At 70.8% G+C, this 57,671-nt stretch carries 49 protein-coding genes and 1 riboswitch (2 of these 50 cut by a window edge); of the genes, 26 read left to right on the top strand and 23 right to left on the bottom strand.

Annotation, left to right across the window (positions count from 1 at the left end; translation table 11 throughout):
* The 6 genes from LNW72_RS27830 to LNW72_RS27805 all read right to left on the bottom strand — a co-directional run.
* A protein-coding gene (locus tag LNW72_RS27830; RefSeq protein ID WP_250977859.1) for a M1 family metallopeptidase crosses the window boundary here: on the bottom strand, positions 1 to 972 show its 5' portion. It extends 444 nt beyond the left edge of the window; 972 of the gene's 1,416 nt are visible here — the first part of the coding sequence; its start codon is at positions 970 to 972; the stop codon falls past the left edge of the window.
* Between the two features lie 92 nt (positions 973 to 1,064).
* The gene (locus LNW72_RS27825; RefSeq protein ID WP_250977858.1) at positions 1,065 to 2,117 is read right to left on the bottom strand and encodes a dipeptide ABC transporter ATP-binding protein; all 1,053 of its coding nucleotides are present in this window, start codon (positions 2,115 to 2,117) and stop codon (positions 1,065 to 1,067) included.
* Positions 2,118 to 2,128: 11 nt separating this feature from the next.
* Positions 2,129 to 3,172: an ABC transporter ATP-binding protein gene (locus LNW72_RS27820; protein ID WP_250980340.1), complete on the bottom strand. Its 1,044-nt coding sequence runs from the start codon at positions 3,170 to 3,172 to the stop codon at positions 2,129 to 2,131.
* Positions 3,173 to 3,273: 101 nt separating this feature from the next.
* The gene (locus LNW72_RS27815) at positions 3,274 to 4,284 is read right to left on the bottom strand and encodes an ABC transporter permease (RefSeq protein ID WP_250977857.1); all 1,011 of its coding nucleotides are present in this window, start codon (positions 4,282 to 4,284) and stop codon (positions 3,274 to 3,276) included.
* A 76-nt stretch (positions 4,285 to 4,360) separates the two neighbouring features.
* Positions 4,361 to 6,115 (bottom strand): ABC transporter substrate-binding protein, encoded by a 1,755-nt coding sequence (locus LNW72_RS27810; RefSeq protein WP_250977856.1) that lies wholly within the window; start codon positions 6,113 to 6,115, stop codon positions 4,361 to 4,363.
* 64 nt (positions 6,116 to 6,179) lie between these two features.
* Positions 6,180 to 7,178, bottom strand: a complete 999-nt coding sequence (locus LNW72_RS27805) for an ABC transporter permease (RefSeq protein WP_250977855.1) — start codon at positions 7,176 to 7,178, stop codon at positions 6,180 to 6,182.
* A 79-nt stretch (positions 7,179 to 7,257) separates the two neighbouring features.
* On the opposite strand from LNW72_RS27805, the gene LNW72_RS27800 reads away from it, so the two are divergent.
* Together LNW72_RS27800 and LNW72_RS27795 are read left to right on the top strand one after the other, a co-directional pair.
* On the top strand, positions 7,258 to 7,485 hold the full coding sequence (locus LNW72_RS27800) for a hypothetical protein (protein WP_250977854.1): 228 nt from the start codon (positions 7,258 to 7,260) through the stop codon (positions 7,483 to 7,485).
* Positions 7,482 to 9,011: a DUF885 family protein gene (locus LNW72_RS27795; RefSeq protein ID WP_250977853.1), complete on the top strand. Its 1,530-nt coding sequence runs from the start codon at positions 7,482 to 7,484 to the stop codon at positions 9,009 to 9,011. The genes LNW72_RS27800 and LNW72_RS27795 overlap by 4 nt, the downstream gene beginning before the upstream one ends.
* Before the next feature lie 42 nt (positions 9,012 to 9,053).
* Here the strand turns inward: LNW72_RS27795 and LNW72_RS27790 are convergent, their stop codons facing one another.
* The 3 genes from LNW72_RS27790 to LNW72_RS27780 form a co-directional block, all read right to left on the bottom strand.
* Positions 9,054 to 9,815 (bottom strand): enhanced serine sensitivity protein SseB C-terminal domain-containing protein, encoded by a 762-nt coding sequence (locus LNW72_RS27790; protein ID WP_250980339.1) that lies wholly within the window; start codon positions 9,813 to 9,815, stop codon positions 9,054 to 9,056.
* Positions 9,816 to 9,973: 158 nt separating this feature from the next.
* Entirely contained in the window at positions 9,974 to 10,750 is a 777-nt protein-coding gene (locus LNW72_RS27785; RefSeq protein ID WP_250977852.1) for an enhanced serine sensitivity protein SseB, read from the bottom strand.
* A 90-nt stretch (positions 10,751 to 10,840) separates the two neighbouring features.
* Positions 10,841 to 11,506, bottom strand: coding sequence for an ATP-binding protein (locus tag LNW72_RS27780; protein WP_250977851.1), 666 nt, complete (start codon positions 11,504 to 11,506; stop codon positions 10,841 to 10,843).
* 170 nt (positions 11,507 to 11,676) lie between these two features.
* Positions 11,677 to 11,772, top strand: a riboswitch (glycine riboswitch).
* Positions 11,773 to 11,959: 187 nt separating this feature from the next.
* Between LNW72_RS27780 and gcvT the strand changes: the two genes are divergently transcribed.
* The 8 genes from gcvT to LNW72_RS27740 all read left to right on the top strand — a co-directional run bounded on the left by gcvT (position 11,960) and on the right by LNW72_RS27740 (position 18,162).
* On the top strand, positions 11,960 to 13,090 hold the full coding sequence (gcvT, locus tag LNW72_RS27775; protein WP_250977850.1) for a glycine cleavage system aminomethyltransferase GcvT: 1,131 nt from the start codon (positions 11,960 to 11,962) through the stop codon (positions 13,088 to 13,090).
* A gap of 53 nt (positions 13,091 to 13,143) precedes the next feature.
* Positions 13,144 to 13,521 carry a glycine cleavage system protein GcvH gene (gene gcvH, locus LNW72_RS27770; protein WP_138354913.1) on the top strand — a complete coding sequence of 126 codons (378 nt, stop codon included), beginning with the start codon at positions 13,144 to 13,146 and terminating at the stop codon, positions 13,519 to 13,521.
* A gap of 66 nt (positions 13,522 to 13,587) precedes the next feature.
* The gene (glyA, locus tag LNW72_RS27765; RefSeq protein WP_138354912.1) at positions 13,588 to 14,856 is read left to right on the top strand and encodes a serine hydroxymethyltransferase; all 1,269 of its coding nucleotides are present in this window, start codon (positions 13,588 to 13,590) and stop codon (positions 14,854 to 14,856) included.
* A gap of 137 nt (positions 14,857 to 14,993) precedes the next feature.
* A complete protein-coding gene (locus tag LNW72_RS27760) occupies positions 14,994 to 16,361 on the top strand; it encodes an L-serine ammonia-lyase (protein WP_250977849.1) in 1,368 nt (455 codons plus the stop codon).
* A gap of 387 nt (positions 16,362 to 16,748) precedes the next feature.
* Entirely contained in the window at positions 16,749 to 17,021 is a 273-nt protein-coding gene (locus tag LNW72_RS27755) for a hypothetical protein (protein ID WP_250977848.1), read from the top strand.
* The gene (locus tag LNW72_RS27750) at positions 17,018 to 17,410 is read left to right on the top strand and encodes a PIN domain-containing protein (protein ID WP_250977847.1); all 393 of its coding nucleotides are present in this window, start codon (positions 17,018 to 17,020) and stop codon (positions 17,408 to 17,410) included. Before LNW72_RS27755 ends, LNW72_RS27750 begins: the two co-directional genes overlap by 4 nt.
* Before the next feature lie 81 nt (positions 17,411 to 17,491).
* Positions 17,492 to 17,731, top strand: coding sequence for a CopG family transcriptional regulator (locus tag LNW72_RS27745; protein ID WP_250977846.1), 240 nt, complete (start codon positions 17,492 to 17,494; stop codon positions 17,729 to 17,731).
* Positions 17,728 to 18,162 carry a PIN domain-containing protein gene (locus LNW72_RS27740; RefSeq protein WP_250977845.1) on the top strand — a complete coding sequence of 145 codons (435 nt, stop codon included), beginning with the start codon at positions 17,728 to 17,730 and terminating at the stop codon, positions 18,160 to 18,162. Before LNW72_RS27745 ends, LNW72_RS27740 begins: the two co-directional genes overlap by 4 nt.
* Positions 18,163 to 18,194: 32 nt before the next feature.
* Here the strand turns inward: LNW72_RS27740 and LNW72_RS27735 are convergent, their stop codons facing one another.
* The 5 genes from LNW72_RS27735 to LNW72_RS27715 form a co-directional block, all read right to left on the bottom strand.
* Complete coding sequence (locus LNW72_RS27735; protein ID WP_250977844.1) at positions 18,195 to 19,400, bottom strand: multidrug effflux MFS transporter; 1,206 nt, start codon at positions 19,398 to 19,400, stop codon at positions 18,195 to 18,197.
* Between the two features lie 93 nt (positions 19,401 to 19,493).
* Complete coding sequence (locus LNW72_RS27730) at positions 19,494 to 20,588, bottom strand: hypothetical protein (RefSeq protein ID WP_250977843.1); 1,095 nt, start codon at positions 20,586 to 20,588, stop codon at positions 19,494 to 19,496.
* Positions 20,589 to 20,648: 60 nt separating this feature from the next.
* The gene (locus tag LNW72_RS27725; RefSeq protein WP_250977842.1) at positions 20,649 to 21,995 is read right to left on the bottom strand and encodes an aldehyde dehydrogenase family protein; all 1,347 of its coding nucleotides are present in this window, start codon (positions 21,993 to 21,995) and stop codon (positions 20,649 to 20,651) included.
* 1 nt (position 21,996) lies between these two features.
* Entirely contained in the window at positions 21,997 to 23,262 is a 1,266-nt protein-coding gene (locus LNW72_RS27720; RefSeq protein WP_250977841.1) for a DUF362 domain-containing protein, read from the bottom strand.
* Positions 23,250 to 23,915, bottom strand: a complete 666-nt coding sequence (locus LNW72_RS27715) for a cyclase family protein (protein WP_285370741.1) — start codon at positions 23,913 to 23,915, stop codon at positions 23,250 to 23,252. Before LNW72_RS27715 ends, LNW72_RS27720 begins: the two co-directional genes overlap by 13 nt.
* Positions 23,916 to 24,185: 270 nt before the next feature.
* On the opposite strand from LNW72_RS27715, the gene aroF reads away from it, so the two are divergent.
* From aroF to LNW72_RS27680, 7 genes are read left to right on the top strand one after another with little or no spacing between them, the layout of a single operon-like run.
* The gene (gene aroF, locus LNW72_RS27710; protein WP_250977839.1) at positions 24,186 to 25,241 is read left to right on the top strand and encodes a 3-deoxy-7-phosphoheptulonate synthase; all 1,056 of its coding nucleotides are present in this window, start codon (positions 24,186 to 24,188) and stop codon (positions 25,239 to 25,241) included.
* A 24-nt stretch (positions 25,242 to 25,265) separates the two neighbouring features.
* A complete protein-coding gene (locus tag LNW72_RS27705) occupies positions 25,266 to 26,363 on the top strand; it encodes a long-chain fatty acid--CoA ligase (protein WP_250977838.1) in 1,098 nt (365 codons plus the stop codon).
* A gap of 2 nt (positions 26,364 to 26,365) precedes the next feature.
* Positions 26,366 to 27,865, top strand: a complete 1,500-nt coding sequence (locus tag LNW72_RS27700) for an isochorismate synthase (protein WP_250977837.1) — start codon at positions 26,366 to 26,368, stop codon at positions 27,863 to 27,865.
* Between the two features lie 5 nt (positions 27,866 to 27,870).
* On the top strand, positions 27,871 to 28,761 hold the full coding sequence (gene larE / locus LNW72_RS27695; RefSeq protein WP_250977836.1) for an ATP-dependent sacrificial sulfur transferase LarE: 891 nt from the start codon (positions 27,871 to 27,873) through the stop codon (positions 28,759 to 28,761).
* 4 nt (positions 28,762 to 28,765) lie between these two features.
* Positions 28,766 to 29,620 carry a nickel pincer cofactor biosynthesis protein LarB gene (gene larB / locus LNW72_RS27690; protein WP_250977835.1) on the top strand — a complete coding sequence of 285 codons (855 nt, stop codon included), beginning with the start codon at positions 28,766 to 28,768 and terminating at the stop codon, positions 29,618 to 29,620.
* Positions 29,617 to 30,843 (top strand): nickel pincer cofactor biosynthesis protein LarC, encoded by a 1,227-nt coding sequence (larC, locus tag LNW72_RS27685; protein WP_250977834.1) that lies wholly within the window; start codon positions 29,617 to 29,619, stop codon positions 30,841 to 30,843. The genes larB and larC overlap by 4 nt, the downstream gene beginning before the upstream one ends.
* 14 nt (positions 30,844 to 30,857) lie before the next feature.
* Positions 30,858 to 32,117: an ATP-grasp domain-containing protein gene (locus LNW72_RS27680; protein WP_250977833.1), complete on the top strand. Its 1,260-nt coding sequence runs from the start codon at positions 30,858 to 30,860 to the stop codon at positions 32,115 to 32,117.
* Between the two features lie 74 nt (positions 32,118 to 32,191).
* Here the strand turns inward: LNW72_RS27680 and LNW72_RS27675 are convergent, their stop codons facing one another.
* Positions 32,192 to 32,404 carry an EF-hand domain-containing protein gene (locus LNW72_RS27675; RefSeq protein ID WP_250977832.1) on the bottom strand — a complete coding sequence of 71 codons (213 nt, stop codon included), beginning with the start codon at positions 32,402 to 32,404 and terminating at the stop codon, positions 32,192 to 32,194.
* Positions 32,405 to 32,510: 106 nt separating this feature from the next.
* Between LNW72_RS27675 and LNW72_RS27670 the strand changes: the two genes are divergently transcribed.
* Together LNW72_RS27670 and LNW72_RS27665 are read left to right on the top strand one after the other, a co-directional pair.
* Entirely contained in the window at positions 32,511 to 33,155 is a 645-nt protein-coding gene (locus LNW72_RS27670; RefSeq protein WP_250977831.1) for a TetR/AcrR family transcriptional regulator, read from the top strand.
* Between the two features lie 3 nt (positions 33,156 to 33,158).
* On the top strand, positions 33,159 to 33,638 hold the full coding sequence (locus LNW72_RS27665; RefSeq protein WP_250977830.1) for a thioesterase family protein: 480 nt from the start codon (positions 33,159 to 33,161) through the stop codon (positions 33,636 to 33,638).
* Positions 33,639 to 33,941: 303 nt separating this feature from the next.
* On the opposite strand, the gene LNW72_RS27660 is transcribed toward LNW72_RS27665, so the two are convergent.
* From LNW72_RS27660 to LNW72_RS27645, 4 genes are all read right to left on the bottom strand, one after another.
* Complete coding sequence (locus tag LNW72_RS27660; RefSeq protein WP_250977829.1) at positions 33,942 to 34,436, bottom strand: ATP-binding protein; 495 nt, start codon at positions 34,434 to 34,436, stop codon at positions 33,942 to 33,944.
* A gap of 317 nt (positions 34,437 to 34,753) precedes the next feature.
* A complete protein-coding gene (locus LNW72_RS27655; RefSeq protein WP_250977828.1) occupies positions 34,754 to 35,521 on the bottom strand; it encodes an enoyl-CoA hydratase/isomerase family protein in 768 nt (255 codons plus the stop codon).
* A 79-nt stretch (positions 35,522 to 35,600) separates the two neighbouring features.
* Positions 35,601 to 36,881 carry an Ig-like domain-containing protein gene (locus tag LNW72_RS27650; protein WP_374117337.1) on the bottom strand — a complete coding sequence of 427 codons (1,281 nt, stop codon included), beginning with the start codon at positions 36,879 to 36,881 and terminating at the stop codon, positions 35,601 to 35,603.
* A 318-nt stretch (positions 36,882 to 37,199) separates the two neighbouring features.
* Entirely contained in the window at positions 37,200 to 38,468 is a 1,269-nt protein-coding gene (locus LNW72_RS27645) for an Ig-like domain-containing protein (protein WP_250977827.1), read from the bottom strand.
* A 231-nt stretch (positions 38,469 to 38,699) separates the two neighbouring features.
* Between LNW72_RS27645 and glgX the strand changes: the two genes are divergently transcribed.
* From glgX to LNW72_RS27610, 7 genes are all read left to right on the top strand, one after another.
* Positions 38,700 to 41,087 (top strand): glycogen debranching protein GlgX, encoded by a 2,388-nt coding sequence (glgX, locus tag LNW72_RS27640; protein WP_285369799.1) that lies wholly within the window; start codon positions 38,700 to 38,702, stop codon positions 41,085 to 41,087.
* Positions 41,088 to 41,194: 107 nt separating this feature from the next.
* Positions 41,195 to 42,445 carry an MFS transporter gene (locus LNW72_RS27635; RefSeq protein ID WP_250980337.1) on the top strand — a complete coding sequence of 417 codons (1,251 nt, stop codon included), beginning with the start codon at positions 41,195 to 41,197 and terminating at the stop codon, positions 42,443 to 42,445.
* A gap of 33 nt (positions 42,446 to 42,478) precedes the next feature.
* A complete protein-coding gene (locus LNW72_RS27630) occupies positions 42,479 to 44,272 on the top strand; it encodes an ABC transporter ATP-binding protein (protein ID WP_250977825.1) in 1,794 nt (597 codons plus the stop codon).
* Complete coding sequence (locus tag LNW72_RS27625; protein ID WP_250977824.1) at positions 44,269 to 46,149, top strand: ABC transporter ATP-binding protein; 1,881 nt, start codon at positions 44,269 to 44,271, stop codon at positions 46,147 to 46,149. The genes LNW72_RS27630 and LNW72_RS27625 overlap by 4 nt, the downstream gene beginning before the upstream one ends.
* Positions 46,150 to 46,477: 328 nt before the next feature.
* Entirely contained in the window at positions 46,478 to 48,757 is a 2,280-nt protein-coding gene (locus LNW72_RS27620) for a M4 family metallopeptidase (RefSeq protein ID WP_250977823.1), read from the top strand.
* Positions 48,758 to 49,066: 309 nt separating this feature from the next.
* A complete protein-coding gene (locus tag LNW72_RS27615) occupies positions 49,067 to 49,270 on the top strand; it encodes a cold-shock protein (protein ID WP_250977822.1) in 204 nt (67 codons plus the stop codon).
* Complete coding sequence (locus LNW72_RS27610; protein ID WP_374117426.1) at positions 49,270 to 51,021, top strand: DEAD/DEAH box helicase; 1,752 nt, start codon at positions 49,270 to 49,272, stop codon at positions 51,019 to 51,021. Before LNW72_RS27615 ends, LNW72_RS27610 begins: the two co-directional genes overlap by 1 nt.
* Before the next feature lie 91 nt (positions 51,022 to 51,112).
* On the opposite strand, the gene glgP is transcribed toward LNW72_RS27610, so the two are convergent.
* The 4 genes from glgP to LNW72_RS27590 form a co-directional block, all read right to left on the bottom strand.
* Complete coding sequence (gene glgP, locus LNW72_RS27605) at positions 51,113 to 53,731, bottom strand: alpha-glucan family phosphorylase (RefSeq protein ID WP_250977820.1); 2,619 nt, start codon at positions 53,729 to 53,731, stop codon at positions 51,113 to 51,115.
* Between the two features lie 201 nt (positions 53,732 to 53,932).
* A complete protein-coding gene (locus LNW72_RS27600) occupies positions 53,933 to 55,225 on the bottom strand; it encodes a flavin-dependent oxidoreductase (protein ID WP_250977819.1) in 1,293 nt (430 codons plus the stop codon).
* The gene (locus LNW72_RS27595) at positions 55,222 to 56,316 is read right to left on the bottom strand and encodes a monodechloroaminopyrrolnitrin synthase PrnB family protein (protein WP_250977818.1); all 1,095 of its coding nucleotides are present in this window, start codon (positions 56,314 to 56,316) and stop codon (positions 55,222 to 55,224) included. Before LNW72_RS27595 ends, LNW72_RS27600 begins: the two co-directional genes overlap by 4 nt.
* A gap of 23 nt (positions 56,317 to 56,339) precedes the next feature.
* On the bottom strand, positions 56,340 to 57,671 hold the 3' portion of the coding sequence (locus LNW72_RS27590) for an MFS transporter (RefSeq protein ID WP_250977817.1). The gene runs 114 nt beyond the window's last position; the window shows 1,332 of its 1,446 coding nt (coding positions 115–1,446); the start codon falls outside the window, past its right edge; it ends in the stop codon at positions 56,340 to 56,342.

The raw sequence follows: 57,671 nt of genomic DNA, 5'->3' as shown, positions 1-57,671 counted from the left end.
ATGGACGATCGTGGACTCGCTGCGGACGGCGGAGTAGGCGGGCTTGGACTGCACCTCCAGCGAGAACCCGGCCTCCGGCATGTCGTCGACGATCGCGCCGGTCTCCTCGAAGGGGTAGCGGCCGAAGACCTGCGACCAGTAGTCGGTGGCTTCCGCGGTGACCGCGTAGACGTCCACCGGGCCGTTGGCGAGGACCGGGTCGGTGGCGACGTAGATCGGTATGCCGCCCGGCGTGGTCCCGGTCTTGACGTCGAACTTCCCGATGGTGGCCGTCGCGAGGTAGGTGGCCATCGGCCGGGACTCGCGCCAGGTGGAGACGGTGCGCGAGCCCTTGTCGTACTGGGAGGTCAGCACGCCGTTGGAGACGCCCTTGAGGCCCTTGGGGGCGCTGATCCGGATGTCGAAGGTGGCCTTGTCGGCCGGGTGGTCGCTGCCGGGGAACCAGGTCGAGGCGGCGTTCGGCTCGCAGGCGACGAAGACGCCGTCGGTGGTCTTCATCCAGCCGTAGTTGGACCCGAAGACGATGGGGCCGGTCAGCGGCTCCGGCACTCCGCCGTAGACGACGGTGGTGGTGAACTCCTGCCCCTTGCGCAGCGCGTGCCGCGGGGTGATGACGATCTCGTCGCCGCTGCGGGTGAACCGCGCCGGCTTGCCGTCCACGCTGACCGAGGTGACGGTGAGCTGCTGCAGGTCGAGGTCGAAGGAGGAGAGGTTCTGGTTGGCGCGGGCGGTGACGGCCGCCCGGCCGTCGAGCCGGTCACTGGCCGGGTCGTAGGAGACGTCCAGCCCGTAGTGCCCGACGTCGTAGCCGCCGTTGCCGAGTTGGGGGAAGTACGGGTCCCCGATGCCGGGGGCGCCGGGCTTGGGGCCGTGCGAGGCGGCCGACGCGGGCGCGCCGGAGATCAGACAGGCCGACACGCTGAGGACAGCGAGTGCGGTGCCGAGGAGTCGGGCCGGACGGGAGGGTGCCATGGGGGTCTGCCCTTCGGACGCGAACAGTGACGCGCCGACTCTGCACCCTCCCCCCTCGTCATGACCATGACTTTTCGCTAAGTGGTCATGCACTAAAGGTCAGTTGGCTGATTACCGACCGCCGGGGCGTTCTCCGGGTGGTGGCACGCCACCTCGTGTCCCGTGGCCAGGGCGATCAGCGGCGGCTCCTGCGTGGAGCACACCTCGGTCGCCTTCCAGCACCGGGTGTGGAAGCGGCAGCCGGACGGCGGGTTGATCGGCGACGGCACATCGCCGGTCAGCAGGATCCGCTGCCGGGAGGTACGCCGCTTCGGGTCCGGCACCGGCACCGCGGACAGCAGCGCGTTGGTGTAGGGGTGCATCGGCTGCGCGTAGAGCGCCTCGCGGTCCGCGACCTCGACCACCTTGCCGAGGTACATCACCGCGATCCGGTCCGAGACGTGCCGGATGACGGACAGGTCGTGCGCGATGATCACGTACGTCAGCCCGAGCTCGTTCTGCAGGTCGTCCAGCAGGTTGACCACCTGCGCCTGGATGGAGACGTCCAGCGCCGAGACCGGCTCGTCCGCGACGACCAGCTTCGGCTTGAGGGCGAGCGCCCGCGCGATCCCGATGCGCTGCCGCTGCCCGCCGGAGAACTCGTGCGGATAGCGGTTGTAGTGCTCGGGGTTGAGGCCGACCAGCTCCAGGAGGTTCTGCACCTCCTTCTTCACGCCCGACTCCGTCGCCACCTTCTGGAGCTTGAACGGCGCTCCGACGATGGTGCCGATGGTGTGCCGCGGATTGAGCGAGGAGTAGGGGTCCTGGAAGATCATCTGCACATCGCGGCGCAGCGGTCGCATCTCCCCCACGCTCAGATGGGTGATGTCACGGCCCTGGAACTCGATCTTCCCGCCGGTGGGTTCGAGCAGCCGGGTGATCAGCCGGCCCATGGTGGACTTGCCGCAGCCCGACTCCCCCACCACGCCGAGCGTCTGGCCCGCCGCCACCTGGAGGTCGATCCCGTCGACCGCCTGCACCGCGCCGACCTGCCGGCGCAGCATTCCCTTGGTGATCGGGAAGTGCTTGACCAGGCCGGTGACCCTGAGCAGGGGCTCCGCCCCCGCGGTGGACTGCTGGGGGATCTTCACGTCTTCTTGAGGCACGGCCTGGTCCTTCACAGCTTGGGCGCAATCTCTTCGGTCCAGATCCGGTCCCGGTCCTGCTCGCCGAGGTGGCAGGCCGACCAGTGCCCGGCCGCGGTCTCCCGCAGCTCCGGCACGATCGTTTCGCTGGAACCGCCGTTGAGCCCGGCGTACGGGCAGCGCGGGTGGAAGGCACAGCCGGACGGCACGTTGATCAGGCTGGGCGGGGCGCCCTTGACCGGGTTGAGCCGTTCGGTCCGCTCGCGGTCCATGCGCGGCATGGAGCCCAGCAGGCCCCAGGTGTACGGGTGCTGCGGTTCGGTGAAGACCTTCTCGGCCGTACCGCGCTCGACGCACCGGCCGGCGTACATCACCAGCAGGTCGTCGGCGAGCTCCGCCACCACGCCCAGGTCGTGCGTGATCATGATGACGGCGGAGCCGAACTCCTTCTGCAGGTCCCGGATCAGGTCCAGGATCTGCGCCTGGACGGTGACGTCCAGGGCGGTCGTCGGCTCGTCGGCGATCAGCAGTTCCGGGTTGTTGACCAGCGCCATCGCGATCATCGCGCGCTGGCGCATACCGCCGGAGAACTGGTGCGGATAGTCGGCGATGCGCTGGTGCGGCTCGGGGATGCCGACCCGGTCCAGCATCTCGATCGCCCGTTTGCGGGCGACCTGCTTGCTGACGTCCTGGTGCACCCGGCAGGCCTCGACGATCTGCGCGCCCACCGTGTAGTAGGGGTGCATCGCCGACAGCGGGTCCTGGAAGATCATCGCCATCTTCATGCCGCGCAGCCGCCGGACCCGGTCGGGGTCGGCGCCGATCAGCTCCTCGCCGTCCAGCCACACCTCGCCGGAGATCCTGGCCTTGGCGGTGCGGTGCAGGCCCATGATGCCCAGCGAGGTCACGGACTTGCCGGAGCCGGACTCCCCGACGATGCCGAGCGTCCGGCCGCGCTGGAGATCGAAGCTGATCCCGTCGACCGACCGGACGAGACCGTCGTCGGTATCGAAGTGGATCTTCAGATCGCGTACCGCCAGGAAGGCCTCCGCCGTGTCCGGCCGGGCGGTGAGCACCGGCTCGCCGACCGTGGCCCCCGGGCCGGAGGCCGGCCCGTCCTCCTTGCGCAACGGGTCGCGGTCGCTGTCCTTCCGCAGCGGATCGCTGCCGGCGGTGCTCACGAGTACCTCACCCTGGGGTCGATAGCGGCGTACAGCAGGTCCACCAGGAGACTGCACATGATGATGAAGAAGGCCGCGACCATGGTCACGCCGAGCACGATGGGCAGGTCGTTGTCCCTGATCCCGTCGACGGCGTAGGCGCCGATCCCCTTGAAGGAGAAGACGTTCTCGGTGATGACGGCACCGCCGATCAGCAGGCCGAAGTCCATGCCGAAGATCGTGACGATCGGGGTGAGCGCGGCCCGCAGCCCGTGTTTGGCGACGACCCTGCTCTCCCGCAGCCCCTTGGCCCGCGCGGTGCGGATGTAGTCCTCGCCCATCGTCTCCAGCATCCCGGCGCGGGTGAGCCGCGCGTAGAGGGCGGAGTAGAGGAAGGCCAGGCTGCACCAGGGCAGGACCAGGTTCCAGGCCCACTGGAACGGATCATCGGAGATGGGCACGAACTGGACGTTGTCCCAGATGTGCCAGTTGTACTGGAAGAAGCCCAGCGCGAGCATTCCGGTGAAGAAGGTCGGCAGCGAGACGCCGGCCAGCGCGACACCCATCGACAACCGGTCGAAGACCGAGCCGCGCTTGAGCGCCGACAGCACACCGATCGCCACCCCGGAAACGACCCAGATCACGGCGGCACCGATGGCCAGCGACAGCGTGACCGGAATCCGGGACTTCAGCTCGGGCCACACCTCGATGTGGCTCTTGAAGGAGTAGCCGAAGCAGGGCGCGTGGCAGACCGACGCGTCCGGGCCGAACTTGTAGTTCGCCCCGACGGCGATGGCCTTGATGAAGTGCCAGTACTGCTCGTACAGCGGCAGGTCGAAGCCGAGGTTTCGCTTGACCGCCGCGATGCTCTCGGGGTTGGCGTCCTTGCCGACGTACTGGGTGGCCAACTGGGTGGTGGTTTGCCCGCCGAGGCGCGGCAGAAGGAAGAAGATCGCGAATGTGACCGCGCTGACGACCAGCAGCAGCAGCAAAGCGGCGATCACGCGTCGAATGATGTACGCAGTCACAGCCGTGCGGCGCCGGGTCCGCCGGGCCGGGGGTCACCCGGCCCGGCGGACACCGATGCCTTCACCTGCCTTCCGATTACTTGGAGGAGCTGATCAGCAGGTAGTCGTACATGCCCAGATAGGCCTGCGTGACCGTGACGTTGGTCGCGGACGGCGGCCGGTAGAGCAGGTTCTTGCGGTACAGCAGCGGCACCACGGAAGCGTTCTCCATGGTCAGCTTGTCGATGTCGCCCCATGCCTTGGTGCGGGCCGCGTTGTCCGTGGTGGCGATGGCGTCCGAGAGCGCCTTGTTGATCGCCGGGTCGTTCAGCTCCATCAGGTTGTTGCCGCCCGAGGGCTTGATGGCGGTGCCGTCGATGATCTGGTCGAGGAAGCCGTAGCCGGTCGGCCAGTCGGCGCCCCAGGCCATCATCATCATGCCGAGGCCGTGCGAGTGGACGTAGTCCGGGACACCCGCGAAGTTGGAGAAGTACTTGCCGGCCGGGAAGCTCTTGATGTTGACCGTGATGCCCACGGCCTTCAGCGAGTTCTGGATCGCCGTCGCCGCCGCCATCTCGGAGGCCCGGTCGGAACGCGCCGACAGGTTGGTGGTGAAGCCGCCGGGCTGGCCGCAGGCGGTCAGCGCGGCCTTGGCCTTCGTGGCGTCGCCCTTGTTGCCCGGGGTCGGGTACAGGTCGAACTTGCTGTAGCCGTTGACCGACGGCGGCAGCAGCGTCGTGGCGACGTCACCCTTCACGTTGCCGCCCGCGGCGGTCTGCACCGAGGTCTTGTCGATCGCCCACTGGACCGCCTTGCGGCAGTCCGGGTTGTCGAACGGCTTCACGTTCACGTTGAGCGCCACGTAGGACGTGGCTCCCGCGTAGGAGTTGTCCGTGTTCTTCTTGTTCGCCGCGCTCAGTACCGACGGCTGGCTCGCGGGCTGCACGCCCGCGCCGGCCGCGTCGACCGTGATGGCGCCGGCCAGCAGGTCCTTGTCGATCGTGACGCCGTTCACCTTGAACTTCATCGTGATCTTGTCCGGGAGCGCGGGACGCAGCGGGTCGTTCTCCTTGGTCCACTGCGGGTTGCGCACCAGGACGGCGCTCTTGCCGTCGTCGTAGGACTCGAACTTGTACGGGCCCGTCGACATGATGTGCTTCACGTACTGGGCGCCGGTGTCCTTGGCCGCGGGCACGGGCGCGGTCTGCGAGAACGTCGCCAGGTAGTCGAAGTCCGCGAAGGGCTTGCTCAGGTGGAAGACGATCGTCGAGTCGTCCGGGGTCTCGATGGACGCGAGCCCGTTCGGGTTCTTGTCCTTGTACGGACCCTTGTACGCGTCGCCGCCGACCAGGTACGCCTTGAAGTACGTCGGGCCGTTGGACAGCGCCTCGGGCGCGAAGTTGCTGCGCTCGATCGCGTACTTGACGTCCTTGGAGGTGACCGCCGTGCCGTCCTCGTACTTCACGCCCTTGCGCAGCGTGTAGGTCCAGGTCTTGGCGTCGGCGCTGGCCTTGCCGAGACCGGTGGCGAGGTCGGGGACGATCTGCAGGCCCTCGGCGCCCGCGGCGGGCTTGAAGGTGACCAGCGTGCGGCCGTACAGCCGGGAGAAGTTCTGCACCCAGCCGTAGTACGTGTTCCCCGGGTCGAGCGAGTCGGGCACGTCGGAGTGCTCGTACGAGACCGTCCCACCGGCCTTGTCACTCTTGTTGACGACCTGGGTCAGAGCCGCGTCGGTACCCGCGCTCGTCCCCGTTCCCTTGTCGGTGGTCTTGTCGCTGCTGCTGCAAGCGGACGCTCCCAAGGCCAGAGCCGTGGCAAGCGCCAGCACCGCTGTCGCTTTTCTGCTGTTCATGCCGAGGAAAGCCCCCTCGTTCGGTGGAGATACACAGCCGCGCGCGGAAGGTCGCGCCGCGGGATCACTTGCTGCGGGGATCGAGGGCGTCGCGCAGCCCGTCGCCCAGCAGGTTGAATGCCAGGACCGTGACGAAGATCGCCAGGCCGGGCACGATCATGTATTGCGGATCGGCCTCGTAGAGATCGATCGCGCTGGTGAGCATGCCGCCCCAGGACGATTGCGGCGGGGCGATTCCGACCCCGAGGAAGCTCAGTGCGGCCTCGAAAATGATGTTGGTCGGAATCAGCAGCGTCGAATACACGAGGATCGGCGCCACAAGGTTGGGGAGCAGCTCACGGAAAAGAATGAACGGACCGCGGGCACCCAGGCTGCGGGCGGCTTCCACGAACTCACGTTCACGCAGGCTGAGGGTCTGCCCGCGCACAATTCGGCCCATGTAGGGCCAGTTGAAGAATCCGATGACGAAGATCAGTACGCAGATGCGGAGCGGAAGTCCGTCCAGTCCGAACGCGCCGTCCTGCAGCGAAGCCGAAATGGAGATCGCGAAGAGCAGCAGCGGAAAGGCCAGGAAGGTGTCCATCATCCGGCTGATCAGGCTGTCGACCCAGCCGCCGTAGTAGCCCGCGATGACGCCGAGCACCGTACCGATGACGTTGGACAGGATCGTCGCGCCGGTCGCCACGAGCAGCGACACCCATGATCCCTCGATCACCCGGGCCAGCAGATCGCGGCCGAACTGTGGATCGACCCCGAGCGGGTGTTCCCAACTCATGCCGCCCCAGGCGCCCTTGGGTGCGAGGAGCACCGGGTCCACGAGGTCCTGATGGAACGCGTTCGGGTCCAGGCCGAAGATCGACTCGATCGGCTTCGCCAGCACGGCCAGCAGCACCAGGAGGATCACGACGATGCCGCCGGCCACGGCCACCTTGTCGCGCCGGAAGCGCAGCCAGGCGATCTGGCCGAGGGAACGTCCCTCGATCTGACTCTTCTTGACCCCACTGAGAATGGCTTCGGGCTGCGCCCCGGCCTGTGAAGCAGTGGTCTCGATCGGTGCGGTCATGGTGAAACTGACCCCTCTCGCCGGCGGATAACCGGCGCGCGCCCGCCGCTGTAGCGGCTTTACTCTTCACTCATCAGTCGTGCTGCTGGTGCTGTGCCATGCTCAATTGCAGGGAAAACAGGCGGTGCAGGCGGTGCTGTTGGTGCAGGCGGAGCAGGTGTTCGCCGGGGCCGCGAGCCCCTTGCGGCGAGAGTCTTCATCCAGTCCGCGATCACCCGCCAGACTTCACAACGAATGGATGCGCAACTGTGATCTGGTGAATCATCGTCCGTTATGGGCCCGCGCCGGATGTAACGTCGGCACATGAATGATCGGCTGCATGCGGTGTGCGACCTGATGATCCCCACTGTCCGGGAAATGGCCGGTCTGCACGAGTACGACGGGCGGGTGCAGGATTTGTCACCCGCCGGCGTCCGGCGCGGACTGTCCGCCCTCGCGCACGCGCGGCGCGGGCGCCCGGCCCCGCACGGCGCGCGCGAGCGCCATGACGACGCGCACCTGTCCGTCTTCGAGGAGTCGCTGAAGGTCCAGTACGGCGAGCTGGAGCTGCACCGCCGCGACCCGTACCCGCACCTGTCCAACCTGGAACTGGCCTCCTACGACCGCGAGTACGCCCCGCGGCAGGAGCGGGCCGCCGCCCGGCTCAAGCACCTGGCGCAGTGGCCGGAGGCCGTGGACGCCGCGATCAGCTCGCTCGACCGGGTGAGCGCGCCGGTCGCGGGTGCGCTCCTCGGCGCCGTACGCGGCCTGGCCGCGGGGCTCCACCCGGACCAGGGCCCCGAGGCCGCCGCGGCGCTCCCCGCGCACGAGCGGCTGGTGGCGCACGTGGCCCGGGCCGCGAAGACCGGCGATCCCGACCCGCGGCTCGGCGGCCCCGCGCTGGCCGCCCTGATGGGCAGTCAGGAGGGCCTGCCCGTCGACCTGACGGCGCTGGCGGACGAGGCGGCCCGCGAACGGGACCGGCTGACGGAGCTGCTGACCGAGTCCTGTCGCGCGCTCGACCCGAACCGCGACGTCGACGAGCTGATCGCGGAGCTCCTCGCCGACCACCCGGCGGCCGACGGCGTCATCCCGGAGGCCGCCCGGCTGACCGAGGAGGTCATCGAGTTCACCCGGGCCAAGCGGCTGGTGCCGCATCTGGACGGCGACTGCCTGGTCGGCCCCGCGCCGCCCTCCCGCCGCTGGGCGATGGCGATGATGTCCTGGGCCGCGCCCGGCGAGCCCGACGCCGCATCCTGGTACCACGTCACCCCGCCGGAGCCGGACTGGCCGGAGGCCGAGCGCGAGGAGTGGCTGACCGTGTTCAGCCGCACCAGCCTCCCCTCGATCACCGTCCACGAGGTCTCCCCCGGCCACTTCGCGCACGGGCGCTCACTGCGCCGCGCGCCCACGCCCGTCCGGCGGGTCCTGCACTCGCTGTCCTTCTGCGAGGGCTGGGCGCACTACGTCGAGGAAGTCTGCCTCGAAGAGGGCTTCCGGGCCCGCGACCCGCGGTTCGCCATCGGGGTGGCCCTGGAGGCGCTGGTGCGGGTCACCCGGCTGTCCTGCGCGATCGGTCTGCACACCGGCGCGATGACGGTCGACGAGGCCACCGAGCTGTTCATGCGCGATGCCCATCTGGCCCGCGCCGGCGCCGCCTCCGAGGCCCGCCGCGGTACCTTCGACGCCGCCTACGGGCGCTACACCTGGGGCAAGCTGGAGATCATGCGGCTGCGCGAACGGGCCCGCCGCGACTGGGGGTCCGGCTTCTCGCTGGAACGCTTCCACGGCGCGCTGCTGGACCTCGGCAGCCCGCCGCTCGGCCTCATCGGCGCGGCACTCACCGGCGCGTAGCGAACCCCGTCGACCGGCCCCGTCTCCCCGGCCGGGCGCGCCCTAGCGGGGCGCCTGGCCCTGTGGCCAGCCCTGCTGCGGCCAGCCCCAGGCGGCCGCGGGGGCCGGGCCCGAGGCGGCGTGCGCCTCACGGTCGAAGAAGGGCTGGCCGTTCATCCGCATCCACATCGCGACGGGGTCGTACTCGTCCGCCATGGCGACCGTGGAGACGGCCAGCCCGTCCGGCACTCCGCTGATCGACTGCTGCATCATCAGCCGTACCGCTTCCACCGCCTGCGGCGAGGAGTCGTACATGTCCAGGCCGATCGCGAGATACGGCTCGCCCAGCGCGGGCTGCACCCAGGCGCGGCGCAGCGACCGTACGGCCGGCGTCCGGTGGGCGTGCTGCGAGAGCAGGGCGTAGAACTGCGGGATCTGCAGGGCCGGCTCGCCGATCTGCAGCGGTCCTGCGGGCAGCCGTTCGAGGCCGGTGGCGATCCGGCGCAGATCGAGCCAGGGGATGCCGACGCCGCCGCCGGGGGCGTGCGGATTCAGCCACAGCCCCCAGCGCTCGGGGAACAGCGCGGTGGCGATGTCGCGGCCCTGGACGAGCTCATGGGCCCGGTTCCAGCCGCTGGTGGCGAGCTCCTGGGGGGAGGTGACGGCCGGCGCGTAGCCGTAGCCGTCGATCTCCATGTTCCCGTACTGGGCGTCGGGCGATCCGGGTGCGCCGTGCCACAGCAGCATCCAGACCTGGCCGCCGGCCAGTGACACGAGCAGATCCTCGTAGGCGTCGAATCGTCCGGGCGCCACCTGCCGAAGCATCTGCTCGACGTGGCCGGCTGCCGCCGCACCGCCCTGCGCGCCCGCGATCACGTGGGTCCGCCCCTTCTCTCCGTCACCGGTGTCACCGGGTCCGGCGCACGCCTGTGCACCGCCCGCCATCAAACCAGGTTGTGCGCCCCCGCAGACAGCGCACGGGCTCAGTCCCGTCCGAAGAAGGGCAGGACCCGCTCCAGCATCCAGTCGCCGACGGGGTCCTGGGCGATGTCCAGCAATACCAGCTGCACCGGCAGCGGCAGCGGTACGGCGCCGAGCGCACGGCCCAGCGCGTCCATCGCGGCCGCCCGGTCCTCCTCCTGCCAGCGGTCCAGCTCGACGCCGACGAACAGCTGCGGCGCCGCGCCCTCGACGCTGGCCAGCGCGCGCCGTGCGGAGAGCACCACCGGGGTGACCGCGAACTCGCCCGCGGCGGCGGCGAGGAAGTCGACCGGCTCGTCGTCCGGCTCGGGCTCCCACAGCCGGACGCGGCCGCCGGACGCCGCCCGCGGGTCGCGGTCGGACCGGCAGAGGTCCTGGACGGCGGGGGGCGGCAGCGGGATCCCGGCCGTCCCGCCCGGATTGACGGCGATGCCGACCTCCGGGGGCAGCCCGCGGGCGAACTCGCGGGCCGGTGCGACCGTGCAGGCCATCCCCTGGGCGGCCCGCAGGAACTGCTGCTCGGAACTGAACACCGGTATGTAGAGGGTGCCGTCGATCTCGAAGGACGGCAGGTCCAGGTCCCGGCTGCCGGGCCCGCCGCCGTTGGGCAGCGGCACCCACAGCTGGGAGCGGCCGAGCACTTCGAGGAGCCGGGCGTTCGCGCCCGGGGTGCCGACGCTCGCGGCGAGGACGGCTTCGAGTTCGTTGGCCGGCCATGCGCCGGCCGGGCCGTGGGCACCCCCAGCGGTGGCTGGGGGAGGCGGAAGCTGCGTGTTCACTGCGCTGTGCCTCGCGGGTTTAGAGCCTGCAATGTCTGCTGCGTGCGGCCGGCGACCGCCGTTCCCGACGCCTGCCGCCCTGCCGGAACCCTAGCGGTTACCGGGTTGGCAACTGCCCTGATCCGCTGTAACGGCCACCGGGGACGCCTCGGATCCGGCCCGGCCGCCGCCGAAGACTATCCGCCGCACATCGCCCGCCGCGGGCCGGTCCAGGAGCAGCGCGGAGACACAGCCGTCCGGCCGTCCGCCGGGCCCGGCCAGCGCCACCAGCCGCCGGGCGGCCCTGCGGTGCCGGGCCATGGCGTACCCGGACACCATCCGCCCGCGCGCGAGCTGGCCGGCGCGGGCCGCGTCCTCCGGAACGTCCAGCACCAGCAGGTGCAGCCCCCGGCCGCGGCGCCGGGCGTCCCTGGCGAGCCAGCGCCGTACCCAGGCCAGCGAGCCGCAGTCGTGCACGACGAGGCTGGCGCCGGTGCGCAGCGCCCGGCGCAGCCTCGCGTAGTGGTCGAGCCGCACCAGCGGGCGGTACGCCGCGTACGGCAGCAGGGCCGGCATCAGCGCCTCCCAGTGCACCCGTACGTCCTGCGAGTCGATCCGGCGGACCGCTCCGTCGGAGGTATCCCCCGCGCCGTCCCGCTCGTCGACCGCGCGCCGCATGAGCGTGCTCTTGCCGCTGCCCGGCAGTCCCGACACGACCAGCACGTCCCCCGCCGGGTAGCGCAGCGTCGTCCCGGCCCACCGCTCGTCCCCCTGCACAGCCCCCGCCTCCCCCAGGCCGGCCTGCCGGCCTCGGCCTCGACCGGACCCCGGTGGAACCCGGCCACTGTCAGTAAAGAGAGGGTAATGGCAAGCAAAGGGTTTCCCCAGAGGCCCGGTGGCTTCCGCCGCATGCAATGATGAGCGCCACAACTTGCATACTGGCCGTTCGAGGCCGCGCGGGAGAGTCCCTGCCATCATGAGCAGGGCGCCGAAGGAGCAAGTCCTCCCATGAATCTCTCAGGCACAGTCACCGCGCGGGCGAGGCACATCTGAAAAGCGGTCGGGCCCGTTCACGGTCCGGCCCACCCAAGGTGCAAGCCGGGGCCCCACCAGGCCGCGGTGAACCTCTCAGGTTCCGATGACAGATGGGGAGGCCCCTTCCTTCGGGGTTTCGTCATTCTTTGTCATTGCCATGAGAGTCTCGCCACGCCTGCACCGGGAGCCCGACTGATGAGCCAGCCGCCCACCGACGCCCCGCGCCGTACCGCGCTCGACGCCCTGCATCGTGCGCTCGGCGCGACGATGACCGACTTCGCCGGCTGGGACATGCCGCTGCGCTACGCCAGCGAGCGTGACGAGCACACCGCCGTCCGCACCCGCGCCGGGCTGTTCGACCTCTCGCACATGGGCGAGATCACCGTCACCGGCCCGCAGGCGGGCGAAGCGCTGGACCACGCGCTCGTCGGCCACATCTCGGCCCTCGCGGTCGGCCGGGCCCGCTACACGATGATCTGCGCCGCGGACGGCGGGATCGTGGACGACCTGATCGTCTACCGCCTCGGCGAGGACGAGTACATGGTCGTCGCGAACGCCGGCAACGCCCAGGTCGTCCTGGACGCCGTCACCGAGCGCGCCGCGGCGTTCGACGCCACGGTCCGCGACGACCGTGACGCGTACGCGCTGATCGCCGTCCAGGGCCCCGAGTCCCCCGGCATCATGAAGGGCCTCACCGACGCGGACCTGGACGGGCTCAAGTACTACGCGGGCCTGCCCGGCACCGTCGCGGGCGTCCCCGCGCTGATCGCCCGTACCGGCTACACCGGCGAGGACGGCTTCGAGCTGTTCGTGGCCCCCGAGCACGCCGAGGCGCTGTGGAAGGCGATCACCGAGGCGGGCGCCGGCGTCGGCCTCATCCCGTGCGGCCTGTCCTGCCGCGACACGCTGCGCCTGGAGGCCGGCATGCCGCTCTACGGGCATGAGCTGACCACCGCCACCACGCCGTTCGACGCCGGTCTCGGCCGCGTCGTGAAGTTCGACAAGCCGGGCGACTTCGTCGGGCGCACCGCGCTCACCGCCGCCGCCGAGCGGGCCGCCGAGCAGCCGCCGCGCAAGCTGGTCGGGCTGGTCGCCGAGGGCCGCCGGGTCCCGCGCGCCGGGTACCCGGTCACCGCCGCCGACGGCACCGTGATCGGCGAGGTCACCTCCGGTGCGCCCTCCCCGACCCTCGGACAGCCGATCGCCATCGCCTACGTCGACGCGGCCCACGCCGCGCCCGGCACCGAGGGCGTGGCCGTCGACATCCGTGGCGCTCAAGAGCCGCACAAGGTGGTTGCGCTGCCCTTCTACAAGCGCCAGCGCTGACCGACCCGCCCACCCCTGCGCGAGCACCCCTTCACATCCGGGAGAATTCCGTTATGAGCAACCCCCAGCAGCTGCGCTACAGCAAGGAGCACGAGTGGCTCTCCGCCTCTGAGGCCGGAGTGTCCGCCGTGGGCATCACCTCACACGCCGCCGACGCGCTCGGCGACGTCGTCTTCGTCCAGCTCCCGGAGGTCGGAGCCGTCGTCACCGCCGGCGAGACCTGCGGCGAACTGGAGTCGACCAAGTCGGTCAGCGACCTGTACTCCCCGGTCACCGGCGAGGTCACGGACGTCAACCAGGACGTCGTCGACGACCCCTCCCTCGTCAACTCGGCCCCCTTCGAGGGCGGCTGGCTGTTCAAGGTGAAGACGACGGAGGAGCCCTCGGACCTGCTCTCCGCCGAGGAGTACTCCGCCTTCACCGGCGGCTGATCCCTCCGGACCTCGATCCGGGCCTCAGGTCCGGAGCTCGAAACCGACCTCGACCAGGAAGATCCCATGTCGCTCCTGAACAGCTCCCTTCATGAGTTCGACCCGGACGTCGCCGCCGCCGTCGACGCCGAGCTGCACCGTCAGCAGTCCACCCTCGAAATGATCGCGTCGGAGAACTTCGCGCCTGTCGCCGTCCTGGAGGCCCAGGGCTCGGTCCTCACCAACAAGTACGCCGAGGGCTACCCCGGCCGCCGCTACTACGGCGGCTGCGAGCACGTCGACGTCATCGAGACGCTCGCCATCGAGCGGGTCAAGGCGCTGTTCGGCGCCGAGGCCGCTAACGTGCAGCCGCACTCCGGCGCGCAGGCCAACGCCGCCGCGATGTTCGCGCTGATCAAGCCGGGCGACACCATCCTCGGCCTGGATCTGGCGCACGGTGGGCACCTCACCCACGGCATGAAGATCAACTTCTCCGGCAAGCTCTACAAGGTCGCGGCCTACCACGTCGACGAGAAGACCAGCCTCGTGGACATGGAGGAGGTCGAGCGCCTCGCCAGGGAGCACCGTCCGCAGCTGATCATCGCGGGCTGGTCGGCCTACCCCCGCCAGCTCGACTTCGCCGAGTTCCGCCGGATCGCGGACGAGGTCGGCGCCCTGCTGATGGTCGACATGGCCCACTTCGCGGGCCTCGTCGCGGCCGGGCTGCACCCCTCGCCCGTGCCGTACGCGGACGTGGTCACCACCACGACCCACAAGACCCTGGGCGGCCCGCGCGGTGGCGTGATCCTCTCCAAGGCCGAGTACGCCAAGAAGATCAACTCCGCGGTCTTCCCCGGCCAGCAGGGCGGCCCGCTGGAGCACGTGATCGCGGCCAAGGCGGTGGCCTTCAAGGCCGCGGCCACCGACGAGTTCAAGGACCGCCAGGTCCGCACCCTCGAAGGCGCCAAGATCCTCGCCGACCGGCTGGTCCAGCCCGACCTGACCGAGGTCGGCGTCTCGGTGCTGTCCGGCGGCACCGACGTCCACCTGGTCCTGGTCGACCTGCGCAGCAGCGAACTCGACGGGCAGCAGGCCGAGGACCGGCTCCACCAGGTCGGCATCACGGTCAACCGCAACGCCATCCCGAACGACCCGCGTCCCCCGATGGTCACCTCGGGCCTGCGGATCGGCACCCCGGCGCTGGCCACCCGCGGCTTCGGCACCGAGGACTTCACCGAGGTCGCCGACATCATCGCCGAGGTCCTGAAGCCGGACTTCGACGAGGACCTGGCCAAGAGCCTGTCCGCCCGCGTCTCCGCACTGGCGGCGAAGCACCCGCTGTACCCCGGACTGTAATCGGACCGTCGTACGCGTCAGGTCGGGGCACCGCGCACACTGGAAGGTGAGCCGGTGCCCCGCACCATGTCTCCCGCACCACCTGTCCCGCGCACCACCCGGCAGACAACGGCGTCTGCGCAACCAAGGAGTTTCTCGTGGCCATCTCGGTCTTCGACCTGTTCTCGATCGGTATCGGCCCGTCCAGCTCGCACACCGTCGGCCCCATGCGGGCCGCCGGGATCTTCGCCCACCGGCTCAAGAACGAGGGCCTGCTCGCCCACACCGCCGCCGTCCGCGCCGAGCTCTTCGGCTCGCTGGGCGCCACCGGCCACGGCCACGGCACGCCGAAGGCGGTCCTGCTGGGCCTGGAGGGCCACTCGCCCCGCACGGTCGACGTCGAGACCGCCGACGCCGAGGTGGAGCGGATCCGCACCAGCGGCCGCCTCAACCTGCTCGGCGCCCACGAGATCCCCTTCGACGCCTCGTCCCAGCTGATCCTGCACCGCCGCCGCTCGCTGCCGTACCACGCCAACGGCATGACGCTCTTCGCCTACGACGCGGACGGCGCGCCCCTCCTGGAGAAGACGTACTACTCGGTCGGCGGCGGCTTCGTCGTCGACGAGGACGCGGTCGGCCAGGACCGGATCAAGCTCGACGACACCGTGCTGCGCCACCCGTTCCGCACCGGCGACGAGCTGCTGCGGCTGTCCCGCGACACCGGCCTGTCGATCGCCGCCCTGATGCTGGAGAACGAGAAGGCCTGGCGCAGCGAGACCGAGATCCGTACCGGGCTGCTGGAGATCTGGGGCGTCATGCAGGCGTGCGTCTCGCGCGGCATGTCCCGCGAGGGCATACTCCCCGGCGGCCTCAAGGTCCGCCGCCGCGCGGCCAACTCGGCCCGCCAGCTGCGCGCCGAGGGCAACCCGGCCGCTCTGGCGATGGAGTGGGTCACCCTCTACGCCATGGCCGTGAACGAGGAGAACGCCGCGGGCGGCCGCGTCGTCACCGCGCCCACCAACGGCGCGGCCGGCATCATCCCGGCCGTTCTGCACTACTACATGAACTTCGTGCCCGGCGCGGACGAGGAGGGCGTCGTCCGCTTCCTGCTCGCCGCCGGCGCCATCGGCATGCTCTTCAAGGAGAACGCCTCCATCTCCGGCGCCGAGGTCGGCTGCCAGGGCGAGGTCGGCTCCGCCTGCTCGATGGCGGCCGGCGCCCTCGCCGAGGTGCTGGGCGGCTCCCCCGAGCAGGTCGAGAACGCGGCCGAGATCGGCATGGAGCACAACCTCGGCCTCACCTGCGACCCGGTCGGCGGCCTGGTCCAGATCCCGTGCATCGAGCGCAACGGCATGGCCGCGGTGAAGGCCATCACGGCCGCCAAGATGGCGATGCGCGGCGACGGCCGGCACCACGTGTCTCTCGACAAGGTCATCAAGACCATGAAGGAGACCGGTGCCGACATGAAGGTCAAGTACAAGGAGACGGCGCGCGGGGGCCTGGCGGTCAACGTCATCGAGTGCTGAGAAACCACATCTGATCAGTGGTTTCGGTTCTTTCAGCTCTGTCACGGCCTTCCCCGTCTGCACGGCGGATCGTCCCTGAAAAGCCCCTGTGACAGAGCTGAAAGTCCCTGAGAAGTCCCTGGGAGATCCCTGGCGGATTGGTACCTGACCAGGCTGTTCGAGCTCCACCTCCGACAGCCCCAGTCCCTCGGGAACGAGGGTCTGGCGGTCCCGGACGCCCATCACAGCCGCTCAGGGCAGCCGGAAGAGCGGCCACCCAGGCTCCATCGCCAGCCTCTCGGCGCCTGTGGGGAGGCCATTGGCGACCTTGAAGGATGGGCCGTGGTCTGCAGGGTGGCGCCCAAAATCACCCGACCCCAATAACAAGACTTTTGTTAATGTGGCGTCATGACCACCTCGCCGGCTCCCGGAGAAGGACCCGTCCGCCCGGTCTCCGTCTCGCTCCATGAAGGCACCATCGCGGCCCTCAAAGCGCGCACCGGCAACCGGGGCATGTCCGCGTACGTCGAGGCCCTCATCCAGCGCCAGCTGGAACGGGACCGGCTGCGCGAGCTCATCGAGGACGCGGAAGCCGAGCACGGCCCGGTCGACCAGGCCGCGGTCGAGGCCAAGCGCGCGCTGCTGCGCGGCAACCCGGCCGGCTCGGCGGACGCCGCGTGAGCGGGACCCTCGTCCTGGACTGCGAGGGTCTGTCCAAGCTCGTACGACGCACCCCGGAACTCACCGAATGGCTGGCCGCGGCCGAGGCCGAGGACATCCGCGTCGTCACCAGTTCCGTCACGCTCGTCGAAGCCCGCGACCCGAGGACCAACCAGGCCCGCTTCGACCACGCCGTGTCACGCGTGAACATCGTCCCGCCCACGGAAGCCATCGCCCGCCACGCGAGCAAACTGCTCGCCTCGGCGGGGCTGCACGGCCACCAGTACGCACTCGACGCCATCGTGGCCGCCACCGCACTCGCTTCGCCCGCCCCCGCGACCGTCCTGACGTCGGACCCCGAGGATCTCCTGATGTTGTGCGGCCCCGGTATCCGAGTGATCAAGATCTGACCCCCTGGCGGTCAACGTCATCGCGTGCTGAGCCGCTCACACTCCGTGCCGGACGGAAAGTACATGTGTTAGCGTTGGTACATGTCGATGAAGAGGACCAACGTCTACGCCGACCCCGAGGACCTCACCCTCATCAAGGAAGCCGCCCAGCGCCGTGGCATTCCCGAAGCGGAGATCATTCGCGAGGGCATCCACCTCGCTGCCATGGCGAACCGGATCTGGGACGAGCCCCTCGAGTGGCCCACGTTCGACGGGAACGGTGAGACGGCCACCGGCGAGGAGGTCGCTTCGGCGGTCATCGAGGGAGCCACCCCCCGGTGATCGTCATCGCCGGCACGTCCGGCATCATCGCGGCCTCCGACCGGAAGGCAGCCGAAGCCGGCGCCTGCCAGAACGTGCTGCGCGACGCCGGAACGGTGATCGTCTCTCCGCTGGTGCTCGCGGAGGTCGACCATCTGGCCAAGGCCCGGTTCGGCTCCGCGGCGCGGGCCACCATCATCGCGTTCATCCTCACGCAGGTCCGCAGTACGCGCTTCCAGATGCCGCAGATCACCACCGGCATCCTGGACACGGCGCAAGCCGTCCAACGGCGTTACGCCGACCTGGACCTGGAGCTTGCGGACGCGGTGAACGTGGCTCTGGCCGCCGAGTACCGCAGCGATGCCGTACTCACCCTGGACCGCCGTGATCTCCGCGCGGTGCGGCCCCTGACTCCGCACCACGCGTTCCGCTTGTTGCCGGACGATCTGTAGGGGCGATGGGCGAGGCTCACCGGGGCATGGGTTCAGGCCGTCACCGGCGGGCGCGGGGTCAGCCGGAAGGCGGCGAGCGCGGACACGCTCAGGCCGGCGATGACCAGGGCCATCGGGACCGAGGTGTCGGAGCCGCCGAGGCCGGCCATCGGGGCGGCGAGGCCGCCGAGGGCGAACTGGGCCAGCCCCATGAGGGCGGAGGCGGTGCCCGCCATCCGCGGCGGGCGGCCGGACAGCGCGAGGGCCATCGAGTTCGGCAGGATGAGCCCGATCGGCGCGACCACCAGGAACAGGCCGGGCAGCAGCGTCCAGAGCCCGGCGGCCAGGGAGCTCACCACCGTGAGACTGCCGACGGCGGCGATGGTCAGGCCGATGCCGAGCAGCCGGCGGGAGCCGTGCCGGTCCAGCAGCCGGGCGCCGACGCGGCCGGCGATGACGATGCCCGCGCCGTTCGCCGCGAAGATGCCGGCGAACGCCAGCTGCGGCAGGTCGTAGACCTCCTGGATCACGAACGGCGATCCGGAGATGTACGTGAACATCGCGGCGAAGGCCAGCCCGCCGGTGAGCATGTAGCCCGCGAAGGCCCGGTCGGCGGCCAGCTTGCCGAACGTCACGAGGACGGCCTTCGGCCCGTCGCCGCGCCGGTCCTCGGGGGCCAGCGTCTCGGGCATGCCGCGGTACACGACGACGACCAGCACCGCGCCGAGCCCGGTGATGACCGCGAACAGCCCGCGCCAGGGCATGACCTGGAGCAGCGCCCCGCCGGCCAGCGGCGCCACGATCGGCGCGAGCGCGCTGACCTGGACGAGACTGGCGAAGAAGCGGGCCGCCGCGGCCCCTTCGTTCCGGTCCCGGACCACGGCGCGGGCGATCACGATCGCGGTGCCGCCGGAGGCGCCCTGGAGCAGCCGGAACGCGATCAGGAACCAGACGTTCGGCGCGATGACGCACAGCAGCGACGCCACGGTGTAGCCGATGACGCCGCCGAGCAGCAGCCGGCGCCGTCCCAGCAGGTCGCTGGCCGGGCCGGCCACCGCCTGGCCGAGCGCGAGTCCGACCAGACAGGCGGTGAGGGTGAGCTGGATCAGTGAGGCGCCGCCGCCGAGGTCCTTGCCGAGCTCGGGCAGCGCCGGGAGGTACATGTCGATCGACAGCGGGCCGAGCGCGGACAGCCCGGCCAGAGTCGCCACAAGAGTGAACGGGGGTTTCTCGGCACGGACTTGTGCGGTCTTCGTCACGCTGTTCCCTTCCGGGGGACGGGGGTCGGGCGGTCCTGCCGGGGCCGTCGTGAGGACGGCCCCGGCCGGACCGCCCGGTCAACTCAGTGTCGTTCAGGCCCCGATGAGGGTGACCGGGTCACCGAACCTCATCAGATCGCGGTACAGCTCCGCCCGGGAATGCCGCATCGTGCGCAGCACGCCGACCGCGCTCTCGGCCGACGCCTCGCCCTGGACGATCGAGCGGTCGTCACCGACCAGGCCGGCCGTCACGCTGATGTGCCGCTCGATGTCCTGCAGATCGGCCTCGAGCAGCGCGTCGCGGGCGAGCGCCAGTTCGGGGTCGGTCGCCGCCAGTTCGGCGAAGGGCTGCGCGGAGACCTTGACGAGGTTCCGCATCGCCTTCCGGAACGCCTTGTGCTCGGGCTGCGTCCGGCCGGTGAGTGCCACCGGCACGGCCGGCGGCTGCATGGTCGGCCGGACCTTCGCGTCGTAGCACGGAGCCGACATGTCCCCGGAGTGGATCATGGCCGCGGTGAACCCGCGGACATAGGCGATGGACTCCTGGAGGGCGTCGAAGGCCGCGTCGCGGTCCCCGTCCGCCAGCGCGGTAATCGCCCGGGAGACGGCGTCGGCCGCCGCGAGGTTGAGCACGAAGTAGAAGTGGTGGGTGATGACCCACCGCGTCAGCTCGTCGTTGCCCGGAACGTACGGGCTCTGACCCCCGGCGGGGGTCCCGCCCGAGGGCGCCGCGGCGCCGTCGCGCGGCACCAGGCCTTCCAGGATCTTGGCCATGGCGTGGACCTCGTAGGCCTGATCGTTCAGATCCAGCCGCGCGACACGCAGATCGCGCAGCGTCCGCGCGATGATCGTCGTCACTTCCGAGACGAGCCGGGCGTCGTCGACCGGCGCCGTACGGACCCCGAAGTACTCGTGGTTGGGAACGATCGGCTTCAGCGCCGCGGCGTCCATCGGGACGACCATGGCCTCGACGGCGAGCCGGTCGGTCTCCTCCACCGCCGCGTCCATCGCCTTGCGGACCGCGTCACCGGCTCCCGCCGGGTTGAGCAGTTCGCCGTGCAGGCGCATCAGCGCGTCGGTCGCCGTGGTGAGGGCGGTACCGACCGGTGCGGCGGGGCGGGTGCGGCCGCGCACCGTGTTGTTCTCGGGAAGGACGACGATCGGGATGTCGGGACAGGCAGCAGACATGTCAATCACCTCACTATCTTCGGAATGACCTGGGAGCGGTCGGTCGGGGCACCGCTGGTTTCACGAGCCGGCGAAACCACGTGCCTCCTTGAGGAACTGCCCGATGTACCCGTCGTGCGGCAGATACGGATCCCGGTACCAGCCCGGGACCCTGCCGTGCAGGACCGTGCGGATGCCGGGGGTGTCCAGGGCCTCGTCGACGAGCGCGGCGTCGTCGGTGAGCAGGGTCAGGGCCAGCGAGTCGTCCAGCGGGCCGATGCCCTCCGACCGCTGCCAGGGCGCCACCCACACGCAGGGGAACGGCAGTTCCGTGCCCAGCCCCGGGTGGTCGGACCGGTCCACGCACATCACCGCGGGCCGCAGTGCCGCGGCGTCCTCATCGACGAGGGTCACCGGACCGCCGGCCGCCTCGTAGTACCGCTCCGTCAGATCGACGGCGCCCTGTGCGGCCCGGTCGAGAGCCGCCCGCAGACCGGCCGCCTCCTTGCGGGGGCGGACGGGGAGGACCGCCCGGTCGTCGGTGACCGGAAGGGCCGGCAGCGAGGCCAGTCTTTCGGCCAGCGCCTCGGCCAGGGCGCGGTGGTCGCCCGAGGTGAGGACGGCGGTGGTGTTGGTGCACCGCACTCCGCCGTCCCCGGAGATCTCGGCGACGAGATGGTCGAGCACCGCCTCGTCGACCGGGCCGTCCACGAGGATCTTGCTCCGGCCGGGACCGCGGACCAGCACCCGGTCGTTGCCGCGCAGCCGGGCCACCGTGGCCTCGCTGCCGTAGACCAGGGCCAGGTCGGCCGCGTCCACGAGAGCGTCGGCGGCCGCGTGGGACCCGGGCAGCAGACTGATCCAGCCGGGATCGAGACCGGCCTCCAGCAGCGCCCGCACCAGACGCAGCGGGGTGACGGGGTCACGGGTGCCAGGACGCACCACGACCCGGTACCCCAGCGCCACGGCCTGGAGCCAGGCTCCATGGGTGGCCGGGTGGTTGCTGGGGGCCACGACGCCGAAGACGGAACCGCGGCGCACCCAGCGGGCAGTGCGGCCGGCGCCGACCGGGGACTGTTTCCCGACGACGTCGCCGAGCAGCCCGCAGTCGTTCCGCATCCGGCCGAGGGTCTGGCGGGCCACGCTGATGGGCACGCCGGAGACGAGTGCCTGGATACGGCAGTACTCCTCCGGGGTCTGTCCGCCCAGGGTGGCGTCGGCGAACCGGCGGCCCGCGTCGGCGAGCACCGCGAGGCGCTCGTCCCGCGTCATCCGCGGCGCTTCGCGCATGCGCTTGACGGTGAGCCTGGTCACCAGGGCGGGTGCTTCATGGACGGTGGCGAGGGGAGCGCCGTTCACGCCGTGCAGCACACGCGTGTCACGGGAGCTCCGCTCCTCCCCGTCGCGGAGCACGGGTATGGACAACACGTCAGACCAACTCCTCGGGTGCCGGCCAGGAAAGGGGGCGGGAATCGTCCGAGAGCCGGGTCGGGACCCGGAACTGGGTGCGTTCCTGGTCCGTGACGTCATGGCCCATCGCATGGCGGATTCCGGCCGTCTGGATCGCCCGTGGCGGGCAGCCCTCCAGGTAGACGCCGGCTTCCCGGTGTTCGTAGAGGGCGTTGCCCACCAGGACCACCGCACCGCGCAGTTCGGGGAGGCGCTCCATCGGGCCGGAAACGATCGTCAGTTCCCCGGGGAAGGCCAGCAGTTCGTCCCGCAGCCGGTGCATGGCGGCCGCCAGCCACCGGCGGCAGTCCTCGCACGCCGTGTCGGCGTGGACGTGGATGCCCTCCCGTGGCGGGGTGAGGGTCACCGGCGCGCGGTCGATGGTGAACGCGACATCGTCGACCGCGACGCCCCTGACCTCGATGTCCGCGAGGTCGATCGGACCGAGTCCACGCTGGGCGGCGTCCTGCAGATAGGCCAGTTCCCACGCCCCGACGCCCGCGACCGCCGCCATGGTGACGTCCATCGCGACGGCGTTGCGGGAGGCCGCGATCAGGCCGACCTCCCGGGTGCTGCCCTCCATCGGGTAGTTGCCCTCAATGACGGTCATGGCGTCGCAGACCACGAGGTGCTGTGGCCGGAGCTGGTTCAGGTCGACGATGGATTCCTCGACACCGGCCATATGGACGATGCGGGTGGTGAATCCGGGCAGCAGACCGACCAGGTTCTTCATGGCGTTGGTGAAGACCACGCTGGAGTGCGTGCGCAGCTGTGGGGCACCGATGAAGAAATCACACTCGGTGACGATATCGGGAACGGCGATCGGTACCCGCAACGATCTTGCGCCGGGAACCTGCACAATGCGTAACGGCCGGTCGTCGAAACTGACCACCTGAGCGTACCGGTGAACCGGGTGCTCGAGGAGTATCTCCTTGAGTACCTGAGTGCGCTCGGCAATGAATACTTCGGCCCCGCGCGCGGACGCGCGCTTTGCCAGTGCCAGCAGCAGTTCCGGACTTGTCCGGAAACCCGGTTTTCGCTGGAACATGTTTGGCTTGATGACGACACGGTCGCCCTTGCCGATGTCCTGTAATGGATCCCCGAGCAGATCCAGCGCCGCTTCGACCCCTTCGTCGACGGCGGCGGCGGTTTGGTTCCCGACTTCTTTCAGAGAAACGGCTGTCAGATTTCCAGCCATGTGGACCCCCTTGTGTGAGTTTTCGGCCGAGGGGGTCAGACCGGCCATCCGTCGAACACCACGGCGCGCGCCGGGGCGGCTTCCACACCGGAGATCTTGATGGGGAGCGCCATCAGCTGGGCGACCTGGTTCTCGATCTGGTCGAGGTTCTGGATGTTCTCCAGGATCGGGATGTTGGCGGCCAGCAGCCGCCGGTGCACCTGTCCGCTGCGGTCGTCCGGCCGCTCGGTGATGCAGTCCATGCCGACGAGCCGGACGTCGTTCTCGACCATCCAGTCCGCCGAGGACAGGGTGAGATAGGGCGGCTTGTCCCAGTAATCCTCCCGGCCGAGGTACCGGTTCGGGTGGTCGGTGCGGATCAGCAGGCGGTCGCCGGCCTGCCATACGTCGCGGACCGCCTTCTCCAGTTCGTCGCCGGTGACGGGGTCGAGGTCGCGGTGGCCGGAGAGGTCCGCGATGACCACCCGGCCGACGAAGGTCTCCAGCGGGACCTCGTCGATCTTCGCGCCGTCCTCGTAGAAGTGGAAACCGGATTCCACGTGGGTCCCGTTGTGCGGGAAAATCTGCAGATCGGAGAAGGTCCGGCCGCCGCCGGCCGGATCGGTCTCCGGAGTCATCGCCTTACGTATACCAAACTTCGGATACCACGAGGCGTTATAGGAAGGCATTCCCTCATACCAACCCTGGCTGATATCGACCATCTTCATGTCGTACCCCCGCTGTTCATGTCGTTCGGTTTTCGGCCAACGAAACGTCTTTCGGCCAACGGCATCCGCCCCGTCTGAGGACGGCACGGCGATGACAGCACAGGAAGAATGCGCTTGGCAATCCCCTCACTTCTGGGTTACTGTCCGGAAGAAGATCTTTCCGGGGGGACGAGTCTCAGTGAAAACCGATGCCATGACCACGACTGGGTGGCACTCCCCCTGAGCTCCATCGGAGCATCCCGACACCCCTTGGAAGGCACTCCCATGATTGTGGTAATGAGTCCGCAGGCTGCCCGGGAACAAGTTGAATCCGTAAATGAATTACTTCGGGGCAGTGGCCTGATTCCGATATCCAGCACTGTGGCGGGAGTCACAGTGCTCATCACAGAGGGAACCGACGGGCCGGATCTGGCAACGGTTCTGGAGAATGCGCCGGGCGTCGACCGGGTGGTCGTGGTGTCCGGATCGCAGCGGTTGACCAGTCGGGTGTTCCGTCCCGAGGACACCCAGGTGACGCTCGGCTCCGCCGGCGGAGCGGTGTTCGGCGGCACCGGATTCGCCGTCATCGCCGGTCCCTGCGCCGTCGAGAGCCCGGCGCAGATGAACGCCGTGGTGGACTCGGTCGTCGCGAGCGGCGCGGTCATGCTGCGCGGCGGCGCTTTCAAGCCCCGCACCTCCCCGTACAGCTTCCAGGGACTGGGACTCGCGGGGCTGACCCTCCTCGCCGAGCAGCGGAAGCGGACCGGCCTGCCGGTCGTCACCGAGGTCGTGACCCCGGGCGACGTGGAAAGCGTCGCCGAGGAGAGCGACATGCTCCAGATCGGCGCGCGCAACATGCAGAACTTCGAGTTGCTGCGCGAGGCGGGAGCCTCCGGCCGGCCCGTCCTCCTCAAGCGCGGCATGTCCGCCACCATCGAGGAGTGGCTGCTCGCGGCCGAGTACGTGCTGCACATGGGGAACAGCGACGTCGTCCTGTGCGAGCGCGGTATCCGCAGCTTCGAGCGCGGCACCCGGTTCACCCTGGACCTCAGCGCGGTGGCCGAGGCCAAGCGGCTGACCCATCTGCCGGTGATCGTCGACCCGAGCCACAGCACGGGCAAGCCGCACCTCGTCGCGCCGATGTCGCTGGCGGCGGCCGCGTGCGGCGCCGACGGGCTGATCGTCGATGTCCACACGGACGCGTCGAACGCGATGTGCGACGGCGCCCAGGCCCTCAGCGGTGAGCAGTTCAGCACCCTCATGGGCCGGTTGAAGCCGGTCGTGGAGGCCGTGGGGCGCACCCTGTCGCCGGCCGTCACCCACTCCCTCGCCCGGGTCTGACCCCCACCTTCCTTGGAGAACCGCATGTCCGAGCACATCGTCGACCCGTTAACCGCCGATCTCGCGCCGGAGGAGTTCATCCACGCCGCGATGCAGTGGCACTTCTCCCCCGCCACCGGCTCGCCGTACTGGGTGAAGCGCGCGGCCGAGCTGGACTTCAACCCGCTCACCGACGTCCACACCTGGGACGACCTCGACCTCTTCCCGGACGTCAGCGACGAGTGGAAGGACGTCCCGGTCGACGCGCTGGTCCCCGCCGGGATCGGCAGGGAGGGCTGGGACTTCCAGGTCTTCGACAGCGGGGGCACCACGGGACGGCCCAAACGCATCGTGGAATCACGGTCGCGCCGCAACGGTGTCCACTGGGTGAGCCAGGTGCTCGCCGATCACAAGGTCCCGGGCGAGGGTGAGGGCCACTGGCTGCATCTCGGCCCCACGGGACCGCACATCGTCGGCCGTTCCGTCGGACTGCTGGCGCAGCTGCGGGGCACGTTCTGCCACTACATCGACTTCGACCCGCGCTGGGTCAAGAACAGCGTGAAGCAGGGCAGGACCGATGAGGCGGCCCGCTATGTGAAGCACATCCTGGCGCAGGCCCACGACATCCTGTCCACCCAGCCCGTCTCCGTCCTCTTCGCCACCCCGCCGGTGCTCGAGGCGCTGGCCGCCGACGAGAAGCTGCTGGACCTGGTGCAGCGGAAGGTGCGCGGCATCATCTGGGCCGGCACCAGCGTGAGCCCCGAGACGCTGCGGGTCTTCGAGGACGAGCTCTTCCCCGACGCCGCCGTGGTCGGTCTGTACGGCAACACCATGATGGGCATCGCCCCGCAGCGCCCCCGGAACGGCGAACGGGACGACGAACGCTGTGTCTTCATCCCCTTCCACCCGTTCAGCCGGGTCAAGGTGGTGGACCCCGAGAACACCAGCACCTCCGTGGCGCACGGCGAGCGCGGGCAGGCGAAGATCAGCCTCGTCTCCCGGGACCTGCTGCTGCCCTGGACGCTGGAGCGCGACTCCGTACTGCGCATCGCGCCCACCGCCAAGTACCCCCAGGACGGGCTGGCCGACATCAGGCCCCTCACCGTGGCCGGCGGCCCGACCGCTGTCGAAGGGGTGTACTAGGCATGACCTCCACTGCCGCACCAGTGGTCACCTCTGAACGGCCCGTCACGGTGCTCGACCGCACCGACCGGGACAGTCTCCTCGCCACCTGCCGGCGCGCCCTCGACCAGGCCCGCCGCAGCCAGCGGCTGGTCCTCGTCAGCTGGGCCAAACCGCTCACCCTCGCCGACCCCGTCGCGATCTGGAGCCGGGCCCGGCGCGGTACGCCGCGCTCCTTCCTGTGGCAGTCGGCATGGGACCGCGGATCCGTCGTCGCTATCGGATCGGCCCGCGATCTGCGCGGACGGGGCGAGAACCGTGTCGCGTCCGTCCGCGACGGATGGCAGGCACTGACCCGCGACCTCGTCACCGGCGGAACGGCGGTCACCGAACTGCCCGCGGGCGAAGGCCCGCTGGCCATCGGCGGTTTCGCCTTCAGCCCCGAGAACGCCCCGGAGAAGGGCCGCCTTCCGGACGCCCTGATGTGGGTGCCCGCGCTGCAGATCCGCGGCACGGTGCCCGACCAGGACGCCGCCGACCGTCCCGGCCCGGCCGAACTGCGCCTGAACGCGGTGCTGTTGCACGACAGCGACGCCGAGCAGGTGGTCAACGGCCTGATCCACCTCGCCGACCTCTGCCTTCCGCCGGAGGCCGCCGCCGAGGAGCGGAAACCGGCATACGCCGACGAACGGACCCACACCAGCGCCGAGCTGCCGGACGCCGACCACTGGAAGGGGCTGGTCCGCCGCGCGACCGGCCGGATCCGGGACGGCGACTTCGAGAAGGTGGTGCTGGCCCGTGAGCTGCGGGTCACCGCCTCCAGCCCGTTCGACGTGCCGACCGCGGTGCACCGGCTGCGCAGCGCCTATCCCGGCACCACCGTCTTCGCCGTGGACCACGAGGAGTACACGTTCCTCGGCGCGACCCCCGAATACCTCGTACGGGTCGACCACCGGGCGGTGCACGCGCTGGGACTGGCCGGTACCGCGCCCCGTGGGCTCACCCCGGAACAGGACGCGGCTCTCGCCCTCGAACTGGCCGGCAGCGCCAAGATCCAGCACGAGCACGACGTCGTGGTGCAGATGCTCCGCGACGCCCTGCGGGACTCGTGCGTCAACGTGGACTCCGACGCGGAGCCGAGCGTGGTCAAGCTCGCCAACGTCCAGCATCTGTCCACGAAGGTCCGCGGCGAGCTGGCGGCCGACTCCACCGCGGGCATCCTGGACTTCGTCGACCGTCTCCACCCGACCCCGGCCCTCGGCGGCCACCCCCGCAAGGAGTCGCTGAGCTGGCTCTCCGACAACGAGGGGCTCGACCGGAGCTGGTACGCGGGAGTGGTCGGCTGGGCCGACCACTCCGGGCAGGGCCAGTTCGCGGTCACCATCCGGTCCGCCCTGGTCGACGGCCCCTCCGCCTCGCTCTACGCCGGCTGCGGCATCGTGGCCGACTCCGATCCCGAGGCGGAGTACGCGGAGTCCTGCGCGAAGCTGCGCCCGATGATGTCCGCGCTGGGGATCGAGTGACCGTCATGCCGTTCGCGCCCTCCCTCACCAGTGATCCACCCGGCACGGACGACGTTCTGACCCACCGGCTCGAAGCGCTCCGGCAGCAGCTGGCGGGCCTGGAATCGGTGGTGGTGGCCTTCTCCGGCGGCGCGGACTCCTCACTGCTGCTGGCGGCGGCGCTCCGCGCGCTCGGCCCCGGCCGGGTGCTGGCGGCCACCGGGGACTCGGCGAGCCTGTCGGGCCGGGAGCGGGCCGCCGGGCGGGACGTCGCGCGGGAGCAGGGGGCGCGGCACCTGTTCGTGGACACCCATGAGCTGGCGGCGGCCGGGTATGCGGAGAACTCCCCGTCGCGCTGCTGGTTCTGCAAGGACGAGCTGGTCAAGCGGCTGCTGAAGGTGGCGGCCGCCGAGGGTCTGGCGCATGTCGCGACGGGCACCAACGCGGACGATCTCACCGACCGCTTCCGGCCGGGCATCCGGGCAGCCGCGCTGCACGGTGTCGTCACCCCGCTGGCCGACGCCGGTCTGACCAAGGACCAGGTCCGGGCGGCCAGCCGGGACTGGGCGCTGCCGACCTGGGACAAGCCGGCGTCGCCGTGTCTGTCCAGCCGGATCGCCTACGGCCTGACCATCACCCGGGAGCGGCTGGCCCGGGTCGAGGCCGCCGAGGACGCGCTCCGCGACGGTCTGGTCCGGGCCGGCATCACGTCGTACAACCAGCGGGTCCGCGACCTGGGCGACCGGGCACTGATCCAGGTCGAGAGCTCGGTCGTGGCCGAAGTCACCGCCCTTGCCGAGGTGTTGGCGGCCGTGCGCCGGGCGGGGTTCGAGTCGGTGGAGGTCGACCCCCGCGGATTCCGGTCCGGCTCCCTCAACGAGGCCGCGGCCGGCGGCCCAGCGGAACGGAGCGGCTGAGCAGATGGATCGTGATGAAGTCCGGGACCTCCTGGAACGGGTGTCCTCGGGAAGCGAGACCGCGGAGGGGGCCCTCCGCACCTTGTCGCAGGGCCCCCTGTCCGGCGCCGGCGGTACCGGTGCCGGGACCGAGGATCTGGGGTTCGCCCGGCTGGACACCCATCGTGCCCTGCGCACCGGCGACCCCGAAGTGGTCTACGGGGCGGGCAAGACACCGGAGCAGACCGTCGCCCTGCTGGAGGCCCTGCGCCGCCAGCCGGGGCGGCGGTCCGCCCTCGCCACCCGGCTGCCGGACGCGACGCTGGACGCCGTGGCGGAGACGTTCCCCGGCGCCCGGATCGACCCGGTGGCCCGCTGCGCCGCGGTGGGCGGGGAACCGGCCGCCCGGGGCAGCGTCCTGGTGGTGACCGCCGGGACGTCGGACGAACCGGTGGCGCGCGAGGCGGCGTTCGTCGCCTCGGAGTTCGGCTGCTCGACGCGCATCGTGCGGGACGTCGGCGTGGCCGGCATCCACCGGCTGCTCGCGGTGCGGGACGAACTGGACGCCGCGGACTGCCTGATCGTGGTCGCGGGGATGGACGGCGCGCTGCCGAGCGTGGTGGCCGGCCTGGTCGGCAACCCCGTGATCGCGGTCCCGACGAGTGTCGGGTACGGCAGTTCCTTCGGCGGGATCGCGCCGCTGCTCACCATGCTCAACTCCTGCGGTCCCGGCGTCATGGTGTGCAACATCGACAACGGTTTCGGGGCGGCCGTCGCGGCGGCCCGGATGACCCGGCGCATGGTCCGCGCCGACAGCGACACCGGCGCCGACTCCTGCGCCTGCACCGGTACCCACGCACCGGTTCCGGTGAGCCGATGACGACCTCCGCATGGTTCGACTGTTCGTCCGGGGCGGCCGGGGACATGATCCTGGGCGCGCTCCTCGATGCCGGGGCCTCGGTGGCGGCGGTTCAGCGGGCCGTCGACGCCGTGGTCCCCGGCAGCGTCACCCTCCGCACCGAGACGGTCAAGCGCTGCGGTCTGTCGGCCACGAAGGTGCACGTCGACACGGATCCCAGCCCTCCGCACCGCACCTGGCACTCGATCCGCGCGATGCTCACCGAGGCCGCGCTCCCCGAACCGGTGCGGGAGCGGGCGCAGTCCGTGTTCTCGCGGCTGGCGCACGCCGAGGCCGCCGCCCATGGGACGGCCGTCGACGATGTGCACTTCCACGAGGTCGGCGCTCTCGACGCGATCGGCGATGTGGTGGGGGCGTGCATGGCCCACCACGAACTGGGCATCTCCACCGCGTCCTCGACGCCCATGGCGCTGGGCAACGGACGGGCGAACAGCGCCCACGGCGGGATTCCCGTCCCGACTCCGGCCGTGCTCCGGCTGCTCGCCGCCCACGGGGCGCCTGCGCGGTCCGGGGAGTTCCCGTTCGAGATGTGCACGCCGACCGGCGCGGCACTCATTCTGTCGATGTGTTCCTCGTGGGGCGGAATGCCGCCGCTGCGGATCCTCGGCAACGGAATGGGAGCCGGTACGCGGGATCTCCCGGAAACCCCGAATGTCGTCCGGGTCGTGCTGGGACATCCGGTCGCCGGGGAATCCGGCACCGGGGAATCCGGCACCGATGAGGCGGATACCCCGCCCGCGACGGACGCCGTGGTCGTCGACGCCAACATCGACGACCTCGACCCGCGGATCTGGCCGCATGTGCTGGCCCGGCTGATGGCGGTCGGGGCGTCCGACGCCTGGCTCACGCCCATTCTGATGAAGAAGGGCCGCCCCGCCCAGACGCTCTCGGTGCTCTGCCCGCCCCATCTCCTGCCGGCCGTGCGGGAGACGATCGTGACCGAGACCTCCACCATCGGGACCCGCGAGTACCACGTGGGCAAGCGGGAGCTGGCCCGGGAGTTCGCCACGGTCATGGTCGGCACCGCCGCCGTGCAGGTCAAGATCGCCCGCTATCGGCAGCGGATCGTCACCGCGCAACCGGAGTACCGGGACGTCGTCGCCGCGGCAGAACAACTGGGCATTCCGGTCAAGACGGCGCTGGCGAGATCGATCGCCGCCGCCGAACGCATGAGTCCACAATAAATGGTGAGGTAAGAATGACCGTCAAGCCTGCCGCTCCCCGCGTGGTCGTCATCGTCGACGCGTATTCGAGCGCACGATCCCTTGCCCCGCTCTTCCAGGCGCGCGGCTATGCATGCATCCACGTCCAGAGCACCCCGGCGATTCCGGCGGTGTACGAGAAGAGCTTCCGGGCCTCGGACTTCACCGCCAACATCGTGCACACGGGGGATGTCGCGGCAACGGTCGCGGCCCTCTCCGCGCACGCTCCGGTGAGTCTGCTGGCGGGCATCGAGAGCGGGGTCGAGGTCGCGGACGTGCTCAGCGAGGCGCTCGGCCTGCGGACGAACGGCACGGCGCTGAGCCCGTCCCGCCGGGACAAGTTCCGCATGATGGAGACGGTCAAGGAGGCCGGGGTGCCCGGCACCGGCCAGATCCTGGCCACCGACCTCGACACGCTGCTCGCCTGGCACCGGGAGGCCGAAGGCCGGGTCGTGCTGAAGCCGTTGAAGAGCGCGGGAAGCGACGGCATCTACTTCTGTGACGACGCGGACCAGGTGCGCGCCGCGTTCGAGTCGCTGCTCGGCTCCGAGAGCGCGCTGGAGCTGCACAACCACGCGGTGCTGGCGCAGGAGTACCTGGTCGGCAGCGAGTACATCGTGAACACCGTGAGCCTGGACGGGAAGCACCACGTCACGGACATCTGGAAGATGCACCACCTCGGCGCCAACGGGGTGCACGACATGGCGGCCGGCGCCCAGCTGATGCCCCGTCATGGCGTGGAGCAGGACGCGCTGGTCGAGTACAACTGCCTGGTCCTGGACGCCCTGGGGGTGCGCAACGGCCCCGCGCACACCGAGCTCAAGCTGACGCCGCAGGGCCCGCGGCTGGTCGAGAGCGCCGCCCGGATCTGCGGCGCGGACGTGCACGTGCCGGCCAAGGGCGCGATCGGCGAGAGCCAGCTGGACTGGACCGTGGACGCGTACGTCGACCCCGAGCGCTTCCTGGAGCGCTGGGAGGCCGGCTACGAACTGGCCCGGCACGCCGGCATCGTCAACATGGTCTCGCCGGCGGCCGGCAAGCTCGTCGGGTACCCGAAGATGGCCGAGCTCCGGGGTCTGGAGAGCTTCCACGACATCACGCTGAACGTGCACCCCGGCGACGAGATCCACCGCTCGATCGACGACTGGACCTACCCCATGCGCGTGTACCTCGTGCACGAGACCGAGAGCGTCGTCATGCACAACATCCTGTCGGCGCGGTACATGGACGGCGAAGGCTTCTACGACATCGTCTGAGCGACGACCGGCCGGCGCGGCAGGAACGAGTGGGGCCCGGCACCGGTCATGGTGCCGGGCCCCACTCATGAGGGTCAGCCCTGCAGCTTGGCCCAGAACTCGTCCCACGAGAGCTGCCCGTCACCGTCGGTGTCGTCGGCGTTGATCACGGCCTGGGCGACCGACTCGGTGGTGTAGAAGTCCCCGAGCTCGGCCATGACCTTCTTGTACTCGGCCGCGGTGATCTGACCGTCCTTGTCAAGGTCATACCGGTCGAAAGCCCTCTTCGCTGCCTCGATGTCCGCCACGTGACCCGCCCCTTCTCTGTGCCTGATTGACGGGCTCAGATTATCGGGGTTTCCAGGCCGAACAATAAGTGCGACCGGTCGGTCGTCTTTCTGTTACGGTGAGGTCATGGCAGACGGCGAGCGACCCGACGGCAGACGCGTACGCGGGGAGCGGACGCGGCAAGCGGTGCTGGACACGGCCGTGGCGCTCGCGTCGGTGGACGGACTGGACGGGCTCTCGCTGGCGCGGCTGTCCGGAGCGCTCGGAGTGAGCAAGTCCGGACTGTTCACGCACTGGCGGGACAAGGAGCAGCTCCAGCTGGACGTGATCGACCGGGCCCGCAAGCAGTGGGGCGCGCTCGTCATGCGGCCGGCGCAGGACGCGCCGGCCGGCGTACGGCGGCTGCTCGCGCTGCACGAGGCACGGCTGGCCTTCTACGCCGAGGACGTACTGCCCGGCGGCTGCTTCTTCGCCGCCGTGCAGACGGAGTTCGACGACCGGCCGGGCGCGGTGCACGACCGCGTCGCGCAGTCGATCGTCGACTGGGTGCGGCACATCCAGGACCTCGTCGAGGAGGCGATCACCCTCGGCGAGCTGCGGGCGGACGTGGACGCCGCGCAGCTGACGTTCGAGATCGACGCGCTCGGCGAGGCCGTCGTCACCCGCTCCCGGCTCATGGACCGGGCCACCGTCCTCGCCCAGGCGCACCGGGCCGTCCTGGAACGGCTCAGATCCTGCTGCACCGACCCTTCGATCCTCCCGGAGAGCTGAGACATGACGACCACCGCCCAGCCACCGGCCACCCCAGAGGCACCGGCCGCACAGATCTTCCCCGTCCAGATCCACTTCGACGATCTCGACGCCCTGGGAATGGTCCACAACGCCCGCTACGCGCTGTTCGTCGAGCGCGCGATCACCGCCTACTGGGTCGACCGGGGCTGGTCGTACACCGCCGACCGCACGGAGTACGACGACACCTTCCTCGCGGTGCGCGAGTTCCGCATCGAGTACCTGGCGCCGATCCTGGGCGCGGGCGACGGGGCCGTGCACATCTGGATCGAGCACCTGGGGCGCACCAGCATCGTCTACGGCTTCCGCGTGCTGTCCGCCGACCGGCGGGTGGTGCACGCGTCGGGACGCCGCGCCCAGGTCAAGCTCGACCCGGCCACCTTGCGCCCCAGCCCGCTGAGCGACGAGCTGCGCGCGGCGGCGGCTCCGTTGATGGACACGCGGTCCATACGCTCCACCGCATAGCGAATCGTTCGAATGCAAGATCGATACACTGCTTATCCACTGTTTACAAGGCAAGTGGCGCAGTTCACTCCCTTATACGTAAGGGATTGATGAAGAATATTGGCTAATGTCCCATATGCGGGTTTGCCTGCCCCGTGCCCCCTGTGTCAGAGTCGGTGCCAACGGCCCCCACTGACCCGGGCTGAGCCGTTCCCAAGGCGCCGCGGACCACACCCCCCTTGCTCCGCGGCGATACGAAGTGGCCCTCCCTGTGTCGCACTGCGACACCGGAGGGCTTCTTCGCGTTCCAGGGGGTGCGAACGCTCAGCGGTCCAGGACGCGCAGTTCGAACCAGGTCGTCTTGCCGCGTGGCTGGAGGTCGACACCCCAGCGGTCGGAGAGCTTGTCGACGAGGAAGAGGCCGCGGCCGCTGACGTCGAGCTCGCGGACCGGCAGCAGACAGGGCAGCGCCCGCGAGGGATCGCGGACCTCGACGCGGATCCAGCCGCGGCGGCGCAGCATCCGGATCCCGAAGGTACGGGCGCCGGTGTGCCGGACGGCGTTTCCGACGAGTTCCGAGACCAGTAACTCGACGGTTTCGGAGAGCTGCGGAAGCGACCACTGGCGCAACACCGAGACGGAGAGCCGGCGCGCGGTCGAGGCGGATTCGGGGCGCGAGGTCAGCCGGACCTCTTCCACCGACGGATCTCCGACCAGATCGAGGGCTTTGGCAGCGGCCTCGTCGGCCGCCGCCGACGGCCACGCCGCAGCGGCGATGGTCACCCGCTGCGGTTGCTCGGATGCTCCCCGGCCCGCCATGCGTTCATCATGGCCGCACGGAAGGCGGTTCGGGGTGGATCCGGCGGAATTGGCCGACCGGAATGAGGGGTTCCATAAGCGTGTTCAGGCATATGCCATGGGCATTGATCACCCCCGGGAAGCCGTGATGACCTGCAGTGATGAGTCGCTGACGATCAGCGACGAGCCGTTCGAGGCGGGGTTTCCTTAAGGTTCGCTTAAGGCTCTTTTAAGGTCGCCCCACCCGGTCGGCCCAACGTCAACAGGCCCTCGAAAGAGGGGTGATGGGCCGGCCGGGGGTCCGCAGCGGACCCCCGGCCGGCCCCTCGGCGCGAGGACTAACGGAACTTCGCCTTGCCCGGGCCGTCCTCGACGAAGCTGCGCATGCCCGTCTCGCGGTCGGCCGTCGCGAACAGACCGGCGAACAGGGTGCGTTCGATGGTCAGCCCGGTCTCCAGGTCCGTCTCCAGACCGCCGTCGATCGCTTCCTTGGCCGCGCGCAGCGCGTACGCGGGGCCGCGGGCGAGGCGTTCCGCCCAGGCGCGCGCCTCGGCGTAGACCTGCTCCGCCGGCACGACCTTGTCGACCAGGCCGATGGCCAGCGCCTCCTCGGCCTTCACCATCCGGCCGGTGAAGATCAGGTCCTTGGCCCGGGAGGGACCCACCAGGCGCGTCAGCCGCTGGGTTCCGCCGGCGCCCGGGATCAGGCCGAGCAGGATCTCCGGCTGGCCCAGCTTCGCGTTCTCCGCCGCGATGCGGATGTCGGCGCAGAGCGCCAGTTCGCAGCCGCCGCCCAGCGCGTAGCCGGTGACCGCGGCGACCACCGGCTTGGGGATGCGGGCGACCGCGGTGAAGGACTCCTGCAGCGCGCGCGAGCGGTCGACCATGCCCTCGTAGGACATGGCCTGCATCTCCTTGATGTCCGCGCCGGCGGCGAACACCTTCTCCCCGCCCCAGACGATCACGGCGCGTACGTCGTCGCGCCGGCCCGCCTCCTCCGCGACCACCTTCAGCCGGTCCTGGGTGGCGATGTCCAGTGCGTTCATCGGCGGCCGGTCGATGCGGATCGTGCCGACGCCTTCGGCGACTTCGAGGCTCACAGTCATGGTCCGGAGACTACTTCGCCGGGCGGGCCCGAAGAACAGGCCCGCCCGGCGACGGAGGTCACATCGACTGGTCAGCGGGTCAGCTGGTCCACTCGCTCCAGGAGAGGTTCCAGCCGTTGAGGCCGTTGTACCACTGCACGGTCTTGTCCTTGGAGTTGATCACCTGGACGACGTCGCCCACGATCGACTGGTTGTAGAACCAGGCGGCCGGGGTGGACGGGTCACCGGCACCACGGGTGTCGGACAGGCCCACGCAGCCGTGGCTGGTGTTGGAGTTGCCGAAGATCGACTTGGCCGCCCAGTAGTTGCCGTGGATGAAGGTGCCCGAGTTGGTCAGGCGGATGGCGTGCGGTACGTCCTTGATGTCGTACTCGCCGCCGAAGCCGACCGTGTCACCGTTCATCCGGGTCACGTCGTACTTCTCGGTCATCACCATCTTGCCGTTGTACGTGGTGTGCGCCGGGGCGCCCGAGCTGATCGGGATGGTGCGGATCACCGCGCCGTTACGGCTGACCGTCATGGTGTGCTTCGCGGCGTCGACCACGCTGACCTGGCTGCGGCCGACGGTGAACTTCACGTCCTTGGACTGCTTGCCGTAGACGCCGGGGGCGCCTTCGACGCCGTCCAGCCGCAGGCTCAGCGTCACCTTGGTACCGGCCGCCCAGTACTGCTCGGGGCGCAGGTCCAGACGCTGGTTGCCGTACCAGTGGCCCTTGACGGGGACGGACGGCGAAGCGGTGACCTGGACGGCCGCCTCGACGGCCTTCTTGTTGGTGATCGCCCGGTTGAAGTTGAGCGACACCTCCATGCCGACGCCGACGGTCTGGCCGTCCTCCGGCGTGTAGAAGCCGACGAAGGAATCCTTCGGCGTGATGGTGGTGAACACCGCGTGCTTGGCGGACTCGCGGCCGTCGGTGTCCTTGGCGATCGCGTCCACCGTGTACTTGGTGGAGGTGCCGAGGTGCTCGTCCGGCGCCCAGCTGGCGCCGTCGGCGGCTATGTCGCCCTTGACCGCCGTGCCCTTGTCGTCCTTGACGATGACGGAGCTGAGCTTGCCGCTCGCGGCCGTGACCTTCAACGCGCCGCTCGTGGCCACGTTGTTCGCGCCGTCCTTCGGCGTGATGGTGACCACCGCCGCCGAGGCCTTGGTGTCGGCGCTCGTGCCGGCCTGCGCCCCGGCCGGCTTGTTACCACCGGCGCCGCCGGTGCTGCCGGTGTTCGTGCCGCCGCCACCGCCACCGCACGCGGTGGTCATCAACAGCAGCGCCCCCAGCGCCAGCGCCAGCAACGTCTGCCTGGCGCCCGGCGCCGCCTGTATCGGCTTCAACTTTCTGCTCCCCTCACACGGCCGCCCGCCCACGCGTCCGGAATGCCCAGCTACGGCACCCCTGGTAGCGATTCTGCCCGGCCGATCCGACCCTGACCCCCCTGTGCGTGGCCGCTGCAGAGCCGCTGGGGCTTCTGCGCGTAATACCGCTCACGCAAACGACAGATAATCACACGCAAGGTGGGCCCGGTGACACGGGAATGTCACCATTCCGTCCCAGTCGGCTGTGAGCCCGCCACGAGGCCGGACCCGGCTCCGGAATCGCTTCCGGAACGGACTCCGGGCCCGGTCCCCCACCGGTTCCGGACCAGTGGCGGACGGGGCCCGGAAGGGACCGCGGAGAGCGCCGCGTCAGGGGTTGGAGCCGGATTCCGGGGACGCGGCGGAGTCCAGGGACGCGGCGGAACCCGCGCGCCACTCCTGCCAGCTGAGGTTCCAGCCGCCCATGCCGTTGTCCGCCGCGACCGTGCGGTCATGGGAGTTGATCACCTCGACGGTGTCACCGACGAGCGAGTGCTCGAAGAGCCAGCCCGCCGGCGTCGTCGAGCGGCCGCCCTTCACATCGGCGAGCCCGACACAGCCATGGCTGGTGTTGGTGATGCCGAAGGTCCCGGGCGCGGCCCAGTAGTTGCCGTGCAGGAACGTTCCGGAGCGGGTGAGGCGCATGGCGTGCGGAACATCCGGAATGTCGTACTCCCCGCCGAAACCGACCGTCTGGCCGTTCATCCGGGTGAGGGCGAACTTCTCTGCGATCACCATCGTGCCCTGGTACGTGGGGTGCTCCGGGCTGCCGGCCGAGATCGGGAGCGTCTTGAACAGCCGCCCCTCGCGCCGCACGGTCATGGTGTGCGCGTCCGCGTCGACCGTGCTGGTCTGGTCGCGGCCGATGGTGAACCGGACGTTCTTGGACTGCGTGCCGTACATGCCGTCGGCACCCTCGACGTCCTTCAGCCGCAGCGACATCGTCACCTCGGTGCCGGCCCGCCAGTGCTTCTTGGGCCGCAGGTCGAGGCGCCGGCTGCCGAACCAGTGCGGGACCACCTCCACCGCGGGCTTCGCGTGGACGGTGATCGCCCGCTCCACCGCCGCACGGTCGGTGACCGGCCGGTTGAAGTTGACGGTGATGATCATGCCGGTGCCGACGGTGGACCCGGCCTCGGGTGTGTAGAAGCCGATGAACTTGTGCTTGGGCACCAGCGTCGTGAACACCACGTGCTTGGCGGCCCGGCGGCCCTGGCCGTCCACCGCGTAGGCGTCCACCGTGTACTGCGTGGAGAGCGCCAGTTTGCCCGTGGGCAGCCAGCCGCTGTGGTCCGCCGCGAGGGTGCCGGCGACCGGTACGCCCTCGGCGTCGGCCACCTTGACCTGCGTCAACTCGCCCTTCTCCACTCCGACCCGCAGCTGCCCTTCGGGCAGCACATCGTGCGCCGCGTCGTCCGGCGTGATGCTGATGACCGCCTCCGACACCTTCGGGACGACTTCCCTGGGACGGGCGTCGTCACCACTGCTGCCGACGTCACCGCCGCCTCCCGCCGCGCACCCGGCGAGGAGCCCGCCGAGTACTACCGCTCCTACCAGTCCCGCCCCGGCGCTCAGGGCGCGCCTCACCACATTCGTCACGCAGGGTCAACGAGAGCGGCGCCCCTGGGGAAACGTGTCACCGCCCACGTGTACGGGAACGGGCGGCAACAGGGACGACACCGATCACACGGGTGACGGCACGCGTCCGGAGGGGAAGGAATGGTAGGAGGAGACGGCACCGACCCGGCACGGGACGCCGGGAAGGGCCGCGCCCGGCCAGGGCTTTAGTGGGACGCGTGGGGTTCCGCCGTACCGTGGCCGCGGACGCGCATGGCCGGATCCTGTCGAGCCGCGGGAGGCGAGCACGTGTCAGAGACACGCGAGCACGAGGCCATGGAGGCCGTTGAGGCGGTCCCCCGGCCGAACGGCCTGCGGACGAGCCCTCCGCCGGCCGTCCCCGGGCCCGCCCAGGAGCAGGCTCCGGGGACCTCCCCGGACCCCGGGGCGGCAGGCGGCCCCGAGCCCGGGAGCGCGCCCCGTACGGTCTGGCCCGGCAGTTCGGAACCGCTCGGCGCGCGCTTCCGCACCGGCCCCGACGGCCGGCCGGGCACCAACTTCGCGCTGTGGGCGGGCGGCGCCGAATCCGTCGAGCTGTGCCTCTTCGAGGCGGACGGCACCGAGACCCGGGCGCCGCTCACCGAGCTGACGCACGAGATCTGGCACGGTTTCGTGCCCGGCGTGCTCCCCGGCCAGCGCTACGGCTACCGGGTCAGCGGCCGCTGGGACCCGTGGACCGGCGCCCGCTGGAATCCCGCCAAGCTGCTGCTGGACCCGTACGCGCGCGCGGTGGACGGGGACTTCACGCTCCCCTCCGAGGTCTACGCGCACGTCCGCGACTGGCCGGAGCGGCAGATCGCCGACACCGTCCGCGACAACCGGGACTCGGCCCCGCTCGTCCCCAAGGGCGTCGTCGTCCACGATGACGACGACTGGTCCGACGACCACCGCCCCAAGACGCCGTGGTCCGACTCCGTCATCTACGAACTGCACGTCAAGGGCTTCACCAAACGCCATCCCGGCATACCCGAAGAGCTGCGCGGCACCTACGCGGGCCTGGCGCACCCAGCAGCGATCGAGCACCTCACCCGGCTGGGCGTCACGGCCGTCGAGCTGCTGCCCGTCCACCAGTTCGCCCACGAGGAGCACCTGGAGCGGGCCGGGCTGAAGAACTACTGGGGCTACAACTCCATCGGCTACTTCGCGCCGCACTCCGGCTACGCGGCCGGCGGCACCCGCGGCGAGCAGGTCGGGGAGTTCAAGCGGATGGTGCGCGCGCTGCACGCCGCCGGTATCGAGGTCATCCTGGACGTCGTCTACAACCACACCGCCGAGGGCGGCGAGCTGGGCCCGACGCTCTCGCTGCGCGGGATCGACAACCGCGGCTACTACCGGCTGCAGGACGACCCGCGCCGCTACGCCGACTACACCGGCTGCGGCAACACCCTGCACGTCGTACAGCCGCACGTCCTGCGGCTCATCACCGACTCGCTGCGCTACTGGGTGACGGAGATGGGCGTCGACGGCTTCCGCTTCGACCTCGCCGCGGCACTCGCCCGCTCCATGCACGACGTCGACATGCTCTCGCCGTTCCTCGCCGTCATCGCCCAGGACCCGGTCCTGCGGCGGGTGAAGCTGATCGCCGAGCCGTGGGACGTCGGGATGGGCGGCTACCAGGTCGGCGCGTTCCCCCCGCTGTGGACGGAGTGGAACGACCGTTACCGGGACGCGGTGCGCGACTTCTGGCGCGGCGCCCAGCACGACGTGCGCGACCTCGGCTACCGGCTCTCCGGCTCCAGCGACCTGTACGCCTGGGGCGGCCGGCGCCCGTACGCCTCGGTCAACTTCATCACCGCGCACGACGGCTTCACCCTGCGGGACCTGGTCTCCTACGAGTCCAAGCACAACGAGGCCAACGGCGAGAACAACAACGACGGCACCCACGACAACCGCTCCTGGAACTGCGGCGCCGAAGGCGCGACCACCGACCCCGGGATCAACACCCTGCGCCGCCGCCAGCTGCGCAATCTGCTCTCGACGCTGCTGCTGTCCACCGGCGTCCCGATGCTGGTGGCCGGTGACGAGATGGGCCGCACCCAGGGCGGCAACAACAACGCCTACTGCCAGGACAACGAGATCAGCTGGATCGACTGGTCGCAGCTGGACGACCCCGACTGGCGCGGGCTGAGCACGCTGGCCGCCCGTCTCATCGCGCTGCGCCGCGCCCACCCGGTGCTGCGCCGCCGCGCCTTCTTCTCCGGCCGCTCGCAGACCCCCGGCGGGCTGCCCGACCTCACCTGGTTCACGGCCGCGGGCCAGGAGATGACCGACGACGACTGGTTCGCCTCGTCGCACACCATCGGCATGTACCTCTCCGGCGACGACATCCCGCAGCGCGACGCCCAGGGCGTCCCCATCACCGACGACAGCTTCCTGATCATCGCCCACGCCTCGCACCGCCCCGCCCGCTTCGCCCTCCCCGGCCACCCCTGGGCCGACTCCTACGAACTCCTCCTCGACACCACCGCCGAGGACCAGTCCCGGCCACCGGGCACCGGATACCCGGCGGGCGGTTCGGTGACGGTCCCGGGACGCTCCCTCCTGCTGCTGCGCGCCCTCCCGGCCACCACCCCTCCGGCCCCGCGGACGTCCAGCCACTGAAATCCCTGGACACGGCGAATTGGTCCAGTCCACACTCGGTCCCTGTGACCTCTTCCGCGCCACAGCCCTGCGAGAACCCCCTCCTCATCGATCCACCGACCGGGCCGGTGGCGGGGTCCGTAAGAGCACCCGCAAAGGGCCCGGGGCTGTGGTCGGCCAACTTCCGGCTGTACTTCACCGCGCGCTCGATCGCCATGCTCGGCGACTCCATGCTGCCGGTGGCGATGGCCGCCGGGCTGCTGCAGTACGGGTACGGGGCCGGCGCCATCGGGCTGGTGATGGCGTCGTACATGGGGTGCTTCGCCGGGCTGGTGATATTCGGCGGCGTGATCGCGGACCGGTTCAACGCCCGGCTGCTGATGATCGGCGCGGACCTCGTACGGCTCGGCATGATGGCGCTGCTGGCCGGCCTGTTCTTCGCCGACCACGTGGTGCTGTGGCAGGTGTGCGCGATCACCGCCGTCAACGGTGTCGCCGCGGCGATGTTCCAGCCCGGCGTGGCCAGTACGGTGCCCCGGGTCGCGACGGATGTGCAGGGTGCCAACGGGGTGGTGCGGACCGCCGAGTCGATGATGGCGCTGGCCGGTCCCGCGGTCGCCGGGCTGCTGGTGGCGTTCGCGTCGGCGGGCGGCGTGATCGCGGTGGACGCGGTCACCTTCGGGGTGAGCGCGGTCTGTGTGTTCCTGCTCCGGCTGCCGCCGGTCGCCCATGAGACCACCGGGCCGAAGACCAGTACCTTCCGGGCCGATCTCGTCGAGGGGTGGCGGGAGTTCCGGGGCCGCACCTGGATGTGGACGGTCATCGTGATCTGGATGGTCTTCATGGTGACGGTGATGGGCCCGGTGACCCCGCTCACGGCCGGCGAGATCCTGCCGGCGCACGGCCCGAAGGCGTACGGCCTGGTCAACTCCTGCCTGGGCGCGGGCACCGCGCTCGGGGCGCTGCTCGCGATGCGGTTCCGGTCGCACTTCCCGCTGCGGGCGGGGGCCACCGCGCTGTTCGGCAGCGCGCTGTACCCGGCGTCCGTCGGTCTGCACCTGCCGGTCCCGGCCATCTGCGGCTGCATCTTCGTCGCCGGCGCCGCGTGGGCGTACTGGGGCGTGAACTGGGCGACCAGCGTGCAGACCCAGGTGCCCGGCGAGATCCTGAACCGCATCCACGCCTACGAGGTCGCCGGATCGGTCGCGATGCTGCCGGTGGGCCAGGCCCTGTCCGGGCCGGCGTCGTCCGCCTTCGGCGCCCGGCATGTGCTGCTGGCGGGCAGCGTGGTGTCCCTGGTGGTCTGTGTGTCGCTGTTGTCGGTGCCGGCGATCCGCAATCTGCGCCGGGTGGCACAACCGGCCGGAAAAACCGGATGAGCGCTGTCGGTGGTCGCCCGTATCGTCGAATCGATGCCTGAAGCGACTTCTGACCCCGCGACCCCCAGACCCCGATCCGCCGTCCGCTCCCTGCTGCGGCTGTGGCCGTATGTACGCCCCATCCGCGGCCGGTTGGCCGGCTCCGCGGTGGCGGCCGTCCTCGCGTCGAGCATGGCGCTGCTGATCCCGCTCGTCCTGAAGTGGATGGTGGACGGCCCGGTCGCGGACCACGACCCGTCGGGGGTGTGGCTCGGCGGCGGTGTGCTGCTGGTCCTCGGCCTGCTGGAGGCCGGGCTGTTCGGGCTGCGGCGCTGGCTGGTGGCGCGGCCGCTGGCGAGCGTCGAGGCGTCGATGCGCTCCGCCCTGTACGGGCATCTGCAGCGGCTGCCCGTCGCCTTCCACGACCGCTGGGCCTCCGGGCAGCTGCTGTCGCGCGCCACGATGGACCTGCAGATCCTGCGGATGTTCCTGGCGTTCCCGCTGGTCTTCCTGGTGGTGAACGGCGCCGCGATCGTGCTGGGCTTCGCGATCCTGTTCTCGCAGGCCTGGACGCTCGGGCTGGTGCTGCTGCTGCCGATCGTCCCGCTGGTGATCCTCTGCTCGGTGTTCGAGGCCCGGTACTCGCTGGCCGCCCGCTCCGCGCAGGACCAGGCCGGCGATCTGGCCACGGTGGTCGAGGAGTCGGTGCTCGGCGTGCGGATCATCAAGGCCTTCGGCCGGCACCGCAGCCAGACCGAGGCGTTCCGCGCGAAGGCGCACGGGCTGCGCGGTACCGAACTGCACAAGGCGAGGCTGCTGGCGGACATCTGGGCGCTGATCATGACGCTGCCCGAGGTCGCCATCGGCGCGGCGCTGATCCTCGGGATCATGCAGGTGTCCGACGGCGAGCTGTCGGCCGGCACCCTCGTCGCGTTCCTGACCACCGCGCTCGCACTGCGCTGGCCGGTGGAGTCGCTGGGCTTCCTGCTGGCGATCAGCAACGAGTCGGCGACGGCGGCCGACCGGTTCTTCGAGGCGATCGACGCCGTGGAGGCCGACGCGTCCGGCCTCGGCGCCCAGCCGGCCGGGGCCCTGGACGGGGTGCGGTTCGAGGACGTGCGCTTCCGCTACCCGGACGCGCCGGAGAACACCCCCGACCTGCTGCACGGCATCGATCTGCACATCCGCCCCGGCGAGACGATGGCGCTGGTCGGCGCCACCGGCTGCGGCAAGACCACGCTCACCGCGCTGATCCCCCGGCTGCACGACGCCACCGGCGGCCGGATCACGCTCGACGGCGCGGACATCTCGGCGCTGTCGCGGGAGCGGCTGCGCGAGCTGGTCGCGGTCGCGTTCGAGGAGCCGACGCTGTTCTCCGCGACGGTCCGGGAGAACGTGGCGATGGGCGCGGGACCGGGCGGCGCCGACGAGGCGGCCGTGCTGCGGGCGCTGGAGACCGCCCAGTGCGACTTCGTCGCCCGGCTGCCGCACGGCCTGGACACCCAGGTCGGCGAGCAGGGTCTGAGCCTGTCCGGCGGGCAGCGGCAGCGGCTCGCGCTGGCCCGCGCCGTCGTCGGCAGTCCGGCCTTCCTGGTGCTGGACGACCCGCTGTCCGCGCTGGACGTGCACACCGAGGCGCTCGTCGAGGCCGCGCTGCGGGAGGTCCTGGCGGAGACCACCGCGCTCGTCGTGGCGCACCGGCCGTCCACGGTGATGCTGGCCGACCGCGTCGCCCTGATGTCCGAGGGCCGCATCACCGCCGTCGGCACCCATCACGAACTGCTGACCGAGAGCGCGGAGTACCGCCATCTGATGTCCGGCGACAGCGAGAGGAGCGTGGCCCGATGACCTCCGTGGCCGAACAGACCGGGCAGGCCGGTTCCGGGGAGGAGCCGGCCGGCGCCGTGGACGACCCGATCCGCCCGCCGGCCCCGGACGACCCGTTCACCAAGGACGTGCTCCCCTCCCCCAAGGGCGCGCAGCTCGCCCTGCTGAAGTCGCTGCTGACGCCGCACACCCGCCGGGTCTGGGTGGCGACGGTGCTGCTGCTGGTGCAGCAGGCCGCCGTGCAGGCCGGGCCGCTGCTGGTGGCGTACGCCATCGACCGGGCGATCCCGGCGCTGCGCGACGGCCGGCACGGCCCGCTGATCCTGGTCGCCTGCGTCTACCTGGGCTGCGCGCTGGCCTCGGGTCTGCTGCAACGGGCGTTCATCCGGGTCGCGGCCCGGGTGAGCCAGGACGTGCTGATCGATCTGCGCGGCCGGATCTTCCGGCACGCGCAGGCGCTCAGCCTGGACTTCCACGAGCGCTACACCTCGGGCCGGCTGATCGCGCGCGCCACCTCGGACGTCGAATCGCTGCGCGAGCTGCTGACCGAGGGCATGGAGGAGCTGCTGGGCGTCATCCTGTCGTCGGTCTACATCTCGGTGATCCTGCTCTGGCTGGACTGGAAGCTGGGACTGGCGGCGCTGTTCTCCTGCGGCCCGCTGTATCTGATGATCCGGTCCTTCCAGAAGCGCTCGATGGTCGTCTACCGCAAGCGGTCCACGGCCATCGCCGCGGTCATCGTGAAGTTCACCGAGACGATGAACGGCATCCGGCCGGTCCAGGCGTTCCGCCGCGAGAAGCCGAACGAGGCGGACTTCGCCGAGCTCAACGGCACCCATGAGCGGATCAACGGGGACGCGATCCTGGAGATGGCGCGCTACGTCGTCGGATCCCGGCTGATGGCCAACGCGGCGATCGCCGGAATCGTGGTGTGGGGCGCGTACCGGGTGGCCGGCGGCGGGCTGGCGCTGGGCGTGCTGGCGGCGTTCGTGCTGTATCTGCGGCGGCTGTACGACCCCATCGACCGGCTCGGGATGTTCCTCAACTCGTACCAGTCGGCCGCCGCGTCGCTGGAGAAGATCGCCGGCCTGCTGGCGCAGCGCCCCTCGGTGCCCGAGCCCGAGGAGCCCCGGGAGCTGCCCGTCCGCGGCGGCGAACTGCCGGGCCGCGAGGTGCTCTTCGACGGCGTCCGCTTCGCCTACCGCACCGGCGGCGAGATCCTCCCGGTCTTCGATCTGCGGATTCCGGCCGGGCAGACGGTGGCGGTGGTCGGGGCGACCGGCGCCGGCAAGTCCACCCTCGCCAAGCTGCTGGCCCGCTTCTACGACCCGACGGACGGCCGGATCACGCTGGACGGCGTCCCGTTGCGGGAACTCGCGCTGCCGGAGCTGCGACGCGGAGTCGTGATGGTGACCCAGGAGGCCTTCTTGTTCTCCGGGACGGTCGCTGAGAACATCGCGATCGGCAGACCCGATGCCGGACGCGAGGAGGTCGAGCGGGCCGCGAAAGCGATCGGAGCACACGACTTCATCTCCGCGCTGCCGGACGGCTACGACACGGACGTCCGCAAGCGCGGCGGCCGGATCTCGGCCGGCCAGCGGCAGTTGGTGGCGTTCGCGCGGGCGCTGCTCGCCGATCCCGCCGTCCTCATCCTGGACGAGGCGACGTCCTCGCTGGACGTTCCGGGTGAACGGGCGGTGCAGCACGCGATGGACACGGTGCTGCGCGGCCGGACCGCGGTGATCATCGCGCACCGGCTCTCGACGGTGGAGATCGCCGACCGGGTGCTGGTCATGGAGGGTGGCCGGATCGTCGAGGACGGGGCCCCTTCGGAACTGATCGCCGACCATGGCCGGTTCGCGGATCTGCACGCGGCCTGGCGGGACAGCCTGGTCTGACCGGGGCGACCCGGTACGGGCCCGCTGACCTGGCCGCGGCCGGACCGGCTCCCGAATCGGGGCGGCGGCGTCCGTATAACGGGCGCCGCTCATCGGTCAACGGACGGAAATCGGCCAAGTTTTCGCCATCCCAATGACATGTACCGGTAAACAGTGGCACTCTTCCCGCAGCCGCCGTACAGCACTCCCCCAACAGCACCACGGGTCTGTGCAGCAGCAGCGGTCACGCACGTCCCACCAGCACGTCGCTCTACCCGGGCAGCACACAACCCCACCTGCCCGTCTGTTCACGGCCCGACCCCGCGGCCGCCGCAGAAGGAGTTCCGTAGTGAGACGATCCCCCCGCAAGGCAGTCGCGGCAGGCGCACTCGCCGCCACCGCCGCACTGCTAGCCGTAGCGCTGCCCTCGGGCACCGCCGCAGCCGGCACCGACGCACAGAGCGCTTCCCACGTCCAGCCCCGTGCCGGCGGCCTGCCGGCCGCCCTCTCGGCCACCCAGCGCGCGACGCTGCTGGCCGACGCCAACGCCAACGTCGCCCGCACCGCGGGCGAACTGCGGCTCGGCGCCAAGGAACGGCTCATACCGAGCAGCGTTCTGCGCGACGCCGACGGCACCGTGCACACCCGGTACCAGCGCACCTACGACGGCCTGCCCGTCCTGGGCGGCGACCTGGTCATCGCGAGCACGCCGGCCGGCGCCACCACGAGCGTCAACCGGGCGACCAACGCCGAGATCACGGTGGCGAGCACCACGGCCACCGCGAGCGCCGACTCCGCGAAGTCCTTCGCGATCAGCCGGGCCAAGGCGGACGGCGCAAAGAGCCCGGCACTGGCCGGCTCCCCGCGCAAGGTCGTCTGGGCGGCCACCGGTGTGCCGACCCTGGCCTGGGAGTCCGTCGTCGGCGGACTGCAGGACGACGGCACCCCGAACCAGCTGCACGTCATCACCGACGCCAAGACCGGTTCCCGGCTCTTCGAGTTCCAGGGCATCGAGACCGGCGTCGGCAACAGCGAGTACAGCGGCCAGGTCACCATCGGCACCACGCTGTCCGGCTCGAACTACACGATGACCGACGGCGCCCGTGGCGGACACAAGACGTACAACCTCAACCACGGCACCTCGGGCACCGGCACGCTCTTCTCGAAGACCACGGACACGTGGGGCAACGGCACCACGTCCAACGCCGAGACCGCGGGCGTCGACGCGGCCTACGGCGCCCAGGAGACCTGGGACTTCTACAAGAACGTGATGGGCCGCAACGGCATCCGCAACGACGGTGTCGGCGCGTACTCCCGCACTCACTACGGCAACTCCTACGTCAACGCCTTCTGGGACGACGGCTGCTTCTGCATGACGTACGGCGACGGCAGCAACAACGCCGACCCGCTGACCGCACTCGACGTCGCGGGCCACGAGATGAGCCACGGCGTCACCGCCGCCACCGCGGGTCTGAACTACAGCGGTGAGTCCGGCGGCCTGAACGAGGCGACGTCCGACATCTTCGGCACCTCGGTCGAGTTCTACGCCAACAACAGCAGCGACGTCGGTGACTACCTCATCGGCGAGAAGATCAACATCAACGGCGACGGCACCCCGCTGCGCTACCAGGACAAGCCCTCGCGCGACGGGACGTCGCCCGACAACTGGTACTCCGGCGTCGGCAACCTGGACGTGCACTACTCGTCCGGCCCGGCGAACCACTTCTTCTACCTGCTGTCCGAGGGCAGCGGCACGAAGGTGATCAACGGCGTCACGTACAACAGCCCGACCGCCGACAACCTGCCGGTCCCCGGTCTCGGCCGGGACATCGCCTCGAAGATCTGGTACAAGGCGCTGAGCGAGCGCTTCACCTCGACGACCAACTACGCGGCCGCCCGCACCCAGAGCCTGCAGGCCACCGCTGACCTGTACGGATCCGGCAGCGCGACGTGGAACACGGTCGCCAACACCTGGGCCGCCATCGGCGTCGGCGCCCGCGTCCCGACCAGTGGCGTCACCGTCACCAAGCCGGCCAACCAGAGCACCGTCGTGAACACCGCCGCCAGCCTGCAGATCCAGGCCAGCAGCACCAACGGCGGCGCGCTGACCTACTCGGCCACCGGCCTGCCGACCGGCCTGACGATCAACGCCTCCACCGGCCTGATCTCCGGCACGCCGACCGCGGCGGCCACCTACAACCCGACCGTCACGGCGAAGGACTCCACCAACGCCACCGGCTCGGCCACGTTCACCTGGACGGTCACCCCCACCGGTGGTGGCGGCAACGTCTTCGAGAACACCACCGACGTCTCGATCCCGGACCACGGCGCGGCGGTCTACTCGAACATCGCGGTGACCGGCCGTACCGGCAACGCCCCGAGCACCCTGCAGGTGGGCGTCAACATCGTCCACACCTACCGCGGTGACCTGGTCATCGACCTGGTCGCCCCCGACGGCACCGCCTACCGGCTGAAGAACTCCAGCGGGTCGGACTCCGCCGCGAACGTGATCGCCACCTACACCGTCAACGCCTCCAGCGAGGTCGCGAACGGCACGTGGCGGCTCAAGGTGCAGGACGTGTACAGCGCCGACAGCGGCTACATCAACAGCTGGAAGCTCACCTTCTGACCCGGAACGGACGCCCTGAGGATCCTCTGAGGGCACTCCGGACCGACTGAACGGCTCGAAAACGGCGGTCGCGCTGTGTGACGGAAGTCATGCGGCGCGACCGCTTTCGAGATGATCGTCCGCGACGTTTCTGGTACAGTTGGCTGCGTTGCAGTTGTGGTACCCATGAACTCCATGTGCGCCCGGTCCTTGCGGCCAGGCGCACATTTGTTTTACCGGCGTCATGTCCGGTGTGGGGAGATCATCGCGGCGACGCGGCATCCGTAAAGTGCGGGTGCTGTATTAACTGCACCCATTAGGGAGACAGACATGGCTACCGGAACCGTGAAGTGGTTCAACTCGGAAAAGGGCTTCGGCTTCATCGAGCAGGACGGCGGCGGCGCTGACGTCTTCGCCCACTACTCGAACATCGCCACCCAGGGCTTCCGTGAGCTCGTTGAGGGCCAGAAGGTCCAGTTCGACGTCACGCAGGGCCAGAAGGGCCCGCAGGCCGAGAACATCACGCCTCTTTAATCAAAGGCACCCCTGAGCGCTTAACGCGCACAGCAGCCGAGGGGCCCGCACCGCACGGTGCGGGCCCCTCGCGCGCAGCGGAAACAAAACAAGTGCGGCGCTCTTCGGAGAACCGCAGGACGCCGGTCCGCAGGCGTCGAAGAGGTGGTCCGCGATCCGCCGGACCGCCCCTGGCGCCGAGGGACCTCCCTCGTCTCCGTCACGAGGAAGGTTCCCCCTTGAAGTTGTTCTCCGAACTCTCGATCTCTCCCGCGCTGGTCACCGCGCTGAACGCGAACGGCGTCACCGAGCCGTTCCCGATCCAGGCCGCGACGATGCCCGACGCGCTCGCCGGCCGGGACGTGCTGGGCCGTGGCCGTACCGGCTCCGGCAAGACCCTCGCCTTCGGGCTCCCGATGCTGACCCGCACCGCCGGGCAGCGGGCCGAGGCCAAGCACCCGCTGGCGCTCGTCCTGGTGCCGACGCGTGAGCTCGCGACCCAGGTCACCGAGGCGCTCGCGCCCTACGCCCAGGTGCTCGGGCTGCGCCAGACGACCGTGGTCGGCGGCGCGTCCATCACCCGCCAGATCGCCGCGCTGCGCAACGGCGCCGAGATCCTCGTCGCCACCCCGGGCCGGCTCGCCGACCTCATCGACCGCCGGGCCTGCATGCTCGACCGGGTCGAGATCACGGTCCTGGACGAGGCCGACCAGATGGCCGACATGGGCTTCCTGCCGCAGGTCACCAAGCTGCTCGACCAGGTGAAGCCGAACGGCCAGCGGATGCTCTTCTCCGCCACCCTGGACAAGAACGTCGACCGGCTGGTCAAGCGCTTCCTGCACAGCCCGGTCACGCACTCGGTCGACCCGTCGGCCGCGACCGTGACGACCATGGAGCACCACGTGCTGCACGTGGACGACGACACCAAGCGCGCCGTGACCGCCGAGATCGCCGCCCGCGAGGGTGGCGTGATCATGTTCGTCGACACCAAGCGCGGTGCCGACCGGCTCACCAAGCACCTGCTGGCCGCCGGCGTCACCGCCGTCGCCCTGCACGGCGGGAAGTCCCAGCCGCAGCGCAACCGTGCCCTGGACCAGTTCCGTACCGGCAAGGCCACCGCGCTGGTCGCCACCAACGTCGCCGCCCGCGGTATCCACATCGACGGGCTCGACATGGTCGTGAACGTGGACCCGCCCGGCGACCACAAGGACTACCTGCACCGCGGCGGCCGTACCGCCCGTGCCGGCGAGTCCGGCACCGTCATCACCCTGGTGCTGCCCGCGCAGCGCCGGGAGAACGCCCGCCTGATGGCGCTGGCCGGTATCAAGCCGCACACCGCGCGGGTCCGCCCCGGCGACCCCGAGCTGGTGCGCGTCACCGGTGCCCGCAAGCCGTCCGGCAGCGCCGTCACCATCCACGACCCGGTGCACGCCGCCGCCCAGGAAGCCGCCAAGCCGAAGACGAACAAGGTCTCCGGGACGCGTGGCCGCGGCCGTCGCCCCGCCGGCACGGCCGCTGCGGGCGCGGGCACCACCGCTGCTCCGACGGGCACGCCGCGCAGCGCCGGCAGCACTCGTGGCGGCCGTGGCGGACGCCCCCGTACCGACGCCGAGGGCGCGGCGGCCGGCTCCGGCCGCGCCGGGGTCAACGGCCGTGGCGGCACCCCCGGGCGCCCCGCAGCCGGCAGCCGCACGGCCGCGGGCCGCGGTGGCGCCGTGGGCCGTCGCGCCCGTCGTGAGGACGGCGCGGGCGGCGGCCGCCGCGCGGCCTGACCGCTCGACGCACAGCAGCACCACTGACGAACGCGACGGCCGGTACCAGGGAGTCCCTGGTACCGGCCGTCGCGTTGTCATGCGTGCCGGGTCAGCGGAGTATGCCCGTCGTCATACCCTCGGATTCAGCGGGGGTGGCGATGAGGCCGAGCTCCGCGGGGGCGGCGAGCAGCGGGTGGGTGGGCAGGACGCGGACGGTGTAGCCGAAGGGCCCGGCCCGGTCGAGGGTGAGCGGGCCCTCGTACAGCCGGCGCCCCTCGATGTCGGGCTGGGACGACGGCTTGAGGGAGACGATCGCCGGGTCGGAGATCCGGTCGGCGTCGTCCACCCGCCCGGACAGCACCTGGACGTCGACGTCGCCGGTGTCGAGGTCCCCGAGGGTCACCTGGACCCGCAGGGTCAGGGTGGAGCCCAGCTCGGGTGATCCGCCCACCGAGCCGGTCTCCACATGGTCGACGGTGACCCGGTGCCAGTCGCCGCGGACCCGGGCCTTCCAGGCCGCGAGTTCCCGGGCGGCGTCACCCGCGATGGCCCGGTGGGCGAGGGCGGCCGGGGCGTAGAGCTGCCCGACGTAGTCGCGCACCATGCGTCCCGCGAGCACCTTGGGCCCCAGGGTCACCAGGGTGTGCCGGACCATCTCGATCCAGCGGGCGGGCAGGCCGTTCGCGTCATGGTCGTAGAAGCGCGGGGCGACCTGGTTCTCGACGAGGTCGTAGAGCGCCGCCGCCTCGACGTCGTCCCGGCGGTCGGGATCGTCGTCCGCGAAACCATCGGCCGTGGGAATGGCCCAGCCGTTGTTGCCGTCGAACCACTCGTCCCACCACCCGTCGAGCACGGACAGGTTGAGACAGCCGTTGAGGGCCGCCTTCATGCCCGAGGTGCCGCACGCCTCCAGCGGGCGCAGCGGGTTGTTGAGCCAGACGTCGCAGCCGGGGTAGAGGTGCTGGGCCATGCCCATGTCGTAGTCGGGCAGGAAGACGATGCGGTGGCGGACCCGCGGGTCGTCGGCGAAGCGGACCAGTTCCTGGACGAGCCGCTTGCCGCCGTCGTCCGCCGGGTGCGCCTTGCCCGCTACGACGATCTGGACCGGCCGCTCGGGGTGCAGCAGCAGGTCCATCAGCCGGTCCTGGTCGCGGAGCATCAGGGTGAGCCGCTTGTAGGACGGGACCCGGCGGGCGAAGCCGATGGTCAGGACGTCGGGGTCCAGGACGCCGTCGACCCAGCCCAGCTCGGCCTGGCCGGCGCCGCGCTGCCGCCAGGAGGCGCGCACCCGGCGCCGTACGTCCTCCACCAGCTGCTCGCGCAGCACCCGGCGCAGTTCCCACACGGCCGGGTCCGGGATCTCGGCGACGGGTTCCCAGCGCTGGGTCTCGCCGATCATCAAGGCGTCCTCGGCGCGCTGCGCGCCGATCTGGCGGGCGCCGAGCCGGAAGACCTCGGGGGCCACCCAGGTGGGGGCGTGCACCCCGTTGGTGATGGAGGCGATCGGCACCTCGTCGGCGTCGAACCCGGGCCACAGCCCGGCGAACATCTGCCGGCTGACGGCGCCGTGCAGGGTGGAGACGCCGTTGGCGCGCTGGGCCAGCCGCAGCCCCATCACCGCCATGTTGAAGACGTTCGGGTCGCCGCCGGAGTACGTCTCCATGCCCAGCTCCAGCACCCGCTGGATGTCGACACCGGGCAGTTCGCCGCCGTCGCCGAGGTGCTGCCCGACCAGCTCGCGGTCGAAGCGGTCGATCCCGGCCGGGACGGGCGTGTGGGTGGTGAAGACGGTGCCGGCCCGCACCGCCTCCACGGCCGCGTCGAAGCCGAGCCCTTCGCCGCCGAGTTCGCGGATGCGCTCCAGGCCGAGGAATCCGGCGTGGCCCTCGTTGGTGTGGAAGACCTCGGGGGCCGGGTGCGCGGTGAGCCGGCAGTACGCGCGGACGGCGCGCACCCCGCCGATGCCCAGCAGCATCTCCTGCAGCAGCCGGTGCTCGCTGCCGCCGCCGTACAGGCGGTCGGTGACATCGCGTTCCGTGCGGTGGTTCTCCTCGACGTCGGAGTCGAGGAGCAGCAGCGGGACGCGGCCCACCTGGGCCTTCCAGATGTGGGCGGTCAGCGACCGGCCGCCGGGCAGGGCGAGGACGACGTGGGCGGGGGTGCCGTCCTGCTCGCGCAGCAGGCTCAGCGGCAGCTCGTTGGGGTCGAGGACCGGGTAGTGCTCCTGCTGCCAGCCCTCGCGGGACAGGCTCTGGCGGAAGTAGCCGTGCCGGTAGAGCAGTCCGACGCCGATCAGCGGCACGCCGAGGTCGCTGGCGGCCTTGAGGTGGTCCCCGGCCAGGATGCCGAGGCCGCCCGAGTACTGGGGCAGGGCCGCGGTGATCCCGAACTCGGGCGAGAAATAGGCGATGGCGGCGGGGAGTTCGGAGGACTGCCCCTGGTACCAGCGCGGATTGGTGAGGTAGTCGGTCAGGTCCTCGGCGGCGGAGGAGAGACGGCGCAGGAATCTGCGGTCCTGGGCGAGGGCCTCGAGCCGTTCCCTGGAGACGGCGCCGAGCAGCCGTACCGGGTCTCCGGCAGCGGCCCGCCAGCCCTCCTCGTCGACGGTCTGGAACAGCTCCCGGGACTCCGGGTGCCAGGACCAGCGCAGATTCTGTGCCAGTTCGCCGAGCGGACGCAGCGGTTCCGGCAGGACAGTTCGCACGGTGAAACGACGGATTGCCTTCACGCTACGACGGTAGCCGGGTACCGCCCCGCGATCCGTCCGCTATCCACGATCCTGTCGTTCAAACGCCCGAACGGACGTGCGCCGGGGCATTCGGGCGGCGCGTCACCGCGCGGGGCGGCGCGGGGCGGGCAGCGGGCGGCGCAAGGCCCGCCGGGCCGGCCGCCGCCGCGACCGATGCCGCCCGTCCCGCCGGTGGCCCGCTCAGCGCACCGCCCGGACGGCTCGGCCGGCTCCGACGTCGTACGGGGAGCCCTGGTTCACCGTGGCCGGGTCGAACGCGCCGGCCACGGCGTAGCTCCTGGCGATCGTCTCCAGTTCGGACCGCGGGATCACGTCGTGGATGTCCGTGAAGCCGTCGGGGGCCCGCTCGTGGGCCATGTTGATGACCACCTCCGGGCCCAGCCGGCGGTTGGAGCGCTGCAGTTCGGTCATGGGCGGCCGGCGCTCGGCCTCGTACGCCAGCAGGGCCCGCGCGGGGTCCTCGTGGGCGGCCATCGCGTGGGCCAGGGCGCGGCCGTCGATGATCGACTGGGTGGCGCCGTTCGAGCCGATCGGGTACATCGCGTGGGCGGCGTCGCCGATCAGCGTCGCTCCGCCGAAGGTCCAGCGCACCAGCGGCTCGCGGTCCACCATCGGGTACTCGAAGGCGGCCTCGGCGGCGTCGATGACCTCGCCGACGTCGACCCCGTCGAAGATCCAGCCCTCGTAGTGGTGGCGGAACTTGGCGGTGGGCACCGGGCGGTTCCAGTCGCTGCGGTCCGGGGCGGCCGCCTGCTCGGCCGGCATCGCCAGCGCCCAGTTGACGAGCACCCGCTCGCCGGGCGCGGCCGGAATCGTCATGGGGTACACGACGGCCTTCTGCCGGTTGTTCCCCGCGATGAACATGAAGGTGCCGACGCGGTCGGCCGGCATCCAGGACACCCCGCGCCAGACCAGCATGCCGTTCCACGGCGGTTCGCCCTCGCCGGGGTACATGGCGGAGCGGACCGCCGAGCGGATGCCGTCCGCGCCGATCAGGATCTCCGCGCCGATGTCGGTGGTGGCGCCGCTGGCCCGGTCCCTGATGGCGACGCGCAGCTGGGCGCCGGGCAGCTCGGTGAAGTCGTCCACCCGGGCACCGGAGACGACCGCCGCGCGGCCGAGCCGTTCCCGGACCGCGCGGGACAGCACGTTCTGCAGCTGACCGCGGTGGATCGACAGCTGCGGCCAGCGGTATCCGGCGCCGGTGCCGCGCGGCTCCTGCCAGACGAGGCTGCCGCTGCTGTGGTAGTAGCGCAGCTCGCTGGTGGGCACCGATACGGCGGCCAGTTCCTCGTACAGCCCCAGGGCCGCCAGTTCACGGACCGCGTTGGGCATGATGTTGAGTCCCGCGCCGACCGGCTGGATCTCCGGGGCGGCCTCGACGACCATCACGTCGGTGCGGCCGACGGCGTGCAGGCTGAGTGCCGCGGTGAGGCCGGCGATGCCGCCTCCCGCGATGACGATGCGGTTCATCGTTCCCCTTCGGTGGAGCGCCGGACCAGCGTCTCGTTCTCGCGGGTCAGGTCGAGTACGGAGCGCAGCAGTTCGACCGGTGCGCCGCCGCTCCCGTAGTCGTACAGCCGCACTTCGTCGCTGTACGCCTCACGGGCGATACGGATGTGCCGGGCCCGGAACGTCTTCAGGATGCGCAGCACCCGGGCCAGCGCGACGGCGCTGGCCCGCAGGGTGGGCGGCAGCCGGTCCGCCTCCTCCCAGCTGATCGCGAAGGAGAGCTTGCCCACCGCGGAGGGGCGGCCCCGGTACCGCGCGTGGAAGGTGCGCCAGGCCGGGAGGCTGTAGGGCACCGACTCGGTGAGGAAGGACTCGTACCGCCCGGTGCTGCGGTCGGACTGCCAGAGGGTCAGATCGACCAGCCAGAGCGGCACCTGGGCCGCCGCCGGGCCGAGGTACTCGCGGCCGTCGAGGGTGATCTCCTCGAAGTAGGGGCGCAGGACCCGGGCGAAGAACACCGGTGAGACGTTGGCGATGGTGAAGTCGATCGAGTCGACCATGGCCTGGACGAGTCCGGCGAGCCGGTCGAGGCAGGACGAGAACCGGCTGTCGTGCGGTTCGAGGGTGGCCAGTTCCGAGCAGGCGTCCAGCGAGGCGCACAGGCTGGGGAAGACCATCCGGACGGCGTCCTGGAGGCAGGCCTCCATGGGGTCCCCGGTGTACATGCGCTGGCGGGCGCCGACCGGGTTCCAGGCCGTGTAGTGGTGGACGGTGTCCCGTGGCACCATGCCGGTCCGGCGGCCCAGCGCGCGCAGCACCGGCAGCGCCTCCGGTACGGCGTCGAGCGGCTCGGTGCCGTGCCGCTTGATGGAGCCGAGGAAGATGCCCAGGTCCCGCATGGCCGCGAGGTTCTCGACGGTGGAGAAGTCGTCCAGGACGTCGGTGGCCGGGAGGAGTTCGCGCAGCGCGGTGACCATGCCGGACACATCGCCGTCCGCGTTCATGACGCGGAGCTTCTCGCAGGCCTCGTCCGCTCCCAGCGGGTCGACACCGCGTATCTCCTCGATCCGGTAATAGGGCTCTTGCCCTTGGAGCACGTGGAGCACAGACATGTGGGGCACCGTCATTCCGAGGGTCACAGGGATGTGTGTGTGCTGGGCGTGGGGGGGTCGGCCTTCTCCCGCGACGGGCTGCGCAGCAGCAGCGTCAGGAGGGTGGCGCCCGCGGCGAAGGCGGCGCCGGCGAGCAGTGCGGTGCGGAAGCCCGCGGCTTCGGCGGCCGCGCCGGGTCCCGCGGTCCGGGTGTGCGCCGCGGCCACCGCGACGAGTACCGCGAGGCCGAGGACGGAGCCGAACTGCTGGCTGGTGTTGATCAGTCCGGACACCAGTCCGGTCTCGCCGGGTCCCGCCTGCGCGGTCGCGGCGACATTGGTGGTCACCATGACCAGCGGCAGCCCGGCCCCGATCAGCAGGCTGGGGGCGAGGACCGTCGTGGCGAAGGATCCGTCCGGCGACAGGGACAGCGCGAGCCACACCATGGCGGCGGCCACCAGCGCGAAGCCCGCGGTCATCACCGGGCGCAGTCCGAAGCGGGAGACCAGCCGTCCGGTCTGCGGCGCGGTCAGCACGACGACGATCGACAGCGGCAGCAGTCCGAGTCCGCCGGTCACCGGTGCGTAGTCCAGGACGTTCTGCAGATACAGGCTCACCAGGAAGAACATCGGGAACAGCGCCATCTGCGCCAGCGCGCTGAGGATGTTGGCCAGCCGCAGCGCCGGCCGGCCCAGGACACCGGGCGGAACCAGTGGACGGGCGGCGCGGGTCTCGATGGCGGCGAACGCCGTCAGCAGGAGCAGTCCGGCCGCTCCGGCGAGGAGGGTGCCGCTGTCGGTCCAGCCCGCGCTACCCGCGTCGACCAGCGCGTACGCGATCAGGCTGAGGCCGCCGGTGGCGGTGAGGGCGCCGCCGAGGTCGAAGTCCCGGAGGGCGCCGGGAGCCGCCGCGGTCCGCTCACGGCGGGCCAGGACGGGGGCCAGTGCGGCCGGCGTCAGGGCGATGAGCGCCGCACCCACCAGAACGTTCAGGACGAACGTGGAGCGCCAGCCGAGGCCGGAGGTGAGGACGCCGCCCAGCACGGTGCCCAGCGCGCCGCCCAGCCCCCCGAGCGCCGCGAACACCCCCAGGGCGCGATGCCGTTCCGGCCCCTCGGCGAAGAGCAGCAGGACCAGCGCGAACGCCGCGGCGGCCGCGCAGGCCGCGCCGACCCCCTGCAGGGCGCGGGCGGCGACGAGCAGCCGGCTGTCGCCTGCGAAGGCGCCGCCGAGGGAGGCGGCGGACAGCAGCGCCAGTCCGGCCGTGAAGAGCCGGCGGTGGCCGACGAGGTCGGCGACCCGGCCGGCCAGCAGCAGGAAGCCGCCGAAGGTGATCAGGTACGCGTTGGCGACCCAGGACAGGCCGGCGGCGTCGGT

It is taken from the genome of Streptomyces sp. RKAG293 (assembly GCF_023701745.1).
Taxonomy (GTDB): domain Bacteria; phylum Actinomycetota; class Actinomycetes; order Streptomycetales; family Streptomycetaceae; genus Actinacidiphila.
This window is presented reverse-complemented; position numbering and strand designations above follow the sequence as displayed.

Bases quoted from the DNA above. Each gene is read 5' to 3' on its own strand.
- LNW72_RS27720 (WP_250977841.1), bottom strand. From the start codon at position 23,262: ATGGCCGGTCTGACCCCCTCGGCCGAAAACTCACACAAGGGGGTCCAC.
- LNW72_RS27630 (WP_250977825.1), top strand. From the start codon at position 42,479: ATGCCTGAAGCGACTTCTGACCCCGCGACCCCCAGACCCCGATCCGCC.
- gcvT (WP_250977850.1), top strand. From the start codon at position 11,960: ATGAGCCAGCCGCCCACCGACGCCCCGCGCCGTACCGCGCTCGACGCC.
- LNW72_RS27705 (WP_250977838.1), top strand. From the start codon at position 25,266: ATGTCCGAGCACATCGTCGACCCGTTAACCGCCGATCTCGCGCCGGAG.
- LNW72_RS27795 (WP_250977853.1), top strand. From the start codon at position 7,482: ATGAATGATCGGCTGCATGCGGTGTGCGACCTGATGATCCCCACTGTC.
- LNW72_RS27680 (WP_250977833.1), top strand. From the start codon at position 30,858: ATGACCGTCAAGCCTGCCGCTCCCCGCGTGGTCGTCATCGTCGACGCG.
- glgX (WP_285369799.1), top strand. From the start codon at position 38,700: ATGGCCGGATCCTGTCGAGCCGCGGGAGGCGAGCACGTGTCAGAGACA.
- LNW72_RS27665 (WP_250977830.1), top strand. From the start codon at position 33,159: ATGACGACCACCGCCCAGCCACCGGCCACCCCAGAGGCACCGGCCGCA.
- glyA (WP_138354912.1), top strand. From the start codon at position 13,588: ATGTCGCTCCTGAACAGCTCCCTTCATGAGTTCGACCCGGACGTCGCC.
- larE (WP_250977836.1), top strand. From the start codon at position 27,871: ATGCCGTTCGCGCCCTCCCTCACCAGTGATCCACCCGGCACGGACGAC.
- gcvH (WP_138354913.1), top strand. From the start codon at position 13,144: ATGAGCAACCCCCAGCAGCTGCGCTACAGCAAGGAGCACGAGTGGCTC.
- LNW72_RS27670 (WP_250977831.1), top strand. From the start codon at position 32,511: ATGGCAGACGGCGAGCGACCCGACGGCAGACGCGTACGCGGGGAGCGG.
- LNW72_RS27625 (WP_250977824.1), top strand. From the start codon at position 44,269: ATGACCTCCGTGGCCGAACAGACCGGGCAGGCCGGTTCCGGGGAGGAG.
- LNW72_RS27700 (WP_250977837.1), top strand. From the start codon at position 26,366: ATGACCTCCACTGCCGCACCAGTGGTCACCTCTGAACGGCCCGTCACG.
- LNW72_RS27745 (WP_250977846.1), top strand. From the start codon at position 17,492: ATGTCGATGAAGAGGACCAACGTCTACGCCGACCCCGAGGACCTCACC.
- LNW72_RS27730 (WP_250977843.1), bottom strand. From the start codon at position 20,588: ATGTCTGCTGCCTGTCCCGACATCCCGATCGTCGTCCTTCCCGAGAAC.
- LNW72_RS27600 (WP_250977819.1), bottom strand. From the start codon at position 55,225: ATGAACCGCATCGTCATCGCGGGAGGCGGCATCGCCGGCCTCACCGCG.
- LNW72_RS27790 (WP_250980339.1), bottom strand. From the start codon at position 9,815: ATGCTTCGGCAGGTGGCGCCCGGACGATTCGACGCCTACGAGGATCTG.
- larC (WP_250977834.1), top strand. From the start codon at position 29,617: ATGACGACCTCCGCATGGTTCGACTGTTCGTCCGGGGCGGCCGGGGAC.
- LNW72_RS27715 (WP_285370741.1), bottom strand. From the start codon at position 23,915: ATGGTCGATATCAGCCAGGGTTGGTATGAGGGAATGCCTTCCTATAAC.
- LNW72_RS27660 (WP_250977829.1), bottom strand. From the start codon at position 34,436: ATGGCGGGCCGGGGAGCATCCGAGCAACCGCAGCGGGTGACCATCGCC.
- LNW72_RS27595 (WP_250977818.1), bottom strand. From the start codon at position 56,316: ATGTCTGTGCTCCACGTGCTCCAAGGGCAAGAGCCCTATTACCGGATC.
- LNW72_RS27805 (WP_250977855.1), bottom strand. From the start codon at position 7,178: ATGACCGCACCGATCGAGACCACTGCTTCACAGGCCGGGGCGCAGCCC.
- LNW72_RS27655 (WP_250977828.1), bottom strand. From the start codon at position 35,521: ATGACTGTGAGCCTCGAAGTCGCCGAAGGCGTCGGCACGATCCGCATC.
- LNW72_RS27615 (WP_250977822.1), top strand. From the start codon at position 49,067: ATGGCTACCGGAACCGTGAAGTGGTTCAACTCGGAAAAGGGCTTCGGC.
- aroF (WP_250977839.1), top strand. From the start codon at position 24,186: ATGATTGTGGTAATGAGTCCGCAGGCTGCCCGGGAACAAGTTGAATCC.
- LNW72_RS27755 (WP_250977848.1), top strand. From the start codon at position 16,749: ATGACCACCTCGCCGGCTCCCGGAGAAGGACCCGTCCGCCCGGTCTCC.
- larB (WP_250977835.1), top strand. From the start codon at position 28,766: ATGGATCGTGATGAAGTCCGGGACCTCCTGGAACGGGTGTCCTCGGGA.
- LNW72_RS27810 (WP_250977856.1), bottom strand. From the start codon at position 6,115: ATGAACAGCAGAAAAGCGACAGCGGTGCTGGCGCTTGCCACGGCTCTG.